Raw genomic sequence first — 55,696 nt, 5'->3', positions numbered from 1 at the left:
GTGGTGCGCGCCTCCGCCGACAACGGTGCCCGATCAGTGGTCTGCCTGAGCACCGACAAAGCCGTCTACCCGGTCAACGCCATGGGTGAATCGAAAGCGCTCATGGAGAAGGTGGCGCAGTCCCACGGCCTGAACAACCCGACCACCGCCACCATCGTTTCCTGCGTGCGCTACGGCAACGTGATGTACTCCCGAGGCTCCGTTATCCCGCTCTTCGTCAGCCAGCTACGTGCGGGCAAGGACCTCACGGTCACCAACCCGAACATGACCCGGTTCATGATGTCGCTGGACCACTCGGTGGACCTCGTGGAATTCGCCTTCCAAAAAGCGTCCCAGGGAGACCTGTTCATCCGGAAAGCGGTGGCCTGCACCATCGGCGATCTCGCCCAGGCGATGATCAACCTTTTTGAGTCCTCCGCCACAGTCAGCCTGATCGGCACTCGACATGCGGAGAAGGTCTCGGAGACACTGGCTACACGCGAGGAACTCTCGCGCGCACAGGACATGGGCGAGTACTTCCGGGTTCCCGCCGACAACCGGGAGCTTAACTACGAGCTCTACGTCGAAGAAGGCGATCTGCACCGGGAGACCTTCGTGGATTATGACTCACACACCGTGGAACGTCTCGACGTCAAGGCGGTCGAAGACCTGCTCCTCACTCTGCCCGAGATTCGCCGCGAACTGACCGACGCCGGCATCGATGTGTCCCAGCGGTTGTCCGATGCTTAAGGTCGCGCTCACCGGCAGCCACGGATTTTTGGGCTGGCACACCAGGGTCGCCCTGCGGGAGCGCGACGTCGAGCCCCAGCGCGTCGTCGTGGGAGCAGCCGCTGATCTAGACGCCGCGGTGGCCGCGCTGGACGGCGCGGAACGGGTCATCCACCTGGCCGGGGTCAACCGCGCCAGCGACGAGGAGATCCGCCAGGGCAATATCAGCTTCGCAGAGCACCTCGCCCAGGCGCTGACCCGCTGCGAAAACCCGCCGTCGGTGATCGTCTACGCGAATTCGATTCATGCCGGAACGACGGGAGCGTACGGCGATTCCAAAGCCCGAGCTGCTGAGCTGCTGACCGCGGCCGCCGACAAGGTGGGCGGCAGTTTTCATGACGTGCGGCTGCCGAATCTCTTCGGTGAACACGGACGCCCCAACTACAACTCCGTTACCGCCACGTTCTGCCACCAGCTGGCCCACGGGGGACAGCCGGTGGTGAACGGTGACAAGGAACTGACCCTGTTGCACGCCCAGAACGCCGCCGATCTGCTGATCGGCACCGTCGCGCCCGAGCAACAGCCCGAGCTGGAAGTGGTGGAATCGGTGACCGGGCTGTTGGGTCGGCTGCAGCACCAGGCCGAGACGTACCGTCGTGGCGAGATCCCCGACATCGCCGACCCCTTCGACCGCGACCTGTTCAACACGTATCGTTCCTTCACCTTCCCGGGCCACACCCCTGTGAAACTGACCCGGCACGCCGACGCCCGCGGCTCATTCTTCGAGATCATCCGCAACCACGGCGGCACCGGCCAGTCCTCCTTCTCCATCACCCACCCGGGCATCTCCCGCGGCGACCACTACCACCGGCGCAAGGTCGAACGCTTCACGGTGCTCGCCGGATCGGCCACCATCTCATTACGACAACTCTTCACCGATGAGGTTTACGACGTCGAGGTGACCGGAGATGAGCCCGTCTCGGTGGACATGCCCACCGGGTGGGCGCACCGCATCACCAACACCGGTCAGGATGATCTGTACACCTCTTTCTGGACCAACGACCTGTTCGACGCCCACGCCACCGACACGATCCCGGAGACGGTCTAATATGCAGCAGCGAATGAAAATCATGACCGTCGTCGGCACTCGACCAGAAATCATCCGGCTGGCGTGTGTGATTCGGCGTCTGGAAAAATTCACGGATCACGTGCTGGTCCACACCGGCCAAAACTACGATCACCAGCTCAGTCAGGTGTTCCTCGACGACCTGGGCTTGCGGCAGCCGGACCATTTTCTCGACGCCGACACCTCCTCGCTGGGGGCAATGCTCGGCGACGTCATCAAGGGCACCGAGGCAGTGATCCACCAGGAGCGCCCCGACGCGATGGTGGTGCTGGGGGACACCAACAGCTGCATCGCCGCGGTGATCGGCCGACGGCTCAAGGTCCCGGTGTTCCACCTCGAAGCCGGCAACCGCTCCTTCGATCCGAACGTACCCGAGGAGATCAACCGCCACCTGGTGGACCACGTCAGCGACTACAACCTTGTCTACACCGAGCATTCGCGGCGGAACCTGATCGCCGAGGGCGTGCGAGCCGAAGACGTGATGGTGATGGGTTCACCCATGCTGGAAATCCTCACCACCTATCGCGATCAGATCGAGGCCTCTGACGTCCTCGAACATCTCGAGCTCACCGAGGGGGAGTACTTGCTGGCGAGCCTGCACCGGGAGGAGAACGTGGATAGGGAGGACCGGCTCACCGCCGCGCTCGCGGCCCTCCAAGCGGTGGCCAAAGCCGAGGGGGTACCCTGTTTGGTCTCCACGCACCCGCGCACCAAGAAACGCATCGAAGCCTTCGGTCTCGACGTCGACGACCGGCTACGCATGCACCCGCCGCTGGGGTTCCACGACTACAACAAGCTGCAGTTGAACGCCCGCTGCGTGATCTCCGATTCCGGGACCATCTCCGAGGAATCCTCGATTCTGGGGTTCCCGGCGGTCACCCTGCGCGACGCCATCGAACGACCGGAGGCGCTGGAAACCGGGGCCATCATTGCGACAGGGCTAGAGGCGAACGACGTGGTCGACGCCGCGCAGATGACCATCACCCAGCACCGGGAGGAGGGGCCGGCGACCATTCCGGCGGAATATCAGATCGCGGATTCCTCCCGTCGCGTCGTCAACTTCATCCGCTCCAAGGTGGGCACCCACCACCTGCGCAAGGGCATCCGGCGCTGACCGGCCCGACGACGAGACCGGAGGCACCCGTGACCACGATCTGCGTGATGAGCCCGCACTTTCCTCCCGCGGTGCAGGCTGGCGGCCCCATCCGTTCCCTGGACGCCATCGTGTCCTCAGCGCCCGAGCGGTACCGGACGCGGGTGATCACCTCCAGCCGGGACCTCAACGGTGACGAGGACCTGGTGGGCACGGTCGATTCATGGGTTCCTTACGGGCGGGCCCAGGTCTACTACGCCTCCACGCACCGCGCCGGTGGGGTCGTCCAGATGTGGCGGCAGCTGCGCGCCTCGCGCCCCGACTACATCTACTGCAACTCCTATTGGTCGCCGACCTTCACCCAGGCCGTGCTGATGCTCGCCCGCACCGGATACTTTGGCCGGGCGGAGGTGGTGGTCGCCCCGCGTGGAGAATTCGCCGTCGGCGCGCTGGGGCGGCACGCGCTGCGCAAGAAGGTGTTGATGCGGGTCAACAAGTTGCTGGGCACCCACCACCGGGTGTCGTGGCAGGCGGCATCGGTGCATGAGGAACAAGACATCCGCCGGGTGATCGGGGACGACGCCGTCGTCATCGTCCAGGAAGACGCGACCCTGCTGCCTCAGCACCCCGCCTCGGTCCGCGACGGCGCTGGCGAGGAACCTCACCTGGCGTTCCTCGGACGCGTGATGGAGCACAAGGGCCTGCACCTGGCCATCGAGGCGCTGGGCCGAACCGGGCACCGGGTGCCGCTGGTGGTCTACGGTCCGGAAGAGTCCGCCGACTATGCCCGCCGCTGCCGGGAAGTGGCGCAGCAGTTTTCTGTGGACCTGCGGTTCGCCGGGGTGCTGCACCACGATGAGGTGGCGACGGCGCTCAACGGGGTCGACTTGTTACTGCTTCCCACCCGGGGCGAGAGCTTCGGGCATGTGGTGGCCGAGGCCCTGGCCGCAGCCTGCCCCGTGATGATCACTCCCGAGACGCCCTGGACGGAGCGGATCCGCGACCACAGTGCCGGATACGTGGTGGAGCGCGACGTCGACGCCTGGACGAGCGCCCTGAACCGATATCTGGCTCTGTCGGCCGAGCAACGGCGTGCGGTGCGCCGCGGCGCCCAATCCGCTTACCGCCATTGGTGGGACGAGACGGCGGCCCAGCCTCATTTCTTCGACCTGATGGCCGCAACGGGCGAGCCGGTCCGCGGGTGAGGCCATGATCCGATTCGCGGGCCTGATCGCCAGCAACGCCGCCAGCAGTATCGTGGCGATGCTGCTGACCATCGTGATCGGACGCCAAGGGGGCCCGGCCCTGCTCGGCGTCTTCAGCGTGTGCTTCGCGGCTATGGCGTTCATCGATCTGTTCGCCCGCGAAATCGGGGTCAACCGGGCGCTGCTGCACGCCTCCAACGCCACGATCCGCCAGCAGGCGTTCTCCCGGGCGCTGTTGGTCTCCCTGAGCGTTGCGGTACTGGTGGCTGGCGCCGGATGGGTGATGAGTGCTCCGATCGTGCTGGCGATGAGCCCGGTGGTCCCGGGCTACGTCTGCTACAACTACCTCCGGTTGTGGGCGGTCAGTGACGGACAGATCCGCAAAGGTCTCACGGCCGACGTCGTCCAACTCACCCTGGTGTGCGGGGGCAGTGCGGCCGCCATTGTCGGGAACGTGCCCGTGGTGTGGGTTGTGCTGTGTTGGGCGGCAGGGCTGTGGCTGAGCGCGGTGATGCTGGCGTACCAGGTGCGGTTGCGGTTCATCCCCCGGTGGCCGGCCTCGGAGCAGGGAGTGGCCACCGGCACCCACTTCGGTGTCCAGGTGTTGATCGGCAACGGCTCCGTGCACGTGATGACGTTTATTCTGGCCGCGGTCACCCACACGGCGGTACTGGGCGCCATCCGCGGGGCCTCCACCGTGTTTGGGCCCATCAACCTGATCAGCACCAGCGTCTCCACCCTGGCCATCCGGCAGATCGCCGACGGCAAAGAGGAAGACCGCGCCAAGCACATGCTCTACTGGTTCGCCGTGCCCACCGGACTGGCCCTGCTCCTGGTGGGGGCGATGCTGGTGCTGAGTGTCTTCTTCGGTGAACTCATTCTGGGGCGCTCCTGGGACGCCGTGCAGCCGCTGTTGATCTGGGCCGGGCTCGACGTCATCGTGGTGGCCACCATGTCGGCCGTGCACGCCGTCCACCGGGTCGATGGGCGGGCCCGCGAGCTGATGCGGATCAGCGTGATCGGCGCCGTTGCCCGTCTCACCGTGGTTCCCGCCCTGGCCTGGAGTATGGGGGCTCAGGGGGCGATCATCGCGATCCTGGTGGTCTCGATCGTCGTCAGCCTGGGGACCTGGATGTCCTACTGGGGCTACCGGAAACAGGATCAGGCGCAGGCACGGTCGACCCAGCCTCGGGAAGAGGGGGCCGCCGACGCCGGTCAACGGTGAGTTGCCAGGGGGATCCGGGCCTGCCAGCCAATGTGCCCGCATAATCGGAATCCCCGCTACGCTCCGCACCCACGGCCAGGATCAGCAGCGTCACCACCACCCAGATCAGGGTCGTGGACCGGTTCACCGTCAACGACGGAATGCCGAAGGACGCGCCGATCAGCATGATGGCCACCATGAACGCCAGCCGCCGTCGCTGCGGGTCCTGGGTGTGACGGGCGATCCACAATATCGCCAGGTAAGTGGCAGCCACACAAACCACGCCGAGCAGCCCTGCCACGATGATCGCTTCGGTCCAGGCGCTGTCATAGGGCACCGCGAGTCCGGCCAATCCCACCCCGACCCAGGGACTGGCTGAGAGCACCGCCGACATCACCATCATGATGGCCGAATCCTCGTTCCATCGTCCGGCCGTGTAGAACTCGAGCAGGCTTTGATCGGCCGGGGGAGTGAGCAGTCGGATGAGATAGTCGAAGCCGTCCCAGTTCTGGAAGAACCCGGAGGAGGTGAGCAGCGCCGCCGTCACCGGGACGATCAACAGCAGCCAGATCTTTCGGCTCGGGGCCACCGAACGCCAGAGGTAATAGACCCCCAGGGGTAGCCCCGCCAGTACGAACACTTTGGACACCGTGAACGCGCCGCCGATGCACAGCACCAGTATCACGAACAGCAGCACGGTGGTGCGCTTGCGGTACAAGTAGATGGCCAGGAACAGGGCCAAGGAGTACACCAGGCCGGCCTCGGCTGGCTGATTGAAGATCCCGGAATACCGTCCCATGGTGGCCGCATGTTCTGCGGTGGAGAGACTCTCCGGGCTGCTCGACCAGAAGTATCGCAGTAGCGGATTCAGCGCCGGCGTCATGGATTGGATGATGGAGAGGACAGCGTTCACCGCCGCGCCCCACACGATGACGGCCCCGGCGGTGTTCAGCGCGGTCGTCGCCGTCGACGGGCGGACCAAGCAGGCCAAGGTCAGCAGGATGGCCACGGGGAGTAGCAGATTGTCCGCGCTGGCCATCAGTGAGCCTCGATCCCAGGGCAGCGAGGCGGTCACCGGGGAGACCACGGCGACCAGCGAGATGGCCACGAACAGCGCCCAGGGCAACACCAGGCGCAGCACGATGGACCGGATGAAGGGGAAAGCGAAGGGCACGACGACGGCGGCCAGCCCGTAGACGACGATGTGCTCGACGCGTAGCGACCCCACCAGATACGGGCCGAAGGCGCTCAAACAGAGGAGGGCGACCAGGGCGCGCGGCAGGAGCGTCGATGCGCCGTCGGCGGGCGATCGGGAGCTGCGTTGCACTGCATCACGTTGCCCCACGGAGGTGCTCCTCGTCCCATGCTTTAATGGTTGAACCTGATACTACTCTGTGGGGTGTGTGTGGAACAAGAACCGCGAACAGCCCAACGCCGCCCCCGACGTGTCGCGGCGGTCGCGAGTCTTCTCCTCGTGACGACCTGGGTGGTCCTCGGTGCCCGCTATATCCTGCTTGCCTCACCGGACGAACCGGCGCCGGTGGATGCTGTCTACGCGCTGGGCGTGGTGTCACCGGAGCGACTAGACCGCGCCGTCGACCTGATCGAAGCCGGCCACAGTGATCACCTGGTCATGACGGTGTCGAGCGAGGCGCACTGGGGTGAGTTCTGTAGACGCGAGCACGGCTTCACCGTCACCTGCGTGACCCCCGATCCGCTCACCACGCGCGGGGAGGCGCGTTCCTGGGCGCGCCTGGCCGAACAGCATGACTGGGACTCGGTCATGGTCATCACTATGGTTCCGCACCTGGGTCGGGCCGAGATGTATTTCCAGCGCTGCTTTTCCGGGGAATTGGTCATGGTGGACGACGGTCGTGACATGGAGAGTGCGGTGTGGGTGCGGCAGCTCTTCTATGAGTCGGCTGCATTCGTTCGTTATGCCTTGTCGCGGGGATGTTGAAAGAAATACCCCGGATTCAGTTGATGCGTGTAGTGTATAGGGAGGTGTGAAGCGTGGGGTAACGACCTCGGCCCGAAAGGAAACTGCTCATGGAATTGCGCGAATACATGCGAATTCTGCTCCAGAGCTGGTGGCTGGTCGTGACCATGACCCTGGCCGGAGTCCTCGCGGCGGGGGCGTTCTCGATGCTCGTCACACCTCGATATGAGGCGACGTCGCAACTGTACGTGTCCGTCCGTCATGATGAGGCCGACACCGCCAGCGACCTGGTGCAGGGTGCGACCTTCGCTCAGCAGTCGGTCAACAGCTACATCGACCTGGCGACGAGCGCGATCGTGCTCGACAACGTCATCGATGAACTCGACCTGGATACCACCAGCACCTCTCTGCGCGATTCGCTGTCGGTCGCCTCCCCGGAAAACACGGTACTGATCTCGATCACCGCTAGCGATGAGAATCCGGGCGAGGCCTCGGCGCTGGCCAATACCACCGGCGAGGTCTTCTCCCGGGTGGTGGAGAACGAGATCGAGGTGGCCGACGCGAACGGTGTCAGCCCCATCCAGGTGCGGATGATCCAGCCGGCACCGGTGCCCGAGGCTCCCGTCAGCCCGAACATCCCCATCAATATCGCTGTGGGACTGCTGTTGGGATTGGCTGTCGGCGTCGGCATCGCCCTGCTGCGCTCCGTGCTGGACACCCGCATCCGCTCGATCCGCGACATCGAGCAGCTCACGGACGCCCCGATCCTGGGACGCATTCCCGTGGACCCCGAGGTCGCCACCCGCCCTCTGATCGTGCACTCGGACGCGATGAGCCCGCGCGCAGAGTCGTTCCGCAGCCTACGCACGAATCTGCAGTTCATCGGTGCGGCAGGCAGTCAGCGCGTTGTCGTGGTGACCAGTGCGATGCCCAGCGAAGGCAAAACCAACACCGTGACCAACCTGGCGATCGCGCTCGCCGACAACGGCGCAAGCGTAGTGCTGGTGGATGCCGATCTGCGCAATCCCACCGTGGCCGACGTGATGGGAATTGAAGGCGGAGTGGGGCTCACCGATGTGCTCATTGGCCGTGCGGACCTCTCCGAGGTGCTGCAGCACTGGGGCCGCCGGAAGCTGGAGATCCTGCCCTCGGGTGCGATTCCTCCGAACCCCAGTGAGTTGCTGGGCTCCGCCGCCATGGAAGCGCTGCTGGGCCGGCTGGGCTCGAGAGTCGACTACGTGCTCATCGATTCCCCGCCGCTGCTGCCGGTCACCGACGCCGCCGTGATGTCGAAGTTCGCCACCGGGACGGTGCTGGTGGTGACCCCGGAGAGCACCAAGCGCCCGCAATTCTCCGCCGCCCTGAATACGCTGCACACCATCGACAGTCGACTGCTTGGCGTGGTGGCCACCAAGATGCCGGCGAAGGGCGCCGACCGGGCACTGTATCCGCACTACCGCTACGAGCGGGCGCACACAGGGGCATCACCTGATCACCTGGACCGCGACACGGCGGAATCGGCGGTCGATTTCGGTCCCACGGTGCACGCCACGGAGATCGAAACCCCGGCGTCGACGATGGGTGCTCAGGATTCCCGATGGCGCATCGGATCCTGACCGTCTGCACCGGCAACATCTGCCGCTCGCCCATCGCGGAGCAACTCCTCACCACTCACCTCGCCCACCACGACATCACCGTGACCAGTGCGGGCACCCACGCCATGGTGGGCTGCGCTATGCCCGGACAGGCGCGACACTGGTCGTTACTGCTGGGTGGCCACGGCGCGAAAGAACACCGCGGAGTTCAACTCACCGCCGCGCAGATTCAGGACGCCGACCTGGTGCTAGCACTAGATCGCCAGCACCGGCGCACTGTGGTGGAACTACATCCACCCGCCAGCCGGTATTGCTTCACGCTGCTCGAATTCGCCCATATCGTCAGCACCATGACCGAAGACACGATGACGGAAGAATTAGCACCACCGGGGAGCGGGCAGGAAGGCTCCGTCATGGCCCGGGTTGTCGCACTGGTGGGATCGATGCGCGGGGTAGTGCCGCCACTGGACCACCGTGACGACTACGACGTCGTCGATCCGTATCTTGGATCCGATGACATGTACGCCCACGCCGCGAAGGTCATCGAGACGGCGGTGCTGCGGATCGCCGGCTTTGTCGACCAGGTGGCGCACCGACCCGCATAGTAGCCCCGCATAGTAGCGTGGAGTCCATGCCACGACGACGCCGCATTCTGGTGCTGCTGAACCCCCACGCCGGACGCGGTGCGTTGGGTGGGGCGACCCCTCAGCACTTCAGTGATGACGTCGGGATCGACGCGGAGATCATCGTCCCGGACCCTGACGACCACGCGGTGCAGATGGCCCGGGCGCGCCGCGAACTTGCCGAGGGCGTGGACGCGGTGCTGGTGCGTGGCGGCGACGGCATGGTGGCTGCCGGAGTGAACCTGGTGGCGCAGACCGAAGTGCCATTAGGCGTGATCCCGGCAGGAACGGGCAACGACTTCGTTCGCGCCGCACGCCTGCCCCTCTCTTCACCGGCGGCACTGAAGCACCTCCTCACCGCCCTGCGTGCACCCGAGCTGACCACCGTCGCCGTCGATGCGCTGCATGTCATCCTGCGCGCCCCCGGCGTGACACGCGAATTGTGGGTGGCCAACTCGCTGAACATCGGTTTCGACGCAGAAGTCAATCAACGTGCCGAAACGCTGCGGCACATCCCCGGATCGCTGCGCTATCTGGTGGGATTGGTCCAATCCCTACCCAGGTTCCACACCCGACGCATGCGACTGCAGCTCGACGAGGTCGCCCATGACCTCGACGCCGCACTCATCTGCGTGCACAACGGAGGTTATATTGGCGGCGGGATTCCGCTGAACACGCAGGCGAAGCACGACGACGGGGTACTGAATGTCTCCACGGTGGGACGAGTCTCCCGCACCGGGGTGACCCTGTTGTTCCCGCTCGTCTACCTGGGTGCGCATCCGCTCTTGCGGCCGCTGAGTGCCCATCAAGCCACCCGACTGCGCATCCACATCCCCGCGGGTGTTCCGGTGTACGCGGACGGAGAAGCCGTCCACGCACCCCCGCTCGGCACCCCGTCCGCCACCGAGGATGCGGGGAACAATGAGCTACAGGTGCAGGTCGTGCCCGGGGCTGTACGTCTCATTCACTCAGAGACAGTTCGCCACACTCAGACGTGGTGATAAGGGCGCCCGCCCGAAATCTCCTGGGCTCGATACAGCTGTTCCGCCAACACCAGGCGCACCAACTGGTGTGGGAACACCAACTTCGACAGCGACCACACCAGATTTGCGCGCTGATGCACCCGGTCATCCACGCCGTAGGCGCCGCCGATCACCAGCACTACATGCTGACCGGTATCGAACCGAGACTGCACGTGCTCGGCCAGCCGCTCCGAGGTCAGGTTCGTGCCGCGCTCGTCCAATAGGATCAGCTGATCCGTGGGAGAGATCTTCGCTAGGATCCGTTCTGACTCTTCTGCCCGGGCGTGATCGTGCTGGCGGGCCGAATGTGGCAGCAACTGCCAGGTCACGGTGTAGGGCTTTTTCAGCCGTTTCTCATACCGTTCAATACCCTCGCGCACCCATGATTCGTGCTTGCGTCCGACGGCGAGGATGGTAACGGCCATGGGTACTAGTCTAGACTTCCTCTGTCCTACAGGGACGACGCTGGCGCACCGGTGCTGGCACGCTCACCACCACCGCGCGTCGAGTGCGCATCACCACCGCGCAGCGCGTGACACCAACGTAGTCGACGTCGAAGGAGACGACTGTGGAATTCACCCCTTGGGTGCTGCTGATCGATGCTGGTCTGATCGGCGTCCTGCTGGCTATCGGAACCTGGCTGCGGGCGGTGATCCCGTGGTTGCAGACGATGATGATTCCCGCCTCGGTGATGGCCGGCATTCTGGGTCTGGCCTTCGGTCCTAACGGGCTGGGCTGGATCCCCTTCTCCGAGTACATGGGCACCTACGGTTCGGTGCTGATCGCTGTGGTGTTCGCCTGTATCGCACTAACCGATGACTTCAACATCTTTAAAATCGGCCGCAACGTCGCCTCCTTCTCCGCCTACGGCGTGCTGATGTACTCGCTCCAGGTCGCCCTGGGTATGGCCTTGGTGCTGATGCTCATCGGCCCGCTCTTTGATGCTCCCGACAGCATCGGCGTGCTGCTCTTTGCCGGCTGGGCCGGTGGTTTTGGTTCCGCTGCTGCTATTGGTGACGTCTTCACCCAGCAGACTGGCGACCCCGAGATGGCCTCGCTGGCCTACACCGCCGCGACCGTCGGCCTGATCGTCGGCGTCGTCGGCGGCATCATCCAGGCCAAGATTGGCGCCTCCCGGGGCCACGCCAAGGCTTTCCGTGGCATGAAGTCCCTGCCCGAGGACATGCGCACCGGCCTGATCCGCAAGGTGGAGGAGCGCCCGGCCATCGGCCAGCACACTTTCTCCGGTGCCTCCGTGGAGTCGCTGGCATTCCAAGTCGGCGTCGTTTCTGCTATTGCCGCCGGCGCCTACGGCGTGACCCTGCTGGTCACCTCGCAGTGGGAAAACCTGACGATCCCGGTGTTCTCCGTAGCGTTCGTGATCGGTTTGATCGTGCGCTCGGTGATGACCCGCACCAAGGTCTCCACCTACCTCGACCGCGGATCGCTGAACTCCGTGGCCGGTTCCGCCACCGACATCCTGATCGTCTGCGGTATCGCTTCCATCGCTCCGGCTATCGTGGCCGGTTACTGGGTCGAGTTGCTGATCCTCTTCGCCTTCGGCATGGCCCTGTGCCTGGTGCTGGGCCTGGTGGTCGCACCGCGGTTGATGCAGGATGGCTGGTTCGAGAAGCAGCTGTTCACCTGGGGTTGGGCCACCGGTGCAGTGTCCACCGGCGTGGCGCTGCTGCGTATCACCGACCCGAAGCTGGAATCCGGGACGATGGAAGAGTTCGGCGTGGCCTACATTCCGGTCACCCCCGTCGAGATCGCTGCGGTGACGTTCGTTCCGCTGCTGGTGATCGCCGGTTCCGCCTGGCTGGTGGTGGGCATCTGGGGCGCGATCGCCGTCGTTGCCATGGTTGCCGCGTTCTTCATTATTCGCGCCAACAAACGCGACGCCGCGGCGGTATCTGCCTGATCTCCACTTGGGGCAAGACATCTCAGGTCACGCTCGTGACCTTTATCGCAACACACTGGGCCACCCGACCGAGCTCCGTTCGTTCGGGTGGCCCAGTTTTCTGCGTCTTTGAGATCTGAAATACCAGAGTTTGCCTGAGAATCTCTGAGGCCGGTGTCTGTCCGGAAAATCCCAGGGTCTGGTTGCTACCGTCTGCCCGTGTCCAGACCAAGGAGAGGAAGCTTCGCATGGCTCAGACTCAGAACCCGTACGCCCAGCTCGTCCGCACACCCCAGCTGGTCGCCGACATCGCGTTACTAGCGGCCCGCATTGCCCTCGGGCTGATCATGATGGCCCACGGTTGGCAGAAGCTCGACGAGTGGGGCCTGGCTGGTACCGGAGAATTCTTCGACCAGATGGGGGTGCCCGCGCCGCACATATCAGCCGCCATGGCCGCCGGCGTGGAATTCGGTGGGGGAGCGCTGCTGATCCTCGGGCTGTTGACGCCGCTGGCCGGCATCGCTATTACCGCGGTGATGGCCAGTGCCTGGGGTATCGCGCACTGGACTGACACCGTGTTCGTGGACCAGGGCGGTTGGGAATTGGTTGCCGCTCTCACCGTGGGTGCCCTGGTGATCGCCGTCGTCGGCCCCGGACGCCTCAGTATCGACGCGCTGTTCACCCGCCGTCGGGGTCGGTGAATTCGGCCAGCGGCATGAGATCGCCGGTCGCCGGCTACGGAAGATCATGCGTTAGTCAGCTCTCACCCTTCGGATCGTCGAAGAGCCCTCCTTGAATAGTGATCCCGCGGGGAGGCACCTCGAGCAGGCGCACCGATGCTGAGGAGTGAAGGAGCGTGGCGAGGGCACAGGAAGCGCGTCTGCTTGCGCAGTACGACGAGATCGAACGCGCGCTGGAGAAGGTCGGGCCCGCGCCGCAGCCGCCGACGTACGAAGAGATGCGCGCAGCGATCGAGTTCAAGAAGCACCAGCGGCTCCGCAGTGACGCGCTCGGCACGTACCGCGGTCAGAGCTTCGAGAGGTGGAAGGAGCGCACCATCGCTGCACAGGCGAAGCTCAGCCGCGCTTTGGCACGCGAGGTCGACGCGGAAACGCCCCGCCCGGAACGAGATAAGGACCACGAGTACGGCGGGTGAGCCATGGACGTGGAAACACGGAACCCCGCAGCGGTCAAGCTGCAGGGTTCCGCTTCGAGTGAGTGGCGTTTAGCTGGCGATCCAGTTGCCGTTGGCATCTCCCATATAGTCTTCAACCTCGCCTGCAACGCCAATGGTGCCGTCGGTCATGATCGATAGCTGCACCGTCACTATGGTGTCGATCTTCCCATCGGCGTCAACCGATGGAAGCTCGATCTCGATCGCGTTGTCGGAATCAGTCTCCGAGGCAGCGCCATCGCCGACAAGGGTGATGCTCGTGTAATCCACACTGACATCGGCGCCTGGTTCCGCAGCTGACTCGTCGAGGTCTGCCTGCGTACCTGCGTCGTCGAGCCCGAGACTTTCCGCAACGATCGTGATTCCCGGAACCTGCTCGTCAGACGCACTGCCGACGTAGCGGTCAAAGACATCCTTCCAAGCCAGCACTCTCGGCTCGCGACGCTCGATGACACCTGTTCCTGCACCAGACCCCCTTCCGTGGATGCGATTTTCGAGGGAGGATGTCTGCATGCAACGACATCCGGACTTGCCCCTGCCTGTTACTAGCTTTGTTGGGCGGCGGGAGCTCCGGCGGACTGTCCAAATGGCCTTGAAGCAGCACCCTTTCGTGACACTCACAGGATTGGGAGGGATGGGTAAATCCCGGCTCGCGATATCCGTTGCCGAGAAGATGGGTCCGAACTTTGCCGACGGGGTTCGCTACTTCAACCTCTCGAATTTGCCTACCGGTACCCCGGTCGAGGACGTAGTCCTCCGGTCCATGGTTGGAACTGACGTTTCCACGGCACGCGCGGGCGAGCGCCTGGTGGACTATCTGAGGAATCGGGAACAACTAATCGTCCTTGACAACTGCGAGCACGTGTCGGATGAAGTCCTGGAATTGGTATCGAGCATCCTCGATGCCGCCGGAGGGGTACGAATCCTGGCCACGAGCAGGCACGTCTTCGGAAGCTTCCGTGAACGCATTATCACGGTGCCGCCGCTCGGGGTGCCCAAAACTGCGTCGATTCCTGACCGTCAGCAGGTGGCGGCCTCCGAATCAGTGAAGCTGCTGTCAGAGCGGGCGAGATCGGTGCAACCGGGGTTCTCCATCACCAGCGACAACTACCGCACCGCTGCCCGCATCTGTGAACTCTTAGAGGGCAATCCTCTGGCCATCGAATTGGCCGCATCCCGGCTACGGACCTTTTCCCTCGCCGATATAGAAGAGCGGCTGGAAGACCGTTTCAGCTTCCTCACGTCACCAGATGCCACCATGCCGCCACGTCACCGCTCCCTCCGGGCGCTCATCGACTGGAGTTGGGAGTTGTGTACCCCTTCAGAACGGCTGCTGTGGCAGCGTGCTTCGGTATTTTCCGGCGGATTCACCCTTGAAGCGATCGAACAGGTGTGTTCGGGCAGTGATCTGAATCCGAAGAACGCTTGGGAGCTTCTGGATCAGCTTGTCCTCAAGTCTATCGTCATCCCCGAATCCTCCGGGCAGTCCTTGCGGTATAGGTTCTTAGACAGCATTGCTGAGTTCGGAAGCCAGCAACTGAAGGACACCGGCGAGTCCGAGACTATTCAGCGGGCGCACCGCGACTATTTCGCTCAACGAGCCCAAGCAAGCTGTGAGAATTGGTCATCGTCCCAGCAAGGCGAGATCATCGCAATGTTGCGGGAAGAGCGTGCCAACATGGCCCGTTCCCTGGAGTGGAGCTTTGACACGGAAGGTGAGGCGCTACGGGGTGCGGTGATGGTCAATCACCTACGCTTTCACTGGGCCGTGGACGGTTATCTTCGAGACGGTCGCAAGTGGACGTCGCTCGCTCTGGCTGCTAATCCCGACCCCGGCGCAGTACGCGGCACAACGCTTTGGGTTGCCGCTTGGATTTTGCTTCTCCAAGGTGAGACGGAGACAGCCCGACGTCTGCTGGCAGAATCCGTATTCATCGCGAACCAGTCGTCGGACCCGGATTTGAAGGCCTATGTCAGCCTGTTCAGGGGGACGGCAGCACTATGGACCTCTGAGCTCGAAAACGCCGTCACCCTGCTGAAATCAGCTGTGACCCATTTCATGGCCACCGAGAAGTCCTTCGGCATGTTGTTCGGATCGATGATGTTTGTGCTGGCCCTGGCTGATACGGGTGAGTTCGATCGAGCTCAAAAGGTAGCAGATCGAGCGATGGAGAAGGGCCGAGAGATTGGCGATCAATGGGGTACGTGTCAGGTGGAGTGGGCTTCTGGATTGGTGTCCTGGCTCGACGGTGACCTCACAGGAGCTGTGGAGCTGGTAAGGGCGGGCCTGTCTCGACGTCTGGACTTTGACCGTGTGGGAACAGCTCTGCAGTTTGACGTCCTCGCCTGGATCATGGAGTGTAGTGGAGACCACGATGAGGCGGCACGCCTCCTGGGTGTCGCTCGGGACCTGTGGCGGGCCTTGGGGACTTCGATCCACGCCTTTGGCACGAGCCTGGCCCAACGATCAGAACAGTGCCACGACGCCCTTGAAGGGCACCTCTCTGCGGACCGTCGAAATGCCCTGATGCTCGAAGGCGCGCGGTGGGACCCTGTTGTTCGGACCAGCCGTGCGTTAGGCATCGCGCACTCTCGACAAGACGAAAAATCAACCGGTTCGGAGGTCCTAACGCCAACCGAATGGACCATCAGTCAGTTGCTGGCTGATGGGTTGAGCAATCGCGAGATTGCGACGCGCTTGGTTATTTCGCATCGAACGGTCGAGGGGCATGTGGCAAATGCCTTGATGAAACTCGGCTTCACCTCGCGCTCACAGATCGCCACGTGGGTGGCGCTGGGTGCACAGGCTCTACCCTCAGGAGAATCAAACAGATGAAGCACGGACTTTACTGGCCGGTCCTTGAACGTTTCCGTTCGTACGTCGAATCGCTCCCCGACGGGGCCGTTGCTGCGGACGCGAGGGCCGAGGTCCGCCCCACAGAACTCTTCTTCCCGCTGGCAGACAGTGCAACTCTCAGAGTAGGAGGCGCAGATTCCGTGGATGCGACCGAAGTCGGTATGACTGTCACAACCCTTGGGGAAGTCAGGTTCGGTGGCCACGGTGGCCTCCTGCTCGTCCCCTTGAAGGACGTGTGGGTGACTTGGACCGAAGACCGCTTGAAAGTGTCCATTAGCTATCCATGGCATTTCGACGGCGAGGACCCACGGATGGACCTCGCGACAGGATCCCTGACGTGGCGGCGATCGCCCACAGGATCGGAGATGGCCGGACGCGATCTCCGACTCACAGAAGACGGCTCGGAGATGTTCAATGGCGTATATCCCGAAGGGGAAGCGCTTGCCGACCTGTGGATTCTTCTTCCGGAAGATTCCTTCCTCGTTCCGAATGGGGGCGGCTGAACCGAGGGCGGTGACGTGGTGTCCTGCCCGAACCACGTGTTTTCACGCGGGTGCCCGCACTCCTCGACGTGCCAGCATGATTGTGTGACGCAGAACACATCGGGAAGTACATTCGGAGGCACGAAGTCAATGTCGACAAATACCCTCAGCCGCGATCTCGTGAGCACAGACCTGGATCTGTGGAGCGACGAAGTCCTAGCGGACCCGTATCCGCACTACAAGATGCTGCGGGACCTCGGCCCCGCAGCATACCTGTCCCGCTACGACATGTGGATCACCACGCGATACGATGTCGTCAAGAACGCCTTGATGGACTGGGAATCCTTCAGCTCCGCGCATTTGGGCGGTGTGGCCCTCAGCAAGGAGGGCCGCGAGGCTTGGCGCGGATCAGTGCTGGAGTCGGATCCACCTGTCCACGGGGAACGACGCAAGGTCTTCAACGACGTATTGCGCCCGAAGAGCATCCGCCGGGCCACGGGCGACATCGAAGCCCGCGCAGCCAAGGCCATCGATGTGTTGCTCAAACAAGGCACCTTCGATGGCGTGGTTGATCTCGCTCGGGATCTGCCCATGAACATCGTGATGGACTTGGTCGGCTGGCCGGACGACGGCCGAGACAAGATGCTGGAATGGGCCAGCGGAGCCTTCAACGCATTGGGTCCCGAAGGTAACGAGCGCATGCTGAACGCCTTTCCCAAGTTGCAAGCGGGACTGGACTACGTTGCGGAGAACGCCTCCAAGGACAAGATGGCACCGGAGAGCTTCGGCCACACGATGTTCGAGGCGGCCGAAAGCGGAGCGGTCCCTGCCGAGGTGGTCCCTATTGCCCTCAACGGCTTTATGCATGCTTCCCTGGACACGACTATCCACTCCATCGGCAACCTGCTCATGCTCTTCGCCCAGCATCCCGATCAATGGGAAATGGTGCGGGCGGATCCGACCCTGGTCGCGCAGGCATATCAAGAGGGCCTGCGACTCGAGTCCCCTATCCAGGTCTTCTCTCGGGCCACCACTCGCGATGTGGACCTCGGTGATGGCGTGGTCATCCCGAAGGATTCGCGCGTGGTCCACTCCTACGCTGCGGCCAACCGAGACGAGCGACACTTCGAGAATCCGGAGAAGTTCGATATCCACCGCAACGCTCAGGACCACCTGGCTTTCGACTTCGGAACACACGCCTGTCCCGGACGCCGCCTGGCCACCATGGAGGCCAATGCACTGTTCACCGCGATGGCTCAGCGCGTGAAGACGATCGAACTGGTCGGCGAGCCACAGCGGGAGTTGAACAACACCACTCGCGGCTGGTCCTCCCTGCCCATGCGCTTCAGCTGAGTTGAAGCCGAGACCCACAGCTTTCGTCTGAATCCCTACCCTTAGGAGAGAACGTGAAGATCGAGGCGCTCGTCGTCGAGCAGAAGCACGCGCCATTCGTGCAGGAGACGTTGGAGTTGGCTGAGCCTGGACCGGGCGAGGTGTTGGTGAAGGTGGTAGCCTCCGGGGTCTGTCACACGGATGCGATCACCCAGGCCGGGGATATGCCCCTGCCGTTGCCGGGGGTGCTCGGTCACGAGGGGTCCGGTGTGGTGGAGGCGCTCGGTGAGGGGGTCACGAACGTCGAGGTGGGGGACCACGTCATCATGGGTTGCCCGTACTGCGGTCAGTGCCGCAACTGCCGCCGTGGTGAGCACCGGTACTGCGACCTGTTGGGCCCGGCGGTAGCCAGTGGTCAGCGGTTTATCGGCCCGCAGGCGGGGACATCGGCCTACACCCGCGCGGATGGCTCCAGCCTCTCGGGGCATTTCTTCGGGCAGTCTTCCTTCGCCACCTATTCCTTGACCAACGCCAACGCGGTGGTGACGGTGGACTCGGAGGTGCCCCTGGAGATCATGGGGGTGTTGGCCTGTGGCATCACCACCGGGGCCGGTGCCGTGTTGAACACGGCCCGTCCCTCGGCTGGCGAGTCCCTGGTGGTCTATGGGGCCGGCGCCGTGGGGTTGGCGGCCATTATGGCGGCCCGCAACACCCCGGCCACCACGATCGTCGCGATCGACCTGCACGATTCCCGGTTGGAGCTGGCCACCCGTTATGGGGCCACGCACACCATCAACTCAGGTCGCGAGGACGCGTTGGCGCGGATCCTGGAGATCTGTGGGGGTCCGGCCGACTACGTCATCGACTGCACGGGCGTGATCGCCGTGATCGAGCAGGCGGCCGAGGCGGTGGGCATGCTCGGCACCCTGATCCTCATCGGTGGGGCTCCCGCGGAGGCCCGGTTCAGCCTGGACCACCAGCGCACTCTGTGGGGCAAGCACGTGGTGGGCACCCTCGGCGGATCGGGGACCTCCCAGGACCTGATCCCGGCCCTGATTGGGCTCTACCGGCAGGGCCGTTTCCCCTTCAATGAGCTCGTGCGAATGTACGACTTCGACCAGGTGGACCAGGCCTTCGCCGACTCCGCCTCAGGGGAGACGATCAAGCCGGTGCTGCGCATCGGTTGAACCAACGATCCCCGATTCCTACATCTGCTACCTCAGAAAGCGACACAATGAGCACTGTCTCCTCTCCAGATCCCTACACCGCTGTCTCGACGCCCCTGTACTACGGCGGGCGGGAGCACCAGACTGAGGCCACCCTGACGATCACCAACCCGGCACGTCCCTCCGAGGTGGTCGGCCGGGCCGCGTCCGCCACCCGGGATCAGGCCTTGGCTGCCGTCGCCGCCGCCCGGGAGGCGTTCCCGGCATGGGCGGCCCTGACGCCGGCCGAGCGTGCCGCCTACCTGACGGAGGCGAACTCGACCGTCACGGCCGACGTCGAGGCCGAGGCCGCCATCTTGTCCTCGGAGAACGGCAAGGTGGTCGGCGAGTCGATCGGCGACCACTACGGACTGTTGCAGCGCACCGAGCTGGCCATCGGCCTGGCGGACATCGTGGACGCCACCGATGTGCTGCCCGGCCCGCCCACCGAGACGCTTGTCTCCTACAAGCCCATGGGCGTGGTGACCATCATCGTGCCGTTCAATTGGCCCATCGCCATCCTCGGCGCCGCCCTGCCGTACGCCTTGATGGCCGGTAACACCGTGGTGGTCAAGCCGCCGCCGTCCTGCCCGCTGGCCACCACCCGCGCCGTGTTGCGCTACGCGCAGAAGCTACCGGCCGGCGTGCTCAACGTGGTCACCGGCGAGGACGCCGAGATCGGCGAGGCCCTGGTCTCCAACCCGGACGTGGCCAAGGTCTGCTTCACCGGCTCCGTGGGCGGGGGCAAGCGGATCATGACCATGGCCGCCCAGGCCCTGACCAACGTCACCCTCGAGCTCGGCGGCAACGACGCCGTGCTGATCCTGGACGACGCCGAGTTCACCGACGAGAACATGGACGCCTTGTTCGGCGGCATCTACGCCTCCACCGGCCAGATCTGTATGAACGCCAAGCGCATCTACGTCCACTCCTCCAAGAAGGAACAGCTGGTCGCGGAGCTGACCAAGCGCCTTCAAGCCGTGAAGATCGGCCCGGCCTCGGACCCGTCCACCACCATGGGCCCGTTCCACCAGAAGGCCCAACTGGGCTTCGTCACCGAGCTGGTCCAGGAGGCCCGGGACGCCGGAGCGGACGTGCGCGAGTTCGGCGAGCTGCCCGGCGGCGAGTGGGCCGAGGGCTACTTCATCCGCCCCTCGATGGTCATCGACCCGGACCCGTCCCTGCGCGTGGTCACCGAGGAGCAGTTCGGCCCGACCATCCCGATCATCACCTTCGAGGACACCGAGGAGGGCATCCGGATGGTCAACGACTCCCCCTACGGGCTGTGCAACTCCATCTGGACCTCCGACGAGCAGACCGCCCGGACCGTGGGCTCACGCCTGCAGGCCGGTTACATCTTCCACAACACCCACGGGGCACCGTCCCTCGACCAGCGCGCACCCTTCGGCGGCGTGAAGCAGTCCGGCATCGGCCGCGAGATGGGCCCGATCGGGCTTCGCTCCTTCATGGAGCCCCACGCCCTGGGGCTGAACAAGGGCTGACCCGGTGCGGTCTTCACTTAGTCAGTAAAGCGTTCCGAACGACTCAGTCTCGGTGAGGTCGTGTCGATACCCGCGGACGACTGTCAGCAGGCTGTCGACTGCCGAAGAAAGAATATATCAGGAGATTGCTATGTCAACCATCACGTATCACCAGCCCGACGGTCAGACGCAGGTCCTGGAGTTGGATCAGCCTGAGCGGATCATGCAGGCGGCCCTGAAGAACTCCGTGCCCGGGATCGTGGGGGAGTGCGGGGGTCAGGCGATGTGCGCCACGTGTCACGTCTACGTGCGGGAGGAGTACCTCGACGCCCTGCCGGAGATCAGCGAGGACGAGGAGGAGATGCTGGAGGTCACCGCCTCGGAACGCGATGAGCGCCGTAGCCGCCTGGGCTGCCAGATCGAGGTCGGTGGACCCGGCCTGGAGTCCATCGAGGTGGACGTCCCGGAAGAGCAGATCTGATCCATGACACAGAACTCGCAGAACACCCAGCAGAACGCCCGGACGACTGCGGGCGTGGTCATCGTCGGTGGCGGTCAGGCCGGACTGCAGGCCGCCGCGTCCCTGCGTGATGGCGGTTTCACCGGCCCGGTGACGATCGTGGCGGAGGAGGCCGGGCAGCCCTATCAGCGTCCGCCGCTGTCCAAGGACTACCTCGCCGTCTCCGAGGACGGCTCGACCCCCTCCCCGTTGCCGCTGCGTGGTCCGGCCTTCTTCGCCGAGCAGGACATCACCCTGTTGTCCGGCACTGCCGCCACGGCCGTGGACCGGGAGGCGAAGACCGTGACCCTGGCCGACGGCACCGTGCTGCCCTATGGTTCCCTGGTCTTCGCCACGGGGGCCCGCAACCGGGAACTGCCGACCCCGGGCATCGAGTTGCCCGGCATCCACGGGCTACGCACCCTTCAGGACGCCGAGCAGCTCGGCGCCGCCCTGGACACGGCGCGGGACGTGGTGGTGGTCGGGGCCGGGTTCATTGGCCTCGAGTTCGCCGCGGCCGCCCTGGCCCGTGGCGCCCGGGTCACGGTCCTTGAGTTCGCCCCCCGCCCCATGGGTCGGGCGCTCACCCCGCTGCTGGGTGACTGGTTCGCCGACGCCCACCGCCAGCGCGGCCTGGACCTGCGCCTGGGCGAGGGCATCGCCTCCTTCGAGGCCGGCGACGACGGCCGGGTCGGGTTCGCGATCTCGACCACCGGGGGCCGGTACCCGGCAGACCTGGTGGTGGCCGGCGTCGGGGTCCAGCCCAACGACCAGCTGGCCGCCGCGGCCGGATTGGAAACCGCTAATGGGATCGTGGTGGACGCGGCCCTACGCACCGCGGATCCGGACGTATATGCGATCGGGGACTGCGCGAACTTCCCGTCCGAGCGCGCCGGGGGCCCGTTCCGGCTGGAGTCGGTGCAGAACGCCACCGACCATGCCAGGCACGTGGCGGCGGTGATCCTCGGGGAGGACGCTCCGTACCGGGCGCTGCCGTGGTTCTGGTCCACGCAGGGCCCGTACCGGCTGCAGATGGCCAACATTGTGCGTGCGGACGACGAGACCGTGGTGGTCGGCGACCCGGATCCGGCGAACCCGAAGTTCTCGGTGTTCTGCTTCCGGGACGGCGTTCTGGCCGCAGTGGAGTCGGTCAACCACCCCGGCGACCACCTCTCCGCCCGCAAGATCCTCGCCGCGGGCATCCAGATCACCCGGGAGGAGGCCCTGGCCGAGGGCTTCTCCCTCCAGGCGGCCTTCAAGGAGCGTTCCTGACTCGGGCCACTTTGAGCTGATTCGAGGCCTGATGGCCTTGGATCGTTGATTTTCGGGGGTTCGGTCAGGCGGATAGGACACTAATTGGTGGCCCATAGACTGTTGGGATGAGCCTGTTCGTGCGGAAGGTGAAGACTGCCTCCGGCGCGGTTGCCGTGCAGATCGCCGAGAAGCGCCGCGGCGTCCGCACGGTTGTCGAGAACCTCGGTTCCGCCCATACTGATGCCGAGGTGGCCGTGATGGTGCAGGTCGCCAAGGACAAGATCGCGGGCGATCAGCAGAAATTCGACCTGCAGATCCCGGTTGCCACGGACAAGTCAGCCCCGTCGGTTGGGCTTTCCGGGCCCGTCGTCACCGGTAGCTCGTCCCAACTGCTCTGGGACGTTTTCGAGCAGGCCTTCGCCCGGATCGGGTTCGAGTCCATCGGCAATGACGTCTTCAAGGCCCTGGTGCTGGCCCGGTCGTTCACGACGATGACACGCCAAAAAAGCACACGTTTTGGCACATAACCCGTAGTCGGGCTACCTCACGTGGGAGCAAAAAAGGCCCCGACCCCCAGTGTTTTCTAAGCCTTGATCCACCGATGAGCATGCTTGGTACTGGTACGTAATTAAGAACGAAATGCCCGTCTGACCGGGAAGAATGGCACTTGTTCAGGGTTCCGTTCCACCGCGATGAGAGGGCATCTCGCAGATGCAAGTTTCCCACACCCGTTCCGCACTGTCAGCTTCCTTCGACGAGCCGAACCTCATCGGCTCCGCCGGACTGGTCCCGATGATGGAGCTGGCCGCCGAGGCCGGCCTGCACCAGCTGGCCAAGGGGCGATTGACGGTGCCGACCGACAAGGGCGCCAACGCCGGGGCCAAGATCGCGGCCCTGGTGGCCGGCATGTGCGCCGGAGCCGACTCGATCGACGACATGGCCATCCTGCGCCACGGGGCGATGAAACGAATCTTCAACGCCTGCTACGCGCCCTCGACCCTGGGTTCGTTCCTGCGTGCGTTCACCTTCGGGCACGTCCGCCAGCTCGACGCGGTCGCCTCCGGACTGTTGGCCAACCTCTCCGTCAGGGCATCGGTGCTGGGAAGCCCCGGCGCCGGACAGTTCGTCTATGTGGATGTGGACGACACGATCATCGAGGTCCACGGCTATCAGAAGCAGGGCTCCGGGTACGGATACTCGGGCGTGCGTGGACTCAACGCCTTGCTGGCCACGGCGAGCACCGAGACTGCGGCCCCGGTGATCTTGGGTCAGCGTCTGCGTCGCGGAGCGGTGGGCTCCCCACGCGGGGCCTGCCGGTTGATCGCCGACGCGCTGGCCACGCTCAAGCGACTGCCTCCGGACTCTGGCGCCCGGATGTTGGTCCGTGCCGACTCGGCTTTCTACGGGCACGCCACCGTGGCCACCGCGTTGAAAGCCGGTGCCGACGTCTCGGTCACCGTGCGGATGAATCTGGCGGTCAAGGCCGCCATCGCCACCATCGCCGACGATGCCTGGACCGGCATCGAATACCCCGAGGCGATCTACGACGAGACCACCGGCACCTGGGCCTCCAAAGCCGAGGTCGCCGAGGTGTCCTTCACCGCGTTCACCTCGAGAAAGAAAGCCGAACGGATCCCCGGACGGCTGGTGGTGCGCCGCATCCCAGAACTGAACCTCAGGCAGGACGACGGGCAGCCGACGTTGTTCGACACGCACCGGTTCCACGCCTTCTTCACCACCGTGGATCCGGAAGTGTTGGACACGGTGGCCGCGGACCGGACCCACCGGCAACACGCGATCATCGAGCAAGTCAACGCCGACCTGAAAGACAGCGCCCTGGCCCACCTGCCCTCCGGCCACTTCGGGGCCAACAGCGCCTGGCTGGTCTGCGCGGTGATGGCCTACAACCTCACCCGCACCGCCGGGATCCTCGCCGCCGGCACCTTCACCAAAGCCCGCACCGGCACCATCCGGGCCAGACTCGTGAACATCCCGGCCCGAATCGCCTCCAGCGCCCGCAAAATTCGAATCAGACTGCCCGAGGCCTGGCCCTGGCAACAGGGACTCGAACGGCTCTTCACCGCCATCCACCCGCCACCACAATCGGCATAGCCAACCGACCGAACGCTGCGCCCCGGCACGACCGAAGGACCAACAGTGGAACACCACCGGCAGCGAGGCCGGTTACTTCCTCACGCCCAAAATCGATTCACCCGGTGCTTCCGGAATCACACTCCGGCCTGAACCCGCGTCGGTGGATCGAGGCTAAGGGAGTCGGGGCCTTCGACCTGGCGGTGACGGTGGGATTTGAAATCAATATCTCGCCTTATGTTCATGCGAGATCGGCTCTATCATGCGGATTTTAGATCACTGCAAGTAACGTGAATCAGCATGTTTTGAGTCCAAGTGTGCCCAAAATGTGCCCGCGTGCGTGGGCGCAAGGTGGTGCGGTGATCGCACCCCCGTAAGGGTGCGCACTTTCGCCGACCCTTCGTTCCCCCCAGAAAGGGGAGCAACTAAGTAGGAGCTCACAATCCAGTAAGCGCCTGTGTGCAACTAAATGTCCTCGTCTTCAGTGCGGCGTGGTTTTGCTGTTGCTATCGTCAGCCGATCGAGTGCTTTCTCAACCCTCCAGAGGGAGCCGAGGGCTCCGCCAGTAGACCCTCTCCAGTCATTCATGTCCAGAGCGTAAGACAGTTCCTCCACCGGACCGAACGGGCCCGATGCATTAATGACTACGCGGCAGAGCCTGTCCTTAGATGTACCGGCTAAGAGTTCGTGCCCGACACCCAAGTTCCACCGGAGCTCACGTCCCGGAGCTATCGAGGCGTGACCTTTATTGAATCGCTCAAGTGCTTCGATGAGCAGTTGATGATGCCTTTCTACGTGATCTGGCCATGGGTTGATTCGAATGATCACATTCGAAGCAACAGTGGGACCGCTGTTTCCAACTACCAGCTGAAGCATCTGACCGTCTATCGAGCTTGGCCGAATATCAGCCCATACATAGGGTTGCTGGGCAGATTCATAATCTAGGCGTTGCTGTTCAACTTGCTGCTTTGCAGCTAGTGCCGCGGTACGCGCCTGCAATGTCGCCAGACCAGCAATTATGACGGAGAGGAAAGAGATAGAGATCGTGATGAAGTCAGAAATCACCATGCTGAAAGCATCCCATATACGAGCGGCTCACTGACTGGAAGGACGTTTCGTCCGGAGGCAGGTCTCGTCGTACTTGCCGGACATGAGCTATCGAGCTATTCACTCGGGGAGCGCTTGTCTGTGCCAGCCGTTCACGGCGCCCAGACGACAGGCTACTTGTCTTCTGGGTGCTCCTCGAAGTCTTGGAGCGACGGGCCGCGTTCCCATCCGAATTGCTGCCGGAGCTTCTCGCTCATTTTCTCGGCCTTAGCACGAAGCATTTCGGCTTGTTCCGGGGAAATGCCGTGGGCGCGCATCGTTCTGATGTTGTGTAGCAATGCGGCCACCCAGATGTGTGCGGGCTGGTTTGCCTTCAGGATTGACCCGGGAACGTCTTGTGGATCCAGTTGGAGAGGTGTCTCGGTGACTGCCGCGATGCTATGTGCGGTTGCCGACCAATCAGCCTGTAGCCAATCGGACACTTCGGGGCGGCCTATATGCTCGGCCAACTTCATTATATTGAATCTTCCGGTAACGATGAGTTCGCCGATATCCTTATTTGCGCTAGCGAAGTCGAAAGACACCAGCCGGTGGAGAGTCTCTTCTGCCCGATCCCAAACCGCGGCGGCACGAACTTCATCAGCCCTCTCCTGCGCTTTCTCTGAGATTCGATTAGCATTCTCAGCAATTCGGTTAGCTTCGGTCGAAATATCGCGTGACTCTATGGCTGTCTGATTCGCCTTTTCCGCTAGCGTGTTGGCTTCCTTAGCCTTACACGTTGAAATTCCCGCGAACACGCAGGCGATTACGGCGATTAAGGCCATGGCGACGTTGATCCAAAATGAGGCATCCATGTTGGAATCGTACTGGTTGGTGCAGCTCGTGACCCCGTGGCGATCGCGGGGGATGCTTATCGCAAAGTCCCGAGGGGCTGGCCCACGGACCGGATGACCCCCACCCCGCATCCCCTCCCGTACGAGGGTGAGGGCACCCCACCAGGCATAGTGCCCATACCCCCCCTGGCTTATACGGAGATCCGCGCCGCGGAAACATGCGGATTATCCGTAACACCTCATGGCCACGTATTGCAGGTTCCAGCTCTCAGAACGGCCAGGAAATCAGTGTGTGAATGGCGGGCTCGGAAGCTCCGAAAGCCGCTCAGATCGCCACCAGTGGACTCGCAGAGGCAACCACGGGTCGAGGGGGTCCCATCTGCGGGATTCGCTCACGGATAGATCGCTATGCCTGGGGGTGCTTGGTGGGGTCCGGTAGCCCGGGGGGATACAGGGTGGGGTCTAGAGCAGACGAAAGCCCGCCTGTGCGATGCAGGCGGGCTTTCTAATCAGTGAATGAAGATAACTTGGAGGGTATCTTCACCTTTGATTTTACCTTACGGTGTCGTCACGTCGCTGGGATCTTGGGTGATACGGACGAGGCCGAGCGGCTGCGGGAAGCCGAATCCGATGCGCAGCGTGGCTCGGATCGCGACTCGATCAGACGTGAAGAATGGTCCATCGGAAATCGCGAGAGTTGTTCCTTCGCGCAGCACCGAGAAGATCTTCGTCTTGTCCACAGCCCAGATCGTTCCTTCGGGCACGTGCTTGTTCACGATGACCGGGCGGCCCATGATCACCCGAGCATCGGCAAGCAACGGGCGGTTGCTGTTCGCCGCGTCTTTGAACAGTGCGAGCTTGTTCGCGTCCGACGGATTCACGAGGAACGCGGAGACGACAGATCCGTTGGTCTCAGCCACAGAGACGGCGGAGATCAGGGCGTCGTGCACGTTGTCGCCCTCAGCGAGAAGGTACTGGGGGTCGATCGAGCCTAGCCCCCTTGGTGCCGGTGCGGGGAGGGCGCCGAGGAATGCCCGGTCGACTTGGGTGATGATGGCCCGTGCCAGGGATGCCCCCACGATGTTCTGTGCATCGGGGGTACTGTCTGCTGCAAGCTCGCGGGAGACGATGGTCAGCCCGGCCACCTTCGCAGGGGTGACGGTCACCTCGTCAAGGGTGGGGTCGTCGGGGGTGATCTCGCCACCTTCAGGGACCCATTCGGCTCCAGCATCTTCGCGGAGAACGGGAATGTGGAACTCGTGGGAACCCGTAGTGATGGTGGTAGCAACGTCGGGGTGGAATGCCACAGATTCGGCGGTCACGGGGTCGGTGATGAGGGCGGCGAACTCGGCGGGAAGGATGGAGTCAGCGCCGGTGTTGGAAGTCAGAAACGACATGATTATTCTCCTGGAGAGATAGCAATGAAATGGTGTGGTGTCTGATGGAGCTCTGCTCTGAACATCAGGTGCCCTCCAGGGGCTAACGGTGTAGCGAAAACGACTCCGGGCCGGTAGAACGCTACATTGAACATTCTACCAGCCCGGTGTGGTGCTACTGGGGTTATTCGCTGCGGAAGGCGTCAGACCAGGATGGGCCTTCGCCCGTGGGGTTTCCGTCACCCCGGCCGGATTGTTTGACGACGCCGGGCCGGTTCGCGAGCTGGGCCACGTCCTCAAGTGACTTCTGGAAGTCCTCGTCGGTGCCGTCGGTGCGCAGCAGATATTCGTAATCGGCGGGGATCTTGTGGCGCTCGATCTCGATCTGTCGGCGTAGCTCACGCAGCTCGGTCTGGAGCTGATCACGTTCGGCTTCGGTGTCGCGGAGCTGTCGCCGGTACTTCGCGGCCTCGGCGTTGCCCTTCGAGCGCGGCTCCGGGGCCTCCTGCTCGGTGGTCTCCTGTGACTGTTCTGGGGCTTCCGGGGCGGCTGGAGGTGGTGTTGCTACCTCCTGCTCCTGCTCGGCACTCTCGTTAACGGTGGTGGTGTTCTCGGTGGTGGTCATGGTCAGGCCTCTTTCGGGTAGTCGGGGTTGATGCCGGCAACAACACGGTCGTGCACGCCGGTCGCGGTGCGGGTCACCGTGGTGACTGCCTCGGCTGACGAGATCGGGGGGTCGGATACTGTTGCCGCCAGCACGATCTCAGTGTCGGTGGAGGGGCGGACGACTTCGCGAGCCCAGTTCAGTCGCTCATGGTCGGCTGCTTGGGTCGCGTCGTCGGCGGCGCGGATCTCGCAGTTGCGGGGGTCGTGGCGGAACACGAAGTTACGCAGCCATTCACCCCCGCAATCGGGGCACACGCGATCAGTCATCGTTGGGCTCCTCGTCCTGGTCGTTGGACGCGGCGGCCAGGCGAGTGATCGTGGTGGTGAACTTCTCAAGCTCGTCCATCGAGATCACGGCTTCGGCGGTGATGTTGATCAGACCGTTATCCGTCTTTTCAGTGCGAATGCTATGCATGATGGTTCCTTTTCAGTTCGGCAATTTGGTGCTCCAACGCCCGGATGCGGGCGGTCTTTTCGTCGTTGCGGGCCTCGAGCCATTTGATCAGGTTGCGGGAGTCAGTGACTGCCTTCTCCCACTTCTCGGCATCGGTCATGATGCTGCCTTAGCAAGCTCGAGGCAGGTGGAGCAGTTAGTGACCTTGTAGCTGGTGCCGTGACGATGGCAGGGGATCAGCGCCGAAGGTGTCACTTCACCCCTCGAAGGTGTCGAAGGTGTCATGTCCTGAGAAGGTGACACCTTCGACACCTTCGTGACACCTTCGTCAGGTTCTTCGATCTGGACTTGCCACACCCAGCCGGATCCAAACGATGACTTCACCGATGCGATACGCGGGTTCTTGCAGCGTTTGCGAGCGTTCTTCACCTCGTTGTCACTAAACCCAGCAGCGCGCCCAGCCTTGAGTACATCCGCTGCCTTCACTTCCTGGACGTCGCTGTTCTCTCTGATGTAGTCCAAGACGAATGCCTGAGCAGCGTTGCGGTCCTCGTCGTCGCCGTCGTGATCGTCGGATCCACGATTGATGATGTCTCCGACCGTGACGTCAGACTGTCCCAGGAAGCGGACCTTTCCGACGCTGGTGGTCCCGCCTTCGGTGGCGACGTCCACACTGTCGAGGGTGAACCTCCACGAGCCGAGGCCGGTGCCGTAGTTGTTCTTGTCCTGGGAGAGCACTCGGTCACCAGAGTCCTCGTCGCTGGCGAACGCCAGGTAAGACCGAGTGAGATCTCGCCACGCGTGCGAACCAGAGAGCTTGGAGCCGACGTTGCCGGATCCCTTGGAGAAGTGGTTGATCAGGATCATGGCGACGTCTTGTTCTTGTGCCAGGGCCATGAGCGGCCCGTATGACTTCCGAACGTCCTGAACCTTGTTCATGTCGCCGTCCATCAGCGACGGGGCCGGGTCGATGATGACCATCTTTGCGCCAGAAGCGTTGACGGCCTGCTCGAGCAAGTCGACGTTCAGAGGGAACCGAAGTTCTTGTTCCTGACGTCCGTGGTCCATGTAAACCTCGGCTTGGACCTGAAAGACCTGCTCGAGGTTGGCACCTGCTCCCATGAGCCGGGGGACCATTACGGTTGCCCAGTCGTCTTCTGGACCGAAGATGATGACCGGGTGCGCAGTGCCGTGGAGATCGCCCGGAAGTTCGCCACGTGTGAGCTGTGCTGCCAGGTCCAGCATGAAGGTGGACTTGCCTTCACCGCCGACACCGGCGGCTATAGTGCCAGTGCCGAGAGGGATCACGCCGTGACCTTCGGGCTTCCAAAACCACCGCTGCCGTCGTGGTCGGATAGTGCTTGCCCGCGTCATCTTCAAATGCAGCTGCGAGTCTGTCATGCGGCCTTCAACTTCTCCCTGTACTGACGGGCCTCGGTGTCGATAACGGTGGCGCGAACCACGCGGCTGATGCCGAGGCGCTCATGCTCAGCGCGCTGGTAGTCGAGTTGTTGTTGTAGGAGATCTCGTTGCCCTTGGAGGTATCCGGAGATCCACATGCTGAACGGGTCCGGTTCCCAGTACTGTCGTGACGCGAGAGTGTCTGGCACGTCGATCACCCGTAGTTCTCGGCCAGGTCGGTGAGCATGTTCGCCAGCGCTGCCAGTCTCTCCACCGGGAATTGAATGGATTCCTTGTCGTAGAAGCAGAAGAGGTTCACGGTAGTGCCCATGATCTCGTCGCCTTCGATGGTCGCGTCGAACAGCGGGGTTTCGGTAGACTTGGGCATTATCGTTCCTTCTTCTAGTGGTTCGATGTGAGCGGTCTGGACTGGATTCTTGGTGGAGTCGTCCGGGCCGCTCGTTTTTTCTGAGTCGGTGCGGAGGCTGTCTCGCACCTTGATGAGCAGATTGATGAAGCTGTCGATGTGTGCTGGAAGTATCCCGAAGGTCTGGGCTTCTTCTTCGTGTTCGAAGTCGATTCGGTATCCGATGTGGACGTCGCCGAAGTGCATTCGGGCCTGAATCGTGTCCGCCCCGTTCTCCCACTCGATGGTCTCTGTCAGGGTGTTCACGCTGATGCCTTCGGCTTGTAGTCGATGTCGGATTGGGTGAGTGTGTTCGCTTCGATCCATGCGTTGACGTCCTCCATGCGGTAGCGGATCGCACGGTGCCCCAGCTTGATGAACTTCGGGCCAGTGCCCTTGTATCGCCACTGGGAGAGGTTTGCCGTAGTGGTGCCCAGGTATCCGGCTACAACGTCCGGCTTCAAGAGGTTTCCGGTGACTTCGGGTGACATGCTTACTCCTGATTATCCATAGTGATTGTCGGCGAATCCAACATTTGAATCCTGACTCTGAGCCTAGACCGTGATTGTGAATGATGCAAGTTCCGACGTATGATCTGGATATGTCAACAAGAAATCGCAACTCGAGGCGTCCAATCGAGCAGGGGCCAACTGGCCGCACCGTCGCACGCAATCTTGCGCGGATCCGAAAACAAGCCGGCGTAACGGCTGAACAGCTTGTCAACGCACTGTCTGAAGTTGGCCACAAGATGCCCCGTACTGCGATTAGCGATATTGAGGGCGGTCATCGACGTGTAAATGTGGACGAACTGGTCGCCCTATCCGTGGTTCTGAAGGTCAACCCGAACGCGCTCCTGCTGCCTGACTACGCGGGCGAGGTAGATCAGAGTGATGAAGTGACGGCGGTGACGCAGGAAACCAGCGGAGAAGAGGTTTGGGCCTGGGGTGACGGTTGGGACGCCTTGCCTCAACACAAGGTAAATGCACCGTCAGTCAATGAAGAAGCGCCTCCAATGGAACGAGGTAGACAGCGGGCGCGGCATAACCGCATAGCTCACGGATTGGACTTTCTCGATCGAGTTCGCCCCGACGGTGAGATAAGCGACAGTAGAGAGTTCCTGTCTGCTGTCCACTCTCAAGTAGGCAGCATGGGTCCAACTGAGTGGCTTTCCATCTGGAAACACGACGCTCACGAGAATGCGAGTTATCGAGTCTCGGCATACCCGGAAGGCGGGTGGAGTGACATGCGCGACTATTTCGAGCGGATGCGGTTGGAAATCTCAGGGATAAACAATTCAACCGAAGCCCGCTACTTACGTCAGCTTGATCCCGAGAAGTCTCATGGCAACGATTGAGTCTTACGAGACCAAGGCAGGTCTGCGCTACATGGTCCGGTATCGGGGCCTCGATCGGAAGCAGACGAAAGAGCGTGGGATCAAGACCAAGCGTGAAGCGCTGGCACGTAAGGCCGCGATTGAGTTTGAGCTGAGTCGTGGCGAGTTCATCAAGCCGAGTATGGGTCAGGTGACAATCAGTGAACTGTCGGAGCCGTGGTTGGACCGGAAGCGCGGTCACCTGAAACCGTCGTCGCTGAGGCCGCTGGAGATCTCATTGCGCCGCCAGGTGCTGCCTCGGTGGGAGAATTGGCGGATCTCGGAGATTCGACACACGGGTGTTCAGCAGTGGATCACGGACATGCGCAGGGGAGATCCTGATCGAGGAGTGAAGCCGCTCTCGGCGACGGTGGTGATCCGCGCCTATGGCATTCTTGCCGGGATCCTAGATGATGCGGTGAAGGATCAGCTGTTGCAGAAGAATCCTGCTCGAGGGGTGACGCTGCCGAAGAAGGGCAAGAAGGCTCACGTGTACTTGTCGCACGAGGACGTCCACCGTCTTGCCGAGGAATCTGAACATCCGACTGTGGTGTTCGTGCTTGCCTACTGTGGTTTGCGGTGGGGTGAAATGGCCGCGCTTCGAGTGAAGGACGTAAACCATTTCAAGCGCCGTCTCCACGTGGAGCAGAACGCCGTTTATGTCGGTGGCGACCTGCATATTGGTTCCCCAAAAACGCACGAGGTCCGCAGTGTGCCGTTCCCGAAGTTCCTCGCTGATCCGCTTCGAGAATCGTGCGCCGGTCGTCATCCTGATGACCTCGTGTTCCCGGGGCCGGATCTTCGTCCAATGCGTACACCTCGTGTGAGTGCTGAGTCGCGTTCGTGGTTGGCTGGCGCGCTTCGTCGTGCTGAGCTGCCCTTGATCACGCCGCACGATCTAAGGCATACCGCTGCCAGCCTCGCAGTGAGTGCTAGGGCGAACGTGAAGGCGGTGCAACGCATGCTTGGGCACGCGTCTGCTGCTATGACGCTGGACGTGTACGCGGACCTGTTTGACGACGATCTGGATGCTGTTGCCGACCGCATGAATGAGGCAGTGTCAGCGTTGAGTGTGCCCAAATTGTGCCCAAATCAGGAAACTGGGGATATGCTGAAGGCCTCCACTTCCGCATGATTCTGCGGGAGTAGAGGCCTTCTTGGCTGGCGGTGACGGTGGGATTTGAACCCACGGTACGGGGTTACCGTACACAACATTTCGAGTGTTGCACCTTCGGCCGCTCGGACACGTCACCATTTCGAGTGGTGAAACTCGACTTGGTTAGCTTACCGGTTCGCCACCAGTGGGCAAAACCGAGTTGAACACATTCGACCGATTAGTTGCGGCGACGCTCGTCGAAGAAGTCGGTGAGCAGCGCAGCGCACTCGGATTCCAGCACGCCCGGATGCACCTGAACCTCATGATTCAGTCGAGGCTCCCTCACGACATCGAAGACGGATCCACAGGCACCAGCTTTCTCGTCCCAGGCGCCGAACACCAGCCGGGGGATCCGGGCCAGCACGATCGCCCCGGCGCACATGGCGCACGGCTCCAGCGTGACGATCAGGGTGCAATCATCCAGACGCCAACTGTGTTCCTGGTTGGGGTGCTGTTGTGCCCGATGGTGAGCCGCGCGACGCAGTGCCAGCACCTCGGCATGGGCGGTGGGATCGCCGTGCTGTTCTCGCTCATTGGCGCCGGTGCCGATGATGTTTCCGGCGGCGTCGACGACCACCGCGCCGATGGGCACATCCCCGCGGTCACCGGCGTTCTCAGCGAGTTCGATCGCCTCCTGCATCCAGCCGCGCAGGGCGGTGTCGTCAGGGACCGGGAGCAAGCTCATGACTGGAAGTATAGGGCGCCTTGTACTTGCGCGACCTGCCGTAGACTCGTGGCCATGCAGGTACACGTTGTTGAGCACCCACTGATCGCCCACAAATTGACGGAGCTGCGTCGCCAGGAAACGCCCTCCAATATCTTCCGCCAGCTCACCGAGGAACTGGTGATGCTGTTGGCCTACGAGGCCACCCGGAACCTGGAATTGGAGGACGTCGAAATCCAGACGCCGGTCACCAAGACGGTGGGCAAACGTGTGATGCGTCCGCGCCCGCTAGTGGTCCCGATTCTGCGCGCGGGTCTGGGTATGCTCGAGGGTATGGTGCGCATGGCACCCACTGCTGAAGTCGGCTTCCTGGGCATGGCGCGCAATGAGGAAACCCTCGACATCGTGACCTACGCCGAGCGGCTGCCCGCCGACCTGACTGGTCGCCACGTGTTCGTGCTGGACCCGATGCTCGCCACCGGCGGCACCCTGGCCGAATCGATCAACTTCTTGTACCAGCGCAATGCGCGTCGGGTGACCTGCATCTGCCTGCTCGGCGCACCTGAAGGTCTGGCTCGGCTCGAAGAATCCCATGGTGACGTCGACGTCGACCTCTACTTGGCTTCCATTGACGAGAAGCTCACGGACAAAGCGTATATCTACCCTGGCCTGGGAGATGCTGGAGATCGCCTGTACGGCGTCGCAGAATAATTCGGGCCCGATGGGAGCTAGTGCTGGTGAATTCCGCGAGGTTCCGCTCAAGCACGTATCGGGTCATCGCACAAGGTGAGACGAATGGTACCGAATATTACGAGTGAGTTTTGTCACAAAAGCACCGAAGTATTCCACATAGTGAGACATTGGGGCTTATGTTACTTGCCACGACGGTTTATGACGGACCACTGTTGAGTAAAGAAATTCCGAGATGCGCTTTGCAGGGAACCTACAGGCTCCCGCGCGTCCGTCACCGTCGGTGAGGTAATACCGCTGCTCATGGCAACCCTGTGGTCAGCACCATTCCGTAGCCGAAGGTACCTGTTCATCAAAGGAATCGATCAATGACAACTTCACCGCAGGGATACGTTCACATCTCCGTTCGCAACGCTCAGCGTCGAGCCGAACGAGCGCGAATGTATCGCAACCACGGTGGCGCCACTCCGGTGGCGACGCAGCGCACTTTGCGCTCCGTCAGCGATGTGGAGTCGGATGAACAGCATTTCACCGGCGAAGAGCCCAGCACCATGTTGGCTCCCAACGGGGCGTCGAACCTGCAGGCCGTGGCCCAGGAAACCGAAGCCCGCGGCTTCGTCATCTACGTGGGGATGGACGAGGCAGCCGCCTCCGCAGCTGGCACCTCGCTGACCCGCCTGGCCAACGAACTGCGCCACTATGTGGAATCCCTGGTTCCCGGTGCCGATTCTCACGCCGCCGTGGCCATCGCCCCGGCCGGTGCCCCTGGTGACGATCTCGAGGTCGTGCGTCAGGTACTCGGCGACCCGACCATGCAGCAGAGCATCCGCCCGGATCTCGCCCAGCCGCCGGCTCCGGTGTCGACCCGCCAGCCGGGCGTGCTGATTGATCTGGCCCGCCGCGAAGTGCTGCTCGATGGCGAAGCCCTGAACCTCACATACAAGGAATTCGAGCTGCTCAACTACCTCGTCGAAAATGGCGGGCGCACCGTCAACCGCGACGAGTTGCTGGAATCCCTGTGGAAGAACTCCGATGAGGTCCCCAACGAGCGCACCATCGACGTGCACATCCGTCGTCTGCGGGCCAAGCTTGGCCGTCTTTCCGGCACCGTGCGCACCGTACGCGGCCAGGGGTACCGGTTCTACGAGCACCCAGAGGTCGTCGTCTGGGCGGCTCCCGAATACAGCATCTGATCAGTTCACCTGACTGTTTCATCCCTCACGGGGCGCGGAATATCTCCGCGCCCCGTGAGGTTTCTCCAGCAGTAGCATTCGCATCGCTTGGAGGAATTCGTGGACGCACTGTCCTTCTATCTCGACAAGTCAGATCCTGGCGCGTGGAAAGCCGTCGGTCAGTTGGCCACCGCAGCGACCGGCTCGGCCCGTGACGCAGGACTCGACGACCAGCTCATCGAGTTGGTGAACATTCGGGTCTCCCAAATCAACGGCTGCGCTTACTGCCTCGATGTGCACCTGCCCCGCGCCGAACAAGCCGGGGTGTCCTCGCAGCGTCTGGGCACGGTAGCGGCCTGGCGCGAAGCCGAACAACTCTTCTCCGAGGAGGAACGCGCTGCGCTGGATCTGGCCGAGGCTGTGACGCGGCTGCCCGACCAGGAGAGCCTGCACGTCTCCCAGATCATGGCGGCCGCTGTACTCACCGATGCCCAGTACTCGGCTGTGCAATGGTTGGCGATGACGATGAACCTCACCAACCGGATCTCGATCCTCTCCCACCACCCGGTGAAGCTGCGCTCCTAACCGGCGAGCGGTGGGCAGGCCTGCCCGTTTCGCCGCGGAATGTGGAGAATGGAAACATCGAGGGGAAACGATGACGAATCTTGAGAAGAATCCGGAAGAAACGATCTGCGAGAACGGCCCCCGGTTCACCGAGGGACTGACCCCGGGAGTGCGCCGCGAGTCCGCTGGCGACGCCCCGGGCAACAGTGTGGTTGAGGTGCTCGAACCACGAGACGTCCCGCTGGGCGGACCCCGGGCCATGACGGTGCGCCGGACTCTGCCACAACGAGCACGGTCCCTGGTGGGAGCGTGGTGCTTCCTCGATTTCTTCGGACCAGACGACGTCGCCGAAAGCGGCGGCATGCAGGTCGCACGCCACCCGCACACCGGGCTGGCCACCGTCTCCTGGTTGTTCGAGGGGCGGGTGGACCACATCGACTCGGCCGGAAACTGGGCCACCGTGCGCCCCGGGGAAGTCAACCTGATGAACGCCGGCCGCGGCATCACCCATTCGGAGCACTCCACGGATGACACCACGGTGCTCCACGGGGTGCAGCTCTGGTACGCCTTTCCCGACGCCCACCGGTTTACGGACCCCTCGCTCGCGCACCACCGACCCACACCGATTCGCGGGGATGGGTTCGAAGCCAAAGTGTTCTTAGGCTCCCTGCTGGGTTACACGTCGCCGGTGCCGACCTACCTTCCGCTGACCGGCGCTGAGATTCGGCTGGAGCCCGGCGCCGAACTCGTTGTCGAGGTGCCGGCCGAACATGAACATGGAGTTCTGGCGGTATCCGGTGCGTTGCAGCTCAACGGGGTCACCGTGGAGAAGGACCACCTCGGCGTTGTCGACAACGGAGTCACGCGCCTGACGATCACGGCCGGAGACGATCCCACCCTCGCCGTGCTCATTGGCGGGGAACCGCTGGGCGAGCAGATCGTCATGTGGTGGAATTTCATCGGCCGCAGCCACGAAGAAATCCTCACCTTTCGGGCGGCTTATCAGCAGGAGATGGGCTTTGAAACCCCCGCTGAGGGCTCACCCATTCCGGCGGACCACCCGCGCGGTGCGGCCATCGCCGGGCCCGACCTCGATGCGCTGATCGGCATGCAGTACGACGATGGCCGCAGTTTCCCCCAGTTCGGCGAATTTCCGCCGGGCCGCCCGGCGCCGTTGCCGGCGCCAGAACCACCCAACACCAGGATGCGGCCGCGCGGCTGAGTCCCCACTCACCGAGAAAGGTAGACCATGAACGACCAGGCAACCCCACAGGTCATCGACCAGGACGACCGTTTCGCCGTGATCGTCGACGACACCCGCGCCGGCTACACCATCTACGTCGACCATGAAGCGGCCGACGGAACGGTGGAGCGGATCTTCCCGCACACCACAGTGCAGGAGGAATACGCCGGGCAGGGGCTGGCCTCCGTGCTGGTGCGCGGCGCTCTCGAAGCCACCATCGCAGCGGGTGCGCGCATCGTCCCAGTGTGCCCCTACGTCAAGGGCTGGATCGAGAAGCACCCCGACTTCGCCTCACACGTGGTCGCGCCCACCCCGACGCACCTGCAGCTGCTGCGCTGACCCGGCGCTGGCCGGCCCAGACTAACCCAGCGAACGAGAGAACCTCCTATGGTTGAGCAGCTGTCCGCCACCATCCTCGATGCCCATGGTCGGTGCGTTGGTAGCGGGCTCGTCCTGGACGACCTGGGCACCGTGGTCGACGTCGAACCACCCGTCACCCAGTCCAGCGGCGCACCAGCATCATCGTCCCGAACGGATGCCGCTGTGTTCCCGGGACTTGTCGATGTGCACTGCCACGGCGGTGGCGGCATCTCCTTCTCGGACGCCCCGGAGCTGCATGAGATCGCTCGGGCCGCCGAGGCTCATGCGATCAGGGGCACCCTGAACCTCGTGGGATCTCTGGTCTCACTGCCAGACCCGCTGCCCGCCATCGCCGCTCTCGCTCGGGCCTGTGATGCGGGAATTCTCGCCGGCATTCACCTCGAGGGGCCCTTCTTGAGCCCGGGTGCCTGCGGCGCGCAGGACCCTGCCGCCCTGCGGCCCGTCGATCTGGCCGAGCTCGAGGCCATGCTCGACGCAGGCGGCGGCTGGGTGCGCTCGATGACCCTGGCCCCCGAACTCGACGGCGCGGCCGAGGCTGCTGCAGCATTGCATGAGTCCGGAGCCCGCCCGTCGTGGGGTCATACCGCGGCCACCGGAACCCAGGCTCGCACGGTGCTGGCCCGGACCGCCGAGAGCGGCATTCGCCAGACCGTCACCCATCTCTTCAACGCGATGCCTGCGCTGCATCATCGGCGCCCCGGGCCGGTGCTGGAGTTCCTGGCCGCGGCACGACGTGGTGCGGCGGCGGTGGAGGTCATCGGAGACGGCATCCACCTCGACCCGGACCTGGTGGGGGAGTTGCTGGGCTCGCTGGACCCCAGCTCCACCGTGATGCTGGTTTCCGATGCCATGGCCGCGGCGGGCATCGGCGACGGTGAGTACCGCCTCGGTGGTCTCGACGTCACCGTGCGCGGTGGCCGCGCAACCCTCACCGGAACCGACACCCTGGCCGGTGCCACCGCAACGCTGGGGGACCAAGTGGCAGGCTTGCTCGATGCGGGAGTTCCCGCCCCGGCACTGGCCCGGGCGAGCTGCGGCACCCCCGCCGAGGCGCTGGGTCTACCCGTACCGGCCCCGGCCGCCCTGGATGAGCCCTTCTCCGGGGTGCTGTTCTCCGGCAGCCGCCGTCGCGTATGGAAGCAAGGCAGGGAGCTTACTGCCTCGGTACAGTAGCACCATGACTACCGCGCGCGACGACCTGAAACGGCTCATCATCCTGCGTCACGCCAAGGCCGCCTGGCCGCGCGACGTCGAAGATCACGACCGTCCGCTGGCCACCCGGGGTCACCGCGACGCCCCACACGCCGGTATCTGGTTGCGTGAGGCCGGGCTGATCCCCGACGCCATCATCTGCTCCGATGCGCTGCGCACCCGCCAGACCTGCACCTGGGTGTGCTCTGAGCTGGGGGAGAAGGCGCCCACCCCCTACCTGGAGGAGCGGCTCTATCACGCCGGCCCGAGCGAGGCGCTGTCGGTGATCAACGAAACCGGAGACCAGACCCGCACCCTGCTCGTCATCGGGCATATGCCGTGGGTACAGGAGCTCGGAATGCGGATCGCCTCGGTCGATTCTGAGGAATCCGCCGTCATGGAGATGGCCGAGCGTTATCCGACCCTGGGGTTGCAGGTTTTCGAGATTCCTGGAGACTGGGCGACCCTTGATGGACGCGATGCTCGGATGACGCACTTCACCGTGCCCCGCCACGACAGCTGATTCCGGCGCGGGGGAGGCCTCGTGGTCGGCGGACGTCGGTGGTGACTGTTAAACGACAAAACCCGCTGTCACCAGCGGGTTGATCGTGCGCCCTAAGGGATTCGAACCCCTGACCTTCTGTTCCGTAGACAGACGCTCTATCCAGCTGAGCTAAGGGCGCATCAGTCGCAACGACCTCGAATAACTATACGCACTCAGTTCGCGAATGCAAAATCGACGCGTTGACTCATGCTAAATGCCCGCGTAGGCCGAGTCGTTGACTCATCTCAAAATGCCCGCGTAGCGGCAAGCTACAAGCATGGAGTTGACGATGACCCAGCGCAAGGCAATCACAGCAGCTCAAGCCAAAGCCTGGCCCAAAGCAACTAAGACCGAAAAAGCAGCGATCCTTGACGCGGTCGTCCACGTCACTGGCTGGCACCGCGACCACGCCCGGAAAATGCTACGCCGCGCCGCCACCGGCGAAACCCCAGGCCCCCGTAAAACACGAGAGCCCGTGCGTCGCTATAGCCAAGAAACCACCGAAGCACTCGTACGCTGCTGGGCCCTGCTCGATGGAATCACGGCTAAACGCCTCACCGCAGCCCTGCCACGGTTACTCACCGCGTTGGAACGCTTAGATCGTCTCGAGATGAGCCCCGAGACACAACAGCAACTCCTGTCCATGTCCCCGGCCACCATGGACCGACACCTGAAGCCCTACCGACAGGGACTCATTGCCACCCGCGGTATCGCTCACACGAAACCCGGCAGCTTATTGAAGTCCTCGATCCCGATGAAAACCTGGGCCGAGTGGGACGACACCACCGCCGGATTCATCGAGATCGATCTCGTCGGCCACGAAGGCGGTGATAACAACGGATGTTTCTACTACAGCCTCAACGCCACCGACGTCGCCACCGGATGGACCGAAACCTGCACAGTGCGCTCCAAAGGCGAACGCATCGTTGCCACCGGCCTCGACAACCTCATCAACCGATTCCCCTTTCTGATCATGGGCATCCACTCCGATAACGGTTCCGAGTTCATCAACCATCACCTGGCCAAATACTGCAGACTCCGGCAACTGACCTTCACCCGTGGCCGGCCTTCTCATTCCAACGACCAAGGCCACGTAGAACAGAAAAACTGGTCTATCGTGCGCCGAGCGGTGGGCTACTGGCGCTACGACACCGCCCGAGAGCTCGATCTCCTCAACCAGCTCTGGCCCGCTCAAAATGACCGAAACAACCTGTTAATGCCCAGCCAGAAACTCATCTCCAAGACACGTCACGGTGCGAAAGTCACCAAACGCTACGACACCGCGACGACCCCAGCCGACAGGCTCTTACGTGATCACGCCGAGGTCTTAGACACCAAAGAACGCGACGCCCTGCAACACCGCCTCGATACCGTCAATCCCATCGAGCTCGGCGATCACATCGAGCTCATCCAAGCCAACCTCTTCGAACTAGCTAAACGCCGCGCACCGGTACAACAACGAGCTAAACGCAACCGTGTTTACGTCTCCGGGACCAAGCTCGACAAGCGGGCATCTTTGGATGAGTCAACGACTCGAACCACGCGGGCATCTTGACATGAGTCAACGAGATCGAGTTGAGCAACCGGTGTCCAGGCGGGATGCGAGCCCGCGATTTTGCGGGCGAGTGCGGGAAAGTAGTGTCACGAAACACAGGTGAGCCACCTGGTAGGATCACCGCTAAGGGCTGGCTGCGCCGGTCCGTGGGGAGTGAGGCGCGTGGTGGTGTGCACAATGTCGTGCATGCGTTGCTCTGTCGCTGAACTTCTCTGAGTTCACGTGTGTCCGCAATCATTAAAGGAACCCTATGGCTGAGAACTCCTCGTTGCCGATCGCTGACCAGGTCGAGGCGAGTGCGCCCACGTCCTACGCCAAGCTGCTCGACTGGGTCAAGGAGGTGGCCACGCTCACCGAGCCAGACTCGGTGTATTGGGTGGATGGCTCACAGGAAGAATATGACCGACTCACCGCCGAGATGGTCGAAGCAGGAACCCTGGTCAAGCTGAATCAGGAGACCTTCCCCAATTCGTATGCTGCTTTCTCCGATCCGGCCGACGTTGCCCGGGTCGAGGATCGCACGTTCATTTGCTCCGAAAACGAGCACGACGCTGGCTTCACCAACAACTGGATGGAGCCCTCCAAGATGCGCGGCATCCTGGATGACGCGTTCCGTGGCTCCATGCGCGGCCGCACCATGTACGTGATCCCGTTCGTGATGGGCCACCTCGACGCCGAGGATCCCAAATTCGGCGTGGAAATCACCGACTCCGCTTACGTCGTGGCATCCATGCGCATCATGGCCCGCATCGGTACCGAGGTGCTGAAGAAGATCGAGGAGACGGAAGCGTTCTTCGTTCCCGCACTGCATTCGGTCGGCGCCCCGCTGGAGGAAGGCCAGGAAGACGTCGCGTGGCCGTGCAACGAGACCAAATGGATCGTGCACTTCCCCGAGGAGCGCTCCATCTACTCCTACGGTTCCGGCTACGGCGGCAACGCCCTGCTGGGCAAGAAGTGCTACGCGCTGCGCATCGCCTCGGTGATGGCTCGCGATGAGGGCTGGCTGGCCGAGCACATGCTGATCCTGCGTCTGACCAGCCCCGAGGGTAAGTCTTACACCATCTCCGGCGCCTTCCCGTCGGCCTGTGGCAAGACCAACCTGGCGCTGATCGACCCCACCATCGACGGCTGGAAGGCCGAGACGCTGGGCGATGACATCACCTGGATTCGTCCCGGGCACGACGGCGAATTCCGCGTGGTCAACCCCGAAGCCGGTTACTTCGGCGTGGCACCGGGCACCGGGTGGTCGACCAACCCGAACGCCATGCGCGCCATCACCAAGGGCAACTCCATCTTCACCAACGTCGCACTGACCGACGACGGCGGCGTCTGGTGGGAAGGCATGACCGACGAGGTCCCCGAGCACCTCATCGACTGGCAGGGCAACGACTGGTCCCCCGAATCGGACACCACCGCTGCTCACCCTAACTCGCGGTTCTGCACCCCGATCGACCAGACCGACATGCTGGCACCGGAGTACAGTGAGCCCAACGGGGTCAAACTGGATGCCATCCTCTTCGGTGGCCGCCGCAAGACCACCATCCCGCTGGTCACCGAGTCCCGCACCTGGGAAGACGGTATCTTCAAGGGTGCCACCCTGTCTTCGGAGACCACCGCCGCCGCCACCGGTGCGGTGGGCGTGGTGCGCCGCGATCCGATGGCGATGCTGCCCTTCATCGGCTACGACGCCGGCGACTACCTGAACCACTGGGTCTCGGTGTCCGGCAAGGTCGACCCGGAGAAGCTGCCCCGCATCTACCTGGTCAACTGGTTCCGTCGTAACCGCAACGGCGGCTTCGCCTGGCCGGGCTTCGGCGAGAACTCACGCGTATTGAAATGGGTTGTTGAGCGTCTCGAAGGCAAGGCTGACGCCGAGGAGACCCCCATCGGTTTCGTGCCGACTCCGGAATCTCTGGACCTGACCGGCCTCGACCTCGACCCGGAGAACCTCGAGGACGCTCTGGCCGTCAAGGCCGACGAGTGGGCCGACGAGGTCAAGCTGATCCAGGAATGGTTCGACCGCTTCGGTGACTCGCTGCCCGCATCCATCACTCAGGAACTGGATGCCCTGAAGGCCCGCCTGGGCTGATACCCACCCCGGTCGTCAGCGACGACCACCGAAGAGAGCGGCTCGCGTCTAATGCGGGTCGCTCTCTTCGGTGGTCTTCTCGCTGGCTTCGTCGCTCGTCGCGTCGTGCGTGGCGGCGTAGTAGTCGTAAATGAGTTGCTCGTCTTCGGCGTCCAGTGCCCGATCCGCATCGGCGCTGGGTGCTTGCTTGATGGTCTGCTTCGAATAAGGCACCGAAAGCCCGTGCTCAGCCCAGGTCGCCTCGTGCAGCGGCACATAGGTCTCCCGGCTTCCGAAAGTGCCGATGATCACCGAGACGAAACTCAGCTCCTGGGTGAGGTTGTCCGCGTAGACCTGGTGGATCCGACCAACCTTGCGCTGCCCGGCCGCCCACATGACCGCCTGATTCAGCTGGGTCGCGGTGACATTCAACGCCATGGTGACCCTCCTCATCCCCAATCACTCGTGCAGAGTGTCTTACGACGATACTGACCACCGTCGACGAAGACTATGGTTGACCCCCTGCTGTGGATAGCGAACCCGCGCGCCGAGCCGGTCCCGTAGGATGTGGCCATGCCCGAGACTGACACCTCCCTGCGTGCCGAAGCCGAGAGCGCGCTGCGCCGTCTGGTGGGACGCGATGACGCCGTCTTCCACGACGGCCAGTTCGAGGCGATCGAAGCCCTGGTGGAGCATCGCCGCCGAGCACTCGTGGTCCAGCGCACCGGTTGGGGTAAGTCTGCGGTGTACTTCCTCTCTGCGCTGTTGCTACGCGCCCGTGGTGCCGGGCCCACGCTGATCGTCTCCCCGCTGTTGGCCCTGATGCGTGACCAGGTCGCCGCCGCCCAGCGCGCCGGCGTGCGGGCCGCCGCGATCAACTCCGCCAACGCCACCGAATGGGACGAGATTCAGCAGCGCCTGACTCAAAACGATCTTGACGTGTTGCTGATCTCGCCCGAGCGACTGAACAATCCGCGGTTCCGCGACCTCTACCTGCCGCAACTGCTGCGCACCATGGGGCTGCTCGTGGTCGACGAGGCACACTGCATCTCCGACTGGGGTCACGACTTCCGTCCCGACTACCGCCGCATCCGCGACGTCATCGGCTCACTGCCCGCCTCCGGAGACACTCGAGTGCCCGTACTGGCCACCACCGCCACCGCCAACGAGCGCGTGGTCCACGACGTCATGGAGCAGCTCGGAGCGGCCAGCACCGAGGAGGTCTTCCTGCTGCGCGGGCCGCTGTCGCGCTCCTCGCTGCGCTTAGGCGTGCTGCGCCTGGCCAACCCCGCTCAGCGCCTGGCCTGGCTGATCACCCACCTCAAAGATCTCACCGGATCCGGCATCATCTACACCCTGACCGTGTCCTCCGCCCAAGACACCGCCCGGGCGCTGAGCGAGGCCGGCTACACGGCGGTGGCCTATACGGGCCGCACCGATCCGGAGCAGCGGGCCGAACTGGAGCAGGCGCTCAAAGACAACGAGGTCAAAGCACTGGTGGCCACCTCAGCCCTGGGCATGGGCTTCGACAAGCCCGATCTCGGGTTCGTGGTGCATCTGGGCGCTCCCAGCTCGCCGGTGGCCTACTACCAGCAGGTGGGCCGTGCCGGCCGCGGCACCGACCACGCCGATGTGCTGTTGCTCCCCGGCCAGGAAGACCGTGACATTTGGCGCTACTTCGCCACTACCTCCATGCCCGACGAACACCGGGCTCGCACGGTGCTCGACGAGCTCAGCGCAGCCGGTGCGCCCCTGTCGGTCCCGGCCCTGGAAGCCCGCGTGGATATTCGGCGCACCCCGCTGGAACTGCTGCTGAAGGTCCTCGCGGTGGACGGGGCGGTGGAGCGGGCCGCCGGGGGCTGGCAGACTACTGGAGTAGCGTGGAGCTACGACGGCGAACGCTACGGTCGGGTGGAAGCCGAGCGCATCGCCGAGGAAAAGCTGATGCTCGACTACGAACATACCGAGCAGTGCCGCATGCGGTTTTTGGCCACCGTGCTCGATGACCCCTACGCCGCCGACTGCGGGCGGTGCGACCGGTGCGCCGGCCCCTGGTACCAAACCGAGGTCGCTGACCACGCCCGCGCCCAAGCCTCCCGGGCGCTCGGCCAGGTGGGTGTGCGCATCGAACCGCGCCGGGCCTGGCCCACGGGAATGGACCGGCTCGGGGTGGAACTCAAAGGCAAGATCCCGGAGACCGCCCAGGCGGAGGAGGGACGCGCCATCGCCCGGCTCTCCGATGTCGGCTGGGGTACCCGGCTGCGCGAGCTCCTGGGGCAGCGCGACGATGCCTCCCAGGATCTTCCGGTGGACAAGGCACTCATGGACGCGATGGTCACCCTGCTGAAGGAATGGCCATGGCAGCAACGTCCCATCGCCGTGGTCAGTGTGCCCTCGCGCCGTCGCCCCACCCTGGTGCGCAGCGCGGCCGAGGGAATCAGCTCCATTGGCCAGTTGCCGTACCTGGGGGAGTTAGCCGCACCCTTCGGTGGGCCGAGCGGGCCTCCGGGCGGCAATAGCGCCTTTCGGCTGGCCGCGGTGTACGAACAGTTCAGCGTGCCCGAGCCGATGGTACAGGCACTGCAGGAAGCTGCAGCTCAGGGACAGTCCGGCCCGGTACTCCTCGTGGACGACCTGGTGGACTCCCGGTGGACGCTCACCGAATGCGCCCGGATACTGCGTGCCGCCGGGGCCCAAGGCGTACTACCCCTGGCGCTGGCCTCAGCAGGCTGATCAGCTGCGGACCAGAGCCAGCACCACGTCGCGCACGATCTCCATGGTCTCGCGGTCGTGTGCCTCACCGTTATAACGCAAGAACGGTTCTGTGTTGGAGGGGCGCAAGTTGAACCACCAGCTGCCATCAGCAGCGGAGACGGTGGTGCCGTCCACTTGGCTAACCAGGGTCTCCTGACCTGCCAGCTTCGGGTGGCAGGGCTCGCACACGTAGCCCGTATTTGCACCCGATTCCGGCCACCCCACCGCGAACTCGACGAGCACCTTCTCCACAGCGGCATCCTTGTCGGCCACCTCGGAGTTGATCTCCCCGGACGCCACGTAGGGGCTGTACTCGGCGGCCAGCTCCGACAGCGGCAACGGCTGCTCGCCGAGGGCGGCCAGCACGTGCATTGCGGCCAGCATGCCGGTATCGGCGTTGAAGAAATCGCGGAAGTAGTAGTGGGCGGAGTGCTCGCCGCCGAACACCGCAGATTCCTGCGCCATGACCGCCTTGATGAATGAGTGCCCCACGCGGGTCTCCACAGCGCGACCACCCTCGGCCGCCACCAGCTCCGGCACCGCGCGCGAGGTAATCAGGTTGTGAATCACCACCGGGGTCTCCTCCGGGGCGTGCACCACACCGTTGACCGTGGAGCCGGCGCGGGCCCGATGAATCTCTCGGCGAGCCACCAGTCCGGTCACCGCCGAGGGGGAGACCGGCTCACCCTGCTCGTCGATGACGAAGCAACGGTCGGCGTCACCGTCGAACGCTAACCCAAGATCGGCGCCGTGCTCACGCACCGCCGCCTGCAGATCCCGCAGGTTCTCCGGCTCCAGCGGGTTCGCCGGGTGGTTCGGGAACGTGCCGTCCAGTTCGAAGTACAGGGGGATGATTTCCAACGGCAGTGCGGCCAGCTCGGCGTCGCCCAGCACCGCGGGGGTGGTCTTGCCAGCCATACCATTGCCGGCGTCCACGACGACCTTCAGCGGGCGGGAGCCGCTCAGATCCACCAGTGAGCGGAGGTAGCCGGCGTATCCGGCCAGTAGGTCCTTCTCGGTGCGCGAGCCCAACGCGGTCACTGGCTCGGGCAACCCGGACTCCAGGTACCCTTGGGCTACGTCGCGGATTTCAAACAGCCCGGATTCTGACGAGATCGGCACCGCCCCGGCCAACGACATCTTCATCCCGTTGTACGCCGCGGGGTTGTGCGAGGCGGTGAACATCACGCCCGGGGCGTCCAGCACCCCGGCGGCGTAGTAGAGCATGTCGGTGGAAATCAGACCCAGATCAACAACGTCGGCGCCGCGCTCGGTGGCGCCTTCGGCGAAAGCAGCAATGAAAGCGGGGGTGGAGGCGCGCATGTCGCCGCCCAGCAGCACGGTCTGCCCGGCCAGGTTGAGCACCTCCACGAAAGCGGCACCCACGGCGCGCACCGATTCCTCCGTGATGGTCTCTCCGACAATGCCGCGCACGTCGTAGGCCTTGAAGGAATCGGTCAGGTCAATCGGCGTCGCAGCGCCCTGGGATCCAGAAACAGGTGAAGTCACGAGGCTCCAGTGTAGTCAGAGGTGCTGAAAACATCCTTACGACAGCATCAGCGTGGCGAGAGAAGCGATCACCATCGAGTTGAATGCGAAGCTCACCAGCGCATGAGACTGCAGTGCCCGCCGCGCTCGCGACCCCGACAGCTGAGCATCGGCAGGACCCAGCATGGTGGAGACCCCCACGGCCAGCGTCATGTAGTCCGACCACATCGGGTGGGGCGTGCCGGGAAACGTGATCGACGCCGTCTCAGTGCGATAGTCGACGGCGGAGAGCCGAGCGTAGGCCAGCGCCTGCGTGACCACCACCGTCACCCAATTCACCACGGAAACCAGTACCGCCAGGATCCGCATGCCGAACTCAGCGCGCACCTCCGGTGAGATCATCACCACCACCGTGTAGATCAGTGCCAGCAGGCACATCTGCAGCGACAGCGACATGGTGCCGTCCGAGCTCATCAGGTTCATGAACCAGCCTCGATCGGTGCTGGGTCCGCTCGAGGTGGTGCGCAGCTTCTCGTGTAGCCGTGCCGAATCCAGCCGCTGGAACCACCAGATCGTCATCGTCACGTACACCAAGGAGTACAGAATCCAATAGACCCCCAGGTAAAGCAGTAGCGAGAACATATCTAGAGGCAGGCCCACTTCGTGATCAGGGCGAATGGAACCGATTCAGAGCGTCAGCGGGATGCTCAGGGGCAGGAACACCACCATTGAGATGGCCACGACCAGCGTGGATCTCCAGACGTCGCTGTCCATGGTCGATTGCCAGGCTCGGTGCGCCAGGGATCGTAGCCTCATGACGCCACTCTAACGACTGCCTGTGCGCGGGCGTGACTCACAGCGTGAGTGTGTTCAGGTTCGGTCTACAGTGAATCGAGGGGCGACCGCCTGGACCGAACGCCCTATCCAGATGACACACGACGAGGGGCTGAGATCACCGTGGGAGACACCTGGCAGGGGCACACACCCGGCACCGGTGGATACCGTCGGCTGCTGACCGGCCTCTTCCTGGCTGGTGTGGCGACCTTCGCTCAGCTGTACTCGCCCCAGGGGCTGCTGCCCTTGATCAGCCAGGACCTGGGTGTCAGTGCCGATCAGGCAGCACTGTTGATCTCCACCTCCACCCTGGGTCTGGCATTGTCCGTGATTCCGTGGGCGTTCATTGGCGACCGGATCGGACGCAAACGAGCGATGACGTGGTCGATCGTGCTCGCTTGTACTGCGGCAGTCGTCACCGTGGTGGTGCCCACCTTCGAGCTGATGCTCGCGTTCCGACTGCTGGAGGGCCTAGCCCTCGGCGGGGTACCAGCCCTGGCGCTGGCCTATTTGAACGAGGAAGTTCACCCTAAAACTGCAGCCCAGGCGGCGGGCACCTACGTGGGCGGCACCGTCATCGGCGGACTCTCCGGGCGCATCGTCGCCGCACCCTTAGGCGACCTGTTGGGTTGGCGCCTCGGGGTGTTGGTGGTCGTGGTGCTGGCGGTGCTCTGCGCCGCCGGATTCGTCGCGCTGAGCCCCCGCGCCCTCAATTTCGTGCCGGGACGCCAGAGCCTCACCGAAGCACTGCGCTCGATCACCGGCAACCTGCGCTCACCGTTGTTGCTCAGCATGTATCTGCACGCGATGCTGCTGATGGGTGGCTTCGTGGCCATCTATAACTTCCTCGGATTCCACCTTATGGAGGAACCGTTCTTCCTGCCCGTGAGTCTAGTATCCATGGTGTTCCTGGCGTACTTGGCCGGCAGCTACACCTCGCCCTGGGCGGGTAAACAAGCCGGAAAATACGGTCATCGGCGGGTGCTGATCCTCTTGGTGATCGTGATGATCGGCGCGGTGCTGTTGACGCTGACGCCGTGGCTCTGGCTGGTCATCATCGGACTGGTGGTCTTCACCGGGGCCTTCTTTGGCGCACACTCGGTGGCCTCCGGTTGGGCCGCTTCAGGCGCGGTAGCCGGGCGAGCGCAATCCTCGGCGCTCTACAACGTCGGTTATTACACCGGGTCGAGCCTCTTCGGCTGGCTCGGTGGCGTCTTCCTGCATTTCTATGGTTGGTCCGGCACTGTGCTGATGACCGCCGGACTTGCGGTGATCTCCCTGATCCTGGCCCTCGTGGTTCGCCCAGAGCGTCCCGCGGCAGACGGATTCTCGTCAAACCCCTAGACTGGTGGTATGGAGTACGTCGTTCCTCTGTTGATCCTTGCCGTGGTCGCCCTTATTGCTGTGGGCGTCGGCGTGCTCGTTTCGCGTGCCAGCAAGCGCGCAGGATCAGCAGGGAGCAATGGGTCAGCCGCACCGCGAAAGCGCCGCGGCTTGGCCAACCGGGTGAGCGCCGAAGCCGCCGCCGAAGCATCGGCCCGACTGGACCAGGAAACGCATCGCGAGGTCTACCGGCGCATCGCCGCCGGCCAGGCCGCCGAGGCCGCAGTGCTCTACCGCAACGCCACCGGTGTTGGCACCATGGACGCCATGTTTGATGTGCAGTCGCTGGCATCCTTCCCGCAGCAGTGGAACCCCGCACCGGTCGCTGACGTAGCTGGCATCGCGGACGAGAACACCGCCGATCAGCCGGACCCGAAGCCGATCCAGGACCCGACGACTGCTCCGTCTGTGGTGGAGAAGCGCGAATCGACTCCCGAAGTCACAGACCTGACCGTGCCGGACGATTGGCAGTCCGAGGAGCCCTCCGCTGACCAGCCGTTCCACGTGGAGGTCGTCCGCCCCGAAGGCACCGTTCAGCTCTCCAGTGATGAGCTGCCGGCCTGGCTGAAGGACCAGATCACCGCGCTCGTGCGCGACCAGCGCGTAGAAGAAGCCGCCAGCATGCTCGCCGAGCACACGCTACTCACCGACAACGAGTCCCTGGACCTGCTGCGCATCATCGCCCAAGAGCAGGGCAAACAGGACGACTGACCCCTCGGCCGGATCAAGAGGCTGGGTTAGACATCGTCTTCAGCGGTCGGTCCGCCTTCGCCTTCCCAACGGCCGATGGAATTGATCTTGCCGCGAGCGAATCGCAATCGCACGCCGTAGCCGCTGTCGGGACCATCCGCGATGAACACGGCTCCCAAGCTCGACAGCGACTGCTCTACCCGCTCTTGTGCTTCCAGGGAGAGGTCGTGGAGACCTTTCTCGAAGTTACGTAGTTCTTCCCTGGTCAGGTTGGATTCATTGGCTACATATTGGGCGCTGACGCCGACGAGGGCGCGGGCCGCGCGAGCCAAATCACCGTTGAATATGCGCACACTCTTCATGTGACCAGTGTCTCACCTTCAGGTGGCGCGAACCAGGGGTGGAGGGTGATCCGTCCACGAAAAAGCCCGGGAACACGAGGTTCCCGGGCTTCCTTCGGCGGAGACGGGGGTGTGTGATCTCAACACATCGTTCACCCATGTCCTGAGACATCCTTCGCTTTCCAAGACCACCGGGCCAGGCACCCGTAACTAGGCAGAGATCCTTCACCTAATGTCCTCAGACATCGTTCGACACCCAGGCCCTCATCAGATGTCTTGAGACATCGTTCAGGCTGAAACGCGTGAAAGTAAAAAATAAGGCCATCATCCTGGCCGTCACGCAAGGGTCCATGTCCACCAAGGCAACCGCAGCGCACTTCAATGTGACTGAACGATGGGTACAAACTCTGGTCCGCCGCTACCTCCAAGAAGGAGACAACGCTTTCGCATCTCGGTCAAAGCGACCGCTGACATCACCAAACCAAACCCCTCCCGAGACCCGGGACCGTATCCTGCAGCTACGGAGCGATCTCGTCAGCACTGGCTTAGACGCTGGCGCAGATTCCATTCGCGCCTACTTAGAAAACGAAGGCATTCTGGTGCCGTCACGATCGACCGTGCATCGAATTCTGCGCCAAGCCAACGCTGTGATCGATCAACCGCAGAAACGTCCTAATTCCTCATTGAATCGGTTTGTCGCCGTTCTACCCAACGAGATGTGGCAAGCCGATTTCACCCATTGGACACTCGCCGATGGAACAGACACCGAGGTACTGGACTTCATCGACGATCACTCACGATTCCTCATCAGCCTGCGCGCTTACCGCCGCGTGACAGTGCGCAACGTCGTCGAGCAATTCAGCGCTGCTTGCGAAGAACACGGACGCCCTCAGAAATCACTCACCGACAACGGCTTGGTCTTCACAACTCGGTTCGCAGGACGCGCTGGCAACGAAGACCCCGCAAAGAACCAATTCGAAAAGCTCCTCCATCGGTGGGACGTTCAGCAGATCAATGGGTCCCCGAACCACCCGCAAACGCAGGGAAAGATCGAACGCTTCCACCGGACCCTCAAGCAGTGGCTACGAGCTCAACCCAGGGCCAGATCGGTACAAACACTCAACAAACAACTCACTCAGTTTCAGCAGATCTACAACCATGACAGACCGCATCGAGCGATCAAGCGAAAAACTCCGGCCAGCGTCTATTCGGCTCTGCCGAAAGCAACACCGGTGCGACAACCTCAAGAGGACTACCGAATCAGAAACGACACCGTGGACAAGTTCGGCAAGCTCACTATCCGCTACGACGGAAAGCTCCGTCACTTAGGAATGGGGGCCACTTACTCAGGCATCCCGGTACGAATGATGGTCGATGACCGCGAGATCACCGTCATTCACCGAAAAACTGGCGAGATCCTCAGATACTTCGAAATAAACGTCTCAAAGAACTATCAGAAACCCACCAAACGCCTGAGTAAGTGACCCCAAAAACACTAATGTCCTGGGACATCGTTTGCACGATGTCCCAGGACATTACACGGCGGAGACGGGGGTGTGTGATCTCAACACATCGTTCACCCATGTCCTGAGACATCCTTCGCTATCCAGGACCACTCAATCGGAGGCTTGGAAGCACCTAGAGATCCTTCACCTAATGTCCACAGACATCGTTCGCCACCCAGTCGGCGGCAGAAGCCCTACAACTACATGCACAGCCCGAGGCGACAACCAGGCACAGTCACCGCAGGCACACCCGCACACGTCCAAAGAACGCCCCGAGCGCAGCAGGGCAAGGCAACACGAACTGCCTGCCTCCTAAGCAGCAACATCGTGCCCCGTCGAAAATTCTGTGAACACGGTGAGCAACAAGAATCTCGCGCGGCACCCGCGTGGCCAGATACGCCGGCGTGAAAGCACTCCAGACTCGAAGCATCTTCGTCCTCGGAAAATCCGCGGGGCCAGCCAAAACGTAGCCAGAAAACACGAATGTCCTGGGACATCGTTTGCACGATGTCCCAGGACATTACACGGCGGAGACGGGGGGATTTGAACCCCCGGTCCGGTTTTAGCCGGACCCTTCATTAGCAGTGAAGTCCATTCGGCCGCTCTGGCACGTCTCCCCACGATGTTCTCTTGCGAAAACATCGTCATGACAGGATACCGAATTCTGAAGCTCAAGATCAAAGCGACGCGGGCCACGTCGAACGAGATGCCCCACTAAGCTGAAGATGGCGCCACAGGGAAAGGGGAGCAGATGTCGCAGTCCGACACATCCAGCATTGGAGATGGTGAGACGACCACGATTGCCGTCGTCGGGGCCGGCCCGCGTGGGGTGTCTTTCCTGGAACGTCTGCTCGCACATCTGCGTCAAGACGACGGCTCCCGAATGGTGCGGATTCTGATCTTCGAGCCGCACGAAGTCGGCCCGGGGCGTGTCTGGTCGACTGCCCAGTCGGAACTGCTGCTGATGAACACTCCTTCGTTCTATCCCACCGCCGCCGCTACCCCAGGTACCGGACTGGCGGATTCGGGCGTGGGGCTGACTTTCGATCAATGGCGTCAGTCCACAGCATCGGTGAACGCGAGACTCCAGCGCAACGATTACCCGCCGCGTGCCATATACGGCGCCTACCTGCGTGAGCTCAGTGAGCGCGTCAGATCCGCTCTGGGTGCCTTGCCGAACGTCGCGGAACTCAACATCATTCACGAGCAGATCGTGTCACTGAACGAGTCACCCGAGGCGGGATACGTCCTCATCACAGCGTCGGGGCAGTCGACGCATGCCGATCATGTGGTGCTGGCGCTGGGCCATGGCGAAGCGCGGCTGAATCGTAACCAGCAGCAACTGCACGACGCGAGCGAATCGGCCGGGCTGCACTACTTCGCGCCGAATCTGCCCGCGGAAGTGGACTACGCCTCGGTACCCGCCGGGGAGTCTGTGCTGATTCGAGGCATGGGTCTGAACTTTTTTGACGCGCTGAGTCAGTTCACCTCTGCCCGAGGTGGCAAGTACGTCGAAACGAGGCGTGGCCCGGGGCAGCGGTTCGACTACATTCCGTCCGGGGAAGAGCCAGTGATCCAGGCCGGCTCTCGGCGCGGCACTCCGTACTTTCCTAAAGCAGAAACGGATGCCTTTGTCCCACATGGCGTCACCTTGCGCTATCTGACCGAAGCCAATGTCCAACGCCTTCTCGATCAGGACGAGCAGGTCGATTTCCAGCGTGACTTGTGGCCACTGATTCACCGGGATGTGGTGCGCGCCTACTACGACACCCTGGTGCAAGAGAAGCCCGAAACTTTCGGCTCCATCACGGTGGCCCGAAATTTCTACGCGCACCTGGTGACAATGCTCGAAGTCTCCGACAGGGGCGAGCCTCTGACGCGTCGGCATGTCGAAGGTGCTCTGCGCGATTTCGGCGTCGACCAGCACCCCTTCGACATTCGTTCGCTCTCGCAACCGATCGCCGACGCTTCCTTCGCCACCTCCGAGGAGTATCAGCGTGAGGTGCACGATGTGCTGGTGCAATTGTGTGAGCACGCGGCCGCGGGGGAGCGATCCGCGGTGATGATGGCGATTGGTACCCTGCATGCTGCGCGCCTGGTGGTGAAGCGACTGGTGGCCGAGCAACGGGTCTCCGATCCTTCCAAACTGCGCGACATCACCGGTTGGTTCGAGCCACTCGTTGAGGGACTGGCGTCGGGACCGCCGCTGGAGCGCATTGAGCAGTTGCTGGCGGTCTCCCGCGCCGGGCTAGTGCAGTTCATTGGTCCCGCGCCCCATTTCGAAGTGGCCGAGAGTGTTGATCACGAAGGACAGCAGCGGTTCGTGGCATTCAGTCCTCATGTGGGGACCGACGCGAACCCGGTGGCAGCCCACCTGCAACGGCGGCCGAGCCAGTTCCGGCATGAGGGCACCTGGATGCTAGAGGCAATGATGCCGGCGAACCAGGTACAGCTCTCGGAGAATCCGTTGCTGCGGAACCTGCTCGACGCCGGGCTGGCACGGCCCCATCCCGAAGAGAACGAGGAAGGCGCAATTCTGCCCGGACGTGGTCTCGATGTGACCACGCCGCGGCCGTACCGTTTGATTCGCGATGACGGCACAGTCCACGAGAGCATCTACGTGCTTGGTCTGCAACTGTCCTCCGTGCAGTGGGGCACCGCTATCGCCGCCGAGTCGGGGCAGGATCCCGATGGCCGGGCCTGGACGCTCGGAGATGCGGATGCCGCGGCCCGCCGGATCGTGGCCCATTTGGCCTCGTCCTCCTAGGGCCACGAGATACGAAAAGGCCCGGAACCTCGTGAGATTCCGGGCCGGTGCGCGGATGGTAAGAGATTCGAACTCTTGAGACGGGGTTACCGCCTACTGGTTTTCAAGACCAGCTCCTTCGGCCGCTCGGACAACCATCCTGGCCGTTCTATCTTACAGGCAGGCCGCAGGGGATCTGCAAAGCGAGCAATTCCTTGACCAGGAACGGCGGTCATGGGTGATGATGGAGCCATGACTCCCACCACCTCCACCATGTCTGCCATTGACTTTGAAACTCCCGCGGGCGAGGAGAAGCCCAGCTTCAAACACCCAGCAGACGTGGTGGTCAACCAACACCCACTGCCGAGCCCGGGGCCGGGCGAAGTGCTCATCAAGGTAGCCGCGGCCGGACTCAACAATCTAGACCTGCTGCAACGGGCCG

At 63.2% G+C, this 55,696-nt stretch carries 57 protein-coding genes, 4 tRNA genes and 1 pseudogene (2 of these 62 only partly in view); 38 read left to right on the top strand and 24 right to left on the bottom strand.

Going from position 1 to position 55,696, the window contains the following annotated elements:
• The 5 genes in view from O1A05_RS00550 to O1A05_RS00530 are tightly spaced (at most 47 nt apart) and all read left to right on the top strand, a layout consistent with a single transcriptional unit that may run on beyond the window.
• A protein-coding gene (locus O1A05_RS00550) for a polysaccharide biosynthesis protein (RefSeq protein WP_270106164.1) crosses the window boundary here: on the top strand, positions 1-729 show its 3' portion. 327 nt of this gene lie to the left of the window's left edge; only the last 729 of its 1,056 coding nucleotides appear in the window; its start codon lies beyond the left edge, outside the window; the stop codon is at positions 727-729.
• The gene (locus tag O1A05_RS00545; protein ID WP_270106163.1) at positions 722-1,816 is read left to right on the top strand and encodes a polysaccharide biosynthesis C-terminal domain-containing protein; all 1,095 of its coding nucleotides are present in this window, start codon (positions 722-724) and stop codon (positions 1,814-1,816) included. Before O1A05_RS00550 ends, O1A05_RS00545 begins: the two co-directional genes overlap by 8 nt.
• Positions 1,817-1,829: 13 nt before the next feature.
• A complete protein-coding gene (wecB, locus tag O1A05_RS00540) occupies positions 1,830-2,948 on the top strand; it encodes a non-hydrolyzing UDP-N-acetylglucosamine 2-epimerase (RefSeq protein WP_270106162.1) in 1,119 nt (372 codons plus the stop codon).
• A 47-nt stretch (positions 2,949-2,995) separates the two neighbouring features.
• Positions 2,996-4,132 (top strand): glycosyltransferase, encoded by a 1,137-nt coding sequence (locus O1A05_RS00535; RefSeq protein ID WP_270106161.1) that lies wholly within the window; start codon positions 2,996-2,998, stop codon positions 4,130-4,132.
• Between the two features lie 4 nt (positions 4,133-4,136).
• A complete protein-coding gene (locus O1A05_RS00530) occupies positions 4,137-5,357 on the top strand; it encodes a hypothetical protein (protein ID WP_270106160.1) in 1,221 nt (406 codons plus the stop codon).
• Here the strand turns inward: O1A05_RS00530 and O1A05_RS00525 are convergent.
• Positions 5,248-6,681, bottom strand: a complete 1,434-nt coding sequence (locus O1A05_RS00525; protein ID WP_270106159.1) for a hypothetical protein — start codon at positions 6,679-6,681, stop codon at positions 5,248-5,250. The two genes, O1A05_RS00530 and O1A05_RS00525, sit on opposite strands and share 110 nt — an antisense overlap.
• A gap of 129 nt (positions 6,682-6,810) precedes the next feature.
• Here O1A05_RS00525 and O1A05_RS00520 point away from each other — a divergent pair, with 129 nt between their 5' ends.
• The 4 genes from O1A05_RS00520 to O1A05_RS00505 all read left to right on the top strand — a co-directional run bounded on the left by O1A05_RS00520 (position 6,811) and on the right by O1A05_RS00505 (position 10,494).
• A complete protein-coding gene (locus O1A05_RS00520) occupies positions 6,811-7,296 on the top strand; it encodes an ElyC/SanA/YdcF family protein (RefSeq protein ID WP_270106158.1) in 486 nt (161 codons plus the stop codon).
• 89 nt (positions 7,297-7,385) lie between these two features.
• Complete coding sequence (locus tag O1A05_RS00515; RefSeq protein WP_270106157.1) at positions 7,386-8,891, top strand: polysaccharide biosynthesis tyrosine autokinase; 1,506 nt, start codon at positions 7,386-7,388, stop codon at positions 8,889-8,891.
• Complete coding sequence (locus O1A05_RS00510; protein ID WP_270106156.1) at positions 8,873-9,475, top strand: arsenate reductase/protein-tyrosine-phosphatase family protein; 603 nt, start codon at positions 8,873-8,875, stop codon at positions 9,473-9,475. The genes O1A05_RS00515 and O1A05_RS00510 overlap by 19 nt, the downstream gene beginning before the upstream one ends.
• 26 nt (positions 9,476-9,501) lie before the next feature.
• Positions 9,502-10,494, top strand: coding sequence for a diacylglycerol/lipid kinase family protein (locus tag O1A05_RS00505; protein WP_270106155.1), 993 nt, complete (start codon positions 9,502-9,504; stop codon positions 10,492-10,494).
• Here the strand turns inward: O1A05_RS00505 and rlmH are convergent.
• Positions 10,482-10,940 (bottom strand): 23S rRNA (pseudouridine(1915)-N(3))-methyltransferase RlmH, encoded by a 459-nt coding sequence (gene rlmH / locus O1A05_RS00500; RefSeq protein ID WP_270106154.1) that lies wholly within the window; start codon positions 10,938-10,940, stop codon positions 10,482-10,484. The two genes, O1A05_RS00505 and rlmH, sit on opposite strands and share 13 nt — an antisense overlap.
• A gap of 143 nt (positions 10,941-11,083) precedes the next feature.
• Between rlmH and O1A05_RS00495 the strand changes: the two genes are divergently transcribed.
• The 3 genes from O1A05_RS00495 (at position 11,084) to O1A05_RS00485 (ending at position 13,571) form a co-directional block, all read left to right on the top strand.
• Complete coding sequence (locus O1A05_RS00495) at positions 11,084-12,436, top strand: sodium/glutamate symporter (protein ID WP_270106153.1); 1,353 nt, start codon at positions 11,084-11,086, stop codon at positions 12,434-12,436.
• Between the two features lie 227 nt (positions 12,437-12,663).
• Entirely contained in the window at positions 12,664-13,116 is a 453-nt protein-coding gene (locus O1A05_RS00490) for a DoxX family protein (protein ID WP_270106152.1), read from the top strand.
• A gap of 155 nt (positions 13,117-13,271) precedes the next feature.
• Positions 13,272-13,571, top strand: coding sequence for a hypothetical protein (locus O1A05_RS00485; protein WP_270106151.1), 300 nt, complete (start codon positions 13,272-13,274; stop codon positions 13,569-13,571).
• A gap of 69 nt (positions 13,572-13,640) precedes the next feature.
• Here the strand turns inward: O1A05_RS00485 and O1A05_RS00480 are convergent, their stop codons facing one another.
• Positions 13,641-14,102 carry a hypothetical protein gene (locus O1A05_RS00480; RefSeq protein ID WP_270106150.1) on the bottom strand — a complete coding sequence of 154 codons (462 nt, stop codon included), beginning with the start codon at positions 14,100-14,102 and terminating at the stop codon, positions 13,641-13,643.
• A 73-nt stretch (positions 14,103-14,175) separates the two neighbouring features.
• Between O1A05_RS00480 and O1A05_RS00475 the strand changes: the two genes are divergently transcribed.
• The 9 genes and pseudogenes from O1A05_RS00475 (at position 14,176) to O1A05_RS00435 (ending at position 24,811) form a co-directional block, all read left to right on the top strand.
• Positions 14,176-16,425 (top strand): ATP-binding protein, encoded by a 2,250-nt coding sequence (locus tag O1A05_RS00475; RefSeq protein ID WP_270106149.1) that lies wholly within the window; start codon positions 14,176-14,178, stop codon positions 16,423-16,425.
• Positions 16,422-16,949: an HtaA domain-containing protein gene (locus tag O1A05_RS00470; RefSeq protein ID WP_270106148.1), complete on the top strand. Its 528-nt coding sequence runs from the start codon at positions 16,422-16,424 to the stop codon at positions 16,947-16,949. The genes O1A05_RS00475 and O1A05_RS00470 overlap by 4 nt, the downstream gene beginning before the upstream one ends.
• A gap of 159 nt (positions 16,950-17,108) precedes the next feature.
• Positions 17,109-18,281, top strand: a complete 1,173-nt coding sequence (locus O1A05_RS00465) for a cytochrome P450 (protein ID WP_270106147.1) — start codon at positions 17,109-17,111, stop codon at positions 18,279-18,281.
• A 53-nt stretch (positions 18,282-18,334) separates the two neighbouring features.
• A complete protein-coding gene (locus tag O1A05_RS00460; protein WP_270106146.1) occupies positions 18,335-19,447 on the top strand; it encodes an NAD(P)-dependent alcohol dehydrogenase in 1,113 nt (370 codons plus the stop codon).
• A gap of 47 nt (positions 19,448-19,494) precedes the next feature.
• Complete coding sequence (locus O1A05_RS00455; RefSeq protein WP_270106145.1) at positions 19,495-20,967, top strand: aldehyde dehydrogenase family protein; 1,473 nt, start codon at positions 19,495-19,497, stop codon at positions 20,965-20,967.
• 130 nt (positions 20,968-21,097) lie between these two features.
• Complete coding sequence (locus tag O1A05_RS00450; protein WP_270106144.1) at positions 21,098-21,427, top strand: 2Fe-2S iron-sulfur cluster-binding protein; 330 nt, start codon at positions 21,098-21,100, stop codon at positions 21,425-21,427.
• A 3-nt stretch (positions 21,428-21,430) separates the two neighbouring features.
• On the top strand, positions 21,431-22,717 hold the full coding sequence (locus O1A05_RS00445) for an NAD(P)/FAD-dependent oxidoreductase (protein ID WP_270106143.1): 1,287 nt from the start codon (positions 21,431-21,433) through the stop codon (positions 22,715-22,717).
• A 107-nt stretch (positions 22,718-22,824) separates the two neighbouring features.
• Positions 22,825-23,214, top strand: a pseudogene (locus O1A05_RS00440) (IS1634 family transposase); the annotation flags it as partial.
• Between the two features lie 196 nt (positions 23,215-23,410).
• Positions 23,411-24,811: an IS1380 family transposase gene (locus O1A05_RS00435; RefSeq protein ID WP_270105289.1), complete on the top strand. Its 1,401-nt coding sequence runs from the start codon at positions 23,411-23,413 to the stop codon at positions 24,809-24,811.
• A 444-nt stretch (positions 24,812-25,255) separates the two neighbouring features.
• Here O1A05_RS00435 and O1A05_RS00430 read toward each other — a convergent pair whose 3' ends face one another.
• The 11 genes from O1A05_RS00430 to O1A05_RS00380 form a co-directional block, all read right to left on the bottom strand.
• On the bottom strand, positions 25,256-25,858 hold the full coding sequence (locus tag O1A05_RS00430; RefSeq protein ID WP_270106141.1) for a hypothetical protein: 603 nt from the start codon (positions 25,856-25,858) through the stop codon (positions 25,256-25,258).
• Positions 25,859-26,010: 152 nt separating this feature from the next.
• Positions 26,011-26,691: a hypothetical protein gene (locus tag O1A05_RS00425; protein WP_270106140.1), complete on the bottom strand. Its 681-nt coding sequence runs from the start codon at positions 26,689-26,691 to the stop codon at positions 26,011-26,013.
• Positions 26,692-27,227: 536 nt separating this feature from the next.
• A complete protein-coding gene (locus tag O1A05_RS00420) occupies positions 27,228-28,067 on the bottom strand; it encodes a phage major capsid protein (RefSeq protein WP_270106139.1) in 840 nt (279 codons plus the stop codon).
• A 163-nt stretch (positions 28,068-28,230) separates the two neighbouring features.
• Positions 28,231-28,671, bottom strand: coding sequence for a hypothetical protein (locus O1A05_RS00415; protein WP_270106138.1), 441 nt, complete (start codon positions 28,669-28,671; stop codon positions 28,231-28,233).
• Between the two features lie 2 nt (positions 28,672-28,673).
• Positions 28,674-28,979 carry a hypothetical protein gene (locus O1A05_RS00410; RefSeq protein ID WP_270106137.1) on the bottom strand — a complete coding sequence of 102 codons (306 nt, stop codon included), beginning with the start codon at positions 28,977-28,979 and terminating at the stop codon, positions 28,674-28,676.
• On the bottom strand, positions 28,972-29,127 hold the full coding sequence (locus O1A05_RS00405) for a hypothetical protein (RefSeq protein ID WP_270106136.1): 156 nt from the start codon (positions 29,125-29,127) through the stop codon (positions 28,972-28,974). Before O1A05_RS00405 ends, O1A05_RS00410 begins: the two co-directional genes overlap by 8 nt.
• Positions 29,120-29,266, bottom strand: a complete 147-nt coding sequence (locus O1A05_RS00400; RefSeq protein WP_270106135.1) for a hypothetical protein — start codon at positions 29,264-29,266, stop codon at positions 29,120-29,122. Before O1A05_RS00400 ends, O1A05_RS00405 begins: the two co-directional genes overlap by 8 nt.
• A complete protein-coding gene (locus O1A05_RS00395) occupies positions 29,263-30,480 on the bottom strand; it encodes an AAA family ATPase (RefSeq protein WP_442867675.1) in 1,218 nt (405 codons plus the stop codon). Before O1A05_RS00395 ends, O1A05_RS00400 begins: the two co-directional genes overlap by 4 nt.
• A gap of 23 nt (positions 30,481-30,503) precedes the next feature.
• Positions 30,504-30,716, bottom strand: coding sequence for a hypothetical protein (locus O1A05_RS00390; protein WP_270106133.1), 213 nt, complete (start codon positions 30,714-30,716; stop codon positions 30,504-30,506).
• 5 nt (positions 30,717-30,721) lie between these two features.
• Positions 30,722-31,180 carry a hypothetical protein gene (locus O1A05_RS00385; RefSeq protein WP_270106132.1) on the bottom strand — a complete coding sequence of 153 codons (459 nt, stop codon included), beginning with the start codon at positions 31,178-31,180 and terminating at the stop codon, positions 30,722-30,724.
• Positions 31,177-31,404, bottom strand: a complete 228-nt coding sequence (locus O1A05_RS00380; protein WP_270106131.1) for a helix-turn-helix transcriptional regulator — start codon at positions 31,402-31,404, stop codon at positions 31,177-31,179. Before O1A05_RS00380 ends, O1A05_RS00385 begins: the two co-directional genes overlap by 4 nt.
• An 80-nt stretch (positions 31,405-31,484) precedes the next feature.
• Here O1A05_RS00380 and O1A05_RS00375 point away from each other — a divergent pair, with 80 nt between their 5' ends.
• Both O1A05_RS00375 and O1A05_RS00370 read left to right on the top strand, forming a co-directional pair.
• Positions 31,485-32,267: a hypothetical protein gene (locus O1A05_RS00375; RefSeq protein WP_270106130.1), complete on the top strand. Its 783-nt coding sequence runs from the start codon at positions 31,485-31,487 to the stop codon at positions 32,265-32,267.
• Positions 32,254-33,420 carry a tyrosine-type recombinase/integrase gene (locus tag O1A05_RS00370; protein WP_270106129.1) on the top strand — a complete coding sequence of 389 codons (1,167 nt, stop codon included), beginning with the start codon at positions 32,254-32,256 and terminating at the stop codon, positions 33,418-33,420. The genes O1A05_RS00375 and O1A05_RS00370 overlap by 14 nt, the downstream gene beginning before the upstream one ends.
• A 27-nt stretch (positions 33,421-33,447) precedes the next feature.
• On the opposite strand, the gene O1A05_RS00365 is transcribed toward O1A05_RS00370, so the two are convergent.
• Positions 33,448-33,538 (bottom strand) — tRNA-Ser (locus O1A05_RS00365).
• Between the two features lie 81 nt (positions 33,539-33,619).
• Positions 33,620-34,126 carry a tRNA adenosine(34) deaminase TadA gene (gene tadA / locus O1A05_RS00360; protein ID WP_442867648.1) on the bottom strand — a complete coding sequence of 169 codons (507 nt, stop codon included), beginning with the start codon at positions 34,124-34,126 and terminating at the stop codon, positions 33,620-33,622.
• Between the two features lie 54 nt (positions 34,127-34,180).
• Between tadA and upp the strand changes: the two genes are divergently transcribed.
• The 7 genes from upp to O1A05_RS00325 all read left to right on the top strand — a co-directional run bounded on the left by upp (position 34,181) and on the right by O1A05_RS00325 (position 39,869).
• Positions 34,181-34,816, top strand: a complete 636-nt coding sequence (gene upp, locus O1A05_RS00355) for a uracil phosphoribosyltransferase (RefSeq protein ID WP_270106128.1) — start codon at positions 34,181-34,183, stop codon at positions 34,814-34,816.
• A 347-nt stretch (positions 34,817-35,163) separates the two neighbouring features.
• Entirely contained in the window at positions 35,164-35,988 is an 825-nt protein-coding gene (locus O1A05_RS00350) for a winged helix-turn-helix domain-containing protein (protein ID WP_270106127.1), read from the top strand.
• Positions 35,989-36,087: 99 nt separating this feature from the next.
• Positions 36,088-36,552, top strand: a complete 465-nt coding sequence (locus O1A05_RS00345; RefSeq protein WP_270106126.1) for a carboxymuconolactone decarboxylase family protein — start codon at positions 36,088-36,090, stop codon at positions 36,550-36,552.
• A gap of 70 nt (positions 36,553-36,622) precedes the next feature.
• Positions 36,623-37,753, top strand: coding sequence for a pirin family protein (locus tag O1A05_RS00340; RefSeq protein ID WP_270106125.1), 1,131 nt, complete (start codon positions 36,623-36,625; stop codon positions 37,751-37,753).
• Positions 37,754-37,780: 27 nt separating this feature from the next.
• Positions 37,781-38,113, top strand: a complete 333-nt coding sequence (locus O1A05_RS00335; protein ID WP_270106124.1) for a GNAT family N-acetyltransferase — start codon at positions 37,781-37,783, stop codon at positions 38,111-38,113.
• A 48-nt stretch (positions 38,114-38,161) separates the two neighbouring features.
• Positions 38,162-39,328 (top strand): N-acetylglucosamine-6-phosphate deacetylase, encoded by a 1,167-nt coding sequence (locus O1A05_RS00330; RefSeq protein WP_270106123.1) that lies wholly within the window; start codon positions 38,162-38,164, stop codon positions 39,326-39,328.
• A gap of 4 nt (positions 39,329-39,332) precedes the next feature.
• Positions 39,333-39,869: a SixA phosphatase family protein gene (locus O1A05_RS00325; RefSeq protein WP_270106122.1), complete on the top strand. Its 537-nt coding sequence runs from the start codon at positions 39,333-39,335 to the stop codon at positions 39,867-39,869.
• Positions 39,870-39,955: 86 nt separating this feature from the next.
• On the opposite strand, the gene O1A05_RS00320 is transcribed toward O1A05_RS00325, so the two are convergent.
• A tRNA-Arg gene (locus tag O1A05_RS00320) sits at positions 39,956-40,029 on the bottom strand.
• Positions 40,030-40,179: 150 nt separating this feature from the next.
• Here O1A05_RS00320 and O1A05_RS00315 point away from each other — a divergent pair.
• On the top strand, positions 40,180-41,445 hold the full coding sequence (locus O1A05_RS00315; protein WP_270106121.1) for a DDE-type integrase/transposase/recombinase: 1,266 nt from the start codon (positions 40,180-40,182) through the stop codon (positions 41,443-41,445).
• Between the two features lie 250 nt (positions 41,446-41,695).
• The gene (locus tag O1A05_RS00310) at positions 41,696-43,534 is read left to right on the top strand and encodes a phosphoenolpyruvate carboxykinase (GTP) (RefSeq protein WP_270106120.1); all 1,839 of its coding nucleotides are present in this window, start codon (positions 41,696-41,698) and stop codon (positions 43,532-43,534) included.
• 48 nt (positions 43,535-43,582) lie between these two features.
• Here O1A05_RS00310 and O1A05_RS00305 read toward each other — a convergent pair whose 3' ends face one another.
• Positions 43,583-43,951, bottom strand: a complete 369-nt coding sequence (locus tag O1A05_RS00305) for a hypothetical protein (protein WP_270106119.1) — start codon at positions 43,949-43,951, stop codon at positions 43,583-43,585.
• Positions 43,952-44,086: 135 nt separating this feature from the next.
• On the opposite strand from O1A05_RS00305, the gene O1A05_RS00300 reads away from it, so the two are divergent.
• Complete coding sequence (locus O1A05_RS00300; RefSeq protein WP_270106118.1) at positions 44,087-46,246, top strand: RecQ family ATP-dependent DNA helicase; 2,160 nt, start codon at positions 44,087-44,089, stop codon at positions 46,244-46,246.
• On the opposite strand, the gene manB is transcribed toward O1A05_RS00300, so the two are convergent.
• From manB to O1A05_RS00285, 3 genes are read right to left on the bottom strand one after another with little or no spacing between them, the layout of a single operon-like run.
• A complete protein-coding gene (manB, locus tag O1A05_RS00295) occupies positions 46,247-47,776 on the bottom strand; it encodes a phosphomannomutase/phosphoglucomutase (protein WP_270106117.1) in 1,530 nt (509 codons plus the stop codon).
• Between the two features lie 36 nt (positions 47,777-47,812).
• Positions 47,813-48,397 carry a DUF1345 domain-containing protein gene (locus O1A05_RS00290; protein WP_270106116.1) on the bottom strand — a complete coding sequence of 195 codons (585 nt, stop codon included), beginning with the start codon at positions 48,395-48,397 and terminating at the stop codon, positions 47,813-47,815.
• A gap of 45 nt (positions 48,398-48,442) precedes the next feature.
• The gene (locus O1A05_RS00285) at positions 48,443-48,571 is read right to left on the bottom strand and encodes a hypothetical protein (protein WP_270106115.1); all 129 of its coding nucleotides are present in this window, start codon (positions 48,569-48,571) and stop codon (positions 48,443-48,445) included.
• Positions 48,572-48,712: 141 nt separating this feature from the next.
• Between O1A05_RS00285 and O1A05_RS00280 the strand changes: the two genes are divergently transcribed.
• Positions 48,713-49,933 carry an MFS transporter gene (locus tag O1A05_RS00280; protein WP_270106114.1) on the top strand — a complete coding sequence of 407 codons (1,221 nt, stop codon included), beginning with the start codon at positions 48,713-48,715 and terminating at the stop codon, positions 49,931-49,933.
• Between the two features lie 9 nt (positions 49,934-49,942).
• Positions 49,943-50,683 carry a hypothetical protein gene (locus tag O1A05_RS00275; RefSeq protein WP_270106113.1) on the top strand — a complete coding sequence of 247 codons (741 nt, stop codon included), beginning with the start codon at positions 49,943-49,945 and terminating at the stop codon, positions 50,681-50,683.
• A 26-nt stretch (positions 50,684-50,709) separates the two neighbouring features.
• Here the strand turns inward: O1A05_RS00275 and O1A05_RS00270 are convergent, their stop codons facing one another.
• Entirely contained in the window at positions 50,710-51,024 is a 315-nt protein-coding gene (locus O1A05_RS00270; protein ID WP_270106112.1) for an XRE family transcriptional regulator, read from the bottom strand.
• 281 nt (positions 51,025-51,305) lie between these two features.
• Between O1A05_RS00270 and O1A05_RS00265 the strand changes: the two genes are divergently transcribed.
• A complete protein-coding gene (locus O1A05_RS00265) occupies positions 51,306-52,487 on the top strand; it encodes an IS481 family transposase (protein WP_270106111.1) in 1,182 nt (393 codons plus the stop codon).
• A gap of 549 nt (positions 52,488-53,036) precedes the next feature.
• On the opposite strand, the gene O1A05_RS00260 is transcribed toward O1A05_RS00265, so the two are convergent.
• Positions 53,037-53,125, bottom strand: a tRNA-Ser gene (locus O1A05_RS00260).
• Positions 53,126-53,259: 134 nt separating this feature from the next.
• Between O1A05_RS00260 and O1A05_RS00255 the strand changes: the two genes are divergently transcribed.
• Positions 53,260-55,275, top strand: a complete 2,016-nt coding sequence (locus tag O1A05_RS00255) for an FAD/NAD(P)-binding protein (RefSeq protein WP_270106110.1) — start codon at positions 53,260-53,262, stop codon at positions 55,273-55,275.
• Between the two features lie 52 nt (positions 55,276-55,327).
• Here O1A05_RS00255 and O1A05_RS00250 read toward each other — a convergent pair.
• Positions 55,328-55,415 (bottom strand) — tRNA-Ser (locus O1A05_RS00250).
• 112 nt (positions 55,416-55,527) lie between these two features.
• Here O1A05_RS00250 and O1A05_RS00245 point away from each other — a divergent pair.
• On the top strand, positions 55,528-55,696 hold the 5' end (the start) of the coding sequence (locus tag O1A05_RS00245; protein ID WP_442867674.1) for an NAD(P)H-quinone oxidoreductase. It continues 839 nt past the right edge of the window; 169 of the gene's 1,008 nt are visible here — the first part of the coding sequence; its start codon is at positions 55,528-55,530; its stop codon lies off the right edge, out of view.

The organism is Citricoccus sp. NR2, from assembly GCF_027594385.1.
In the GTDB taxonomy this organism is placed as follows: Bacteria; Actinomycetota; Actinomycetes; order Actinomycetales; family Micrococcaceae; genus CmP2.
This window is presented reverse-complemented; position numbering and strand designations above follow the sequence as displayed.

What these genes read in the sequence shown, in the direction of transcription:
- O1A05_RS00545 (WP_270106163.1), top strand. Translation starts at nt 722, where the DNA reads ATGCTTAAGGTCGCGCTCACCGGCAGCCACGGATTTTTGGGCTGGCAC.
- wecB (WP_270106162.1), top strand. Translation starts at nt 1,830, where the DNA reads ATGAAAATCATGACCGTCGTCGGCACTCGACCAGAAATCATCCGGCTG.
- O1A05_RS00535 (WP_270106161.1), top strand. Translation starts at nt 2,996, where the DNA reads ATGAGCCCGCACTTTCCTCCCGCGGTGCAGGCTGGCGGCCCCATCCGT.
- O1A05_RS00530 (WP_270106160.1), top strand. Translation starts at nt 4,137, where the DNA reads ATGATCCGATTCGCGGGCCTGATCGCCAGCAACGCCGCCAGCAGTATC.
- O1A05_RS00515 (WP_270106157.1), top strand. Translation starts at nt 7,386, where the DNA reads ATGGAATTGCGCGAATACATGCGAATTCTGCTCCAGAGCTGGTGGCTG.
- O1A05_RS00510 (WP_270106156.1), top strand. Translation starts at nt 8,873, where the DNA reads ATGGCGCATCGGATCCTGACCGTCTGCACCGGCAACATCTGCCGCTCG.
- O1A05_RS00505 (WP_270106155.1), top strand. Translation starts at nt 9,502, where the DNA reads ATGCCACGACGACGCCGCATTCTGGTGCTGCTGAACCCCCACGCCGGA.
- rlmH (WP_270106154.1), bottom strand. Translation starts at nt 10,940, where the DNA reads ATGGCCGTTACCATCCTCGCCGTCGGACGCAAGCACGAATCATGGGTG.
- O1A05_RS00490 (WP_270106152.1), top strand. Translation starts at nt 12,664, where the DNA reads ATGGCTCAGACTCAGAACCCGTACGCCCAGCTCGTCCGCACACCCCAG.
- O1A05_RS00480 (WP_270106150.1), bottom strand. Translation starts at nt 14,102, where the DNA reads ATGCAGACATCCTCCCTCGAAAATCGCATCCACGGAAGGGGGTCTGGT.
- O1A05_RS00475 (WP_270106149.1), top strand. Translation starts at nt 14,176, where the DNA reads ATGGCCTTGAAGCAGCACCCTTTCGTGACACTCACAGGATTGGGAGGG.
- O1A05_RS00470 (WP_270106148.1), top strand. Translation starts at nt 16,422, where the DNA reads ATGAAGCACGGACTTTACTGGCCGGTCCTTGAACGTTTCCGTTCGTAC.
- O1A05_RS00455 (WP_270106145.1), top strand. Translation starts at nt 19,495, where the DNA reads ATGAGCACTGTCTCCTCTCCAGATCCCTACACCGCTGTCTCGACGCCC.
- O1A05_RS00450 (WP_270106144.1), top strand. Translation starts at nt 21,098, where the DNA reads ATGTCAACCATCACGTATCACCAGCCCGACGGTCAGACGCAGGTCCTG.
- O1A05_RS00445 (WP_270106143.1), top strand. Translation starts at nt 21,431, where the DNA reads ATGACACAGAACTCGCAGAACACCCAGCAGAACGCCCGGACGACTGCG.
- O1A05_RS00435 (WP_270105289.1), top strand. Translation starts at nt 23,411, where the DNA reads ATGCAAGTTTCCCACACCCGTTCCGCACTGTCAGCTTCCTTCGACGAG.
- O1A05_RS00430 (WP_270106141.1), bottom strand. Translation starts at nt 25,858, where the DNA reads ATGGTGATTTCTGACTTCATCACGATCTCTATCTCTTTCCTCTCCGTC.
- O1A05_RS00425 (WP_270106140.1), bottom strand. Translation starts at nt 26,691, where the DNA reads ATGGATGCCTCATTTTGGATCAACGTCGCCATGGCCTTAATCGCCGTA.
- O1A05_RS00420 (WP_270106139.1), bottom strand. Translation starts at nt 28,067, where the DNA reads ATGTCGTTTCTGACTTCCAACACCGGCGCTGACTCCATCCTTCCCGCC.
- O1A05_RS00415 (WP_270106138.1), bottom strand. Translation starts at nt 28,671, where the DNA reads ATGACCACCACCGAGAACACCACCACCGTTAACGAGAGTGCCGAGCAG.
- O1A05_RS00410 (WP_270106137.1), bottom strand. Translation starts at nt 28,979, where the DNA reads ATGACTGATCGCGTGTGCCCCGATTGCGGGGGTGAATGGCTGCGTAAC.
- O1A05_RS00405 (WP_270106136.1), bottom strand. Translation starts at nt 29,127, where the DNA reads ATGCATAGCATTCGCACTGAAAAGACGGATAACGGTCTGATCAACATC.
- O1A05_RS00400 (WP_270106135.1), bottom strand. Translation starts at nt 29,266, where the DNA reads ATGACCGATGCCGAGAAGTGGGAGAAGGCAGTCACTGACTCCCGCAAC.
- O1A05_RS00395 (WP_442867675.1), bottom strand. Translation starts at nt 30,480, where the DNA reads ATGACGCGGGCAAGCACTATCCGACCACGACGGCAGCGGTGGTTTTGG.
- O1A05_RS00380 (WP_270106131.1), bottom strand. Translation starts at nt 31,404, where the DNA reads ATGTCACCCGAAGTCACCGGAAACCTCTTGAAGCCGGACGTTGTAGCC.
- O1A05_RS00375 (WP_270106130.1), top strand. Translation starts at nt 31,485, where the DNA reads ATGATGCAAGTTCCGACGTATGATCTGGATATGTCAACAAGAAATCGC.
- O1A05_RS00370 (WP_270106129.1), top strand. Translation starts at nt 32,254, where the DNA reads ATGGCAACGATTGAGTCTTACGAGACCAAGGCAGGTCTGCGCTACATG.
- tadA (WP_442867648.1), bottom strand. Translation starts at nt 34,126, where the DNA reads ATGAGCTTGCTCCCGGTCCCTGACGACACCGCCCTGCGCGGCTGGATG.
- upp (WP_270106128.1), top strand. Translation starts at nt 34,181, where the DNA reads ATGCAGGTACACGTTGTTGAGCACCCACTGATCGCCCACAAATTGACG.
- O1A05_RS00350 (WP_270106127.1), top strand. Translation starts at nt 35,164, where the DNA reads ATGACAACTTCACCGCAGGGATACGTTCACATCTCCGTTCGCAACGCT.
- O1A05_RS00340 (WP_270106125.1), top strand. Translation starts at nt 36,623, where the DNA reads ATGACGAATCTTGAGAAGAATCCGGAAGAAACGATCTGCGAGAACGGC.
- O1A05_RS00335 (WP_270106124.1), top strand. Translation starts at nt 37,781, where the DNA reads ATGAACGACCAGGCAACCCCACAGGTCATCGACCAGGACGACCGTTTC.
- O1A05_RS00330 (WP_270106123.1), top strand. Translation starts at nt 38,162, where the DNA reads ATGGTTGAGCAGCTGTCCGCCACCATCCTCGATGCCCATGGTCGGTGC.
- O1A05_RS00325 (WP_270106122.1), top strand. Translation starts at nt 39,333, where the DNA reads ATGACTACCGCGCGCGACGACCTGAAACGGCTCATCATCCTGCGTCAC.
- O1A05_RS00315 (WP_270106121.1), top strand. Translation starts at nt 40,180, where the DNA reads ATGACCCAGCGCAAGGCAATCACAGCAGCTCAAGCCAAAGCCTGGCCC.
- O1A05_RS00310 (WP_270106120.1), top strand. Translation starts at nt 41,696, where the DNA reads ATGGCTGAGAACTCCTCGTTGCCGATCGCTGACCAGGTCGAGGCGAGT.
- O1A05_RS00305 (WP_270106119.1), bottom strand. Translation starts at nt 43,951, where the DNA reads ATGGCGTTGAATGTCACCGCGACCCAGCTGAATCAGGCGGTCATGTGG.
- O1A05_RS00300 (WP_270106118.1), top strand. Translation starts at nt 44,087, where the DNA reads ATGCCCGAGACTGACACCTCCCTGCGTGCCGAAGCCGAGAGCGCGCTG.
- O1A05_RS00290 (WP_270106116.1), bottom strand. Translation starts at nt 48,397, where the DNA reads ATGTTCTCGCTACTGCTTTACCTGGGGGTCTATTGGATTCTGTACTCC.
- O1A05_RS00285 (WP_270106115.1), bottom strand. Translation starts at nt 48,571, where the DNA reads ATGAGGCTACGATCCCTGGCGCACCGAGCCTGGCAATCGACCATGGAC.
- O1A05_RS00275 (WP_270106113.1), top strand. Translation starts at nt 49,943, where the DNA reads ATGGAGTACGTCGTTCCTCTGTTGATCCTTGCCGTGGTCGCCCTTATT.
- O1A05_RS00270 (WP_270106112.1), bottom strand. Translation starts at nt 51,024, where the DNA reads ATGAAGAGTGTGCGCATATTCAACGGTGATTTGGCTCGCGCGGCCCGC.
- O1A05_RS00255 (WP_270106110.1), top strand. Translation starts at nt 53,260, where the DNA reads ATGTCGCAGTCCGACACATCCAGCATTGGAGATGGTGAGACGACCACG.